General features: G+C 34.2%; 69 protein-coding genes and 1 tRNA gene (2 of these 70 cut by a window edge). 45 read left to right on the top strand and 25 right to left on the bottom strand.

The genetic code is table 11. The features are described 5' to 3' along the window. From rplV to GKR88_05175, 35 genes are all read left to right on the top strand, one after another. On the top strand, positions 1-11 hold the 3' portion of the coding sequence (gene rplV / locus GKR88_05005; protein ID QMU63708.1) for a 50S ribosomal protein L22. Its footprint begins 394 nt before the window's first position; only the last 11 of its 405 coding nucleotides appear in the window; its start codon lies beyond the left edge, outside the window; the stop codon is at positions 9-11. Between the two features lie 12 nt (positions 12-23). Next, positions 24-752, top strand: coding sequence for a 30S ribosomal protein S3 (gene rpsC / locus GKR88_05010; protein QMU63709.1), 729 nt, complete (start codon positions 24-26; stop codon positions 750-752). Positions 753-818: 66 nt separating this feature from the next. After that, entirely contained in the window at positions 819-1,244 is a 426-nt protein-coding gene (gene rplP, locus GKR88_05015) for a 50S ribosomal protein L16 (GenBank protein ID QMU63710.1), read from the top strand. Positions 1,245-1,250: 6 nt separating this feature from the next. Beyond that, the gene (locus GKR88_05020) at positions 1,251-2,201 is read left to right on the top strand and encodes a hypothetical protein (protein ID QMU63711.1); all 951 of its coding nucleotides are present in this window, start codon (positions 1,251-1,253) and stop codon (positions 2,199-2,201) included. Between the two features lie 82 nt (positions 2,202-2,283). After that, positions 2,284-2,475 (top strand): 50S ribosomal protein L29, encoded by a 192-nt coding sequence (gene rpmC / locus GKR88_05025; protein ID QMU63712.1) that lies wholly within the window; start codon positions 2,284-2,286, stop codon positions 2,473-2,475. A 19-nt stretch (positions 2,476-2,494) separates the two neighbouring features. After that, positions 2,495-2,752, top strand: a complete 258-nt coding sequence (gene rpsQ, locus GKR88_05030; GenBank protein ID QMU63713.1) for a 30S ribosomal protein S17 — start codon at positions 2,495-2,497, stop codon at positions 2,750-2,752. A 6-nt stretch (positions 2,753-2,758) separates the two neighbouring features. Beyond that, the gene (rplN, locus tag GKR88_05035; protein ID QMU63714.1) at positions 2,759-3,127 is read left to right on the top strand and encodes a 50S ribosomal protein L14; all 369 of its coding nucleotides are present in this window, start codon (positions 2,759-2,761) and stop codon (positions 3,125-3,127) included. A gap of 12 nt (positions 3,128-3,139) precedes the next feature. Further along, positions 3,140-3,448: a 50S ribosomal protein L24 gene (rplX, locus tag GKR88_05040; GenBank protein QMU66645.1), complete on the top strand. Its 309-nt coding sequence runs from the start codon at positions 3,140-3,142 to the stop codon at positions 3,446-3,448. A 2-nt stretch (positions 3,449-3,450) separates the two neighbouring features. Further along, on the top strand, positions 3,451-4,005 hold the full coding sequence (gene rplE, locus GKR88_05045; protein ID QMU63715.1) for a 50S ribosomal protein L5: 555 nt from the start codon (positions 3,451-3,453) through the stop codon (positions 4,003-4,005). Next, positions 4,006-4,275, top strand: coding sequence for a 30S ribosomal protein S14 (rpsN, locus tag GKR88_05050; protein QMU63716.1), 270 nt, complete (start codon positions 4,006-4,008; stop codon positions 4,273-4,275). Between the two features lie 90 nt (positions 4,276-4,365). Beyond that, positions 4,366-4,764, top strand: a complete 399-nt coding sequence (rpsH, locus tag GKR88_05055; protein ID QMU63717.1) for a 30S ribosomal protein S8 — start codon at positions 4,366-4,368, stop codon at positions 4,762-4,764. A gap of 12 nt (positions 4,765-4,776) precedes the next feature. Next, on the top strand, positions 4,777-5,322 hold the full coding sequence (gene rplF / locus GKR88_05060; GenBank protein ID QMU63718.1) for a 50S ribosomal protein L6: 546 nt from the start codon (positions 4,777-4,779) through the stop codon (positions 5,320-5,322). Between the two features lie 88 nt (positions 5,323-5,410). Beyond that, positions 5,411-5,761 carry a 50S ribosomal protein L18 gene (gene rplR, locus GKR88_05065; GenBank protein QMU63719.1) on the top strand — a complete coding sequence of 117 codons (351 nt, stop codon included), beginning with the start codon at positions 5,411-5,413 and terminating at the stop codon, positions 5,759-5,761. 2 nt (positions 5,762-5,763) lie between these two features. After that, positions 5,764-6,288: a 30S ribosomal protein S5 gene (gene rpsE, locus GKR88_05070; GenBank protein QMU63720.1), complete on the top strand. Its 525-nt coding sequence runs from the start codon at positions 5,764-5,766 to the stop codon at positions 6,286-6,288. Between the two features lie 10 nt (positions 6,289-6,298). Further along, entirely contained in the window at positions 6,299-6,478 is a 180-nt protein-coding gene (gene rpmD / locus GKR88_05075; protein ID QMU63721.1) for a 50S ribosomal protein L30, read from the top strand. Between the two features lie 13 nt (positions 6,479-6,491). Further along, on the top strand, positions 6,492-6,941 hold the full coding sequence (gene rplO, locus GKR88_05080) for a 50S ribosomal protein L15 (protein ID QMU63722.1): 450 nt from the start codon (positions 6,492-6,494) through the stop codon (positions 6,939-6,941). Between the two features lie 14 nt (positions 6,942-6,955). After that, complete coding sequence (gene secY, locus GKR88_05085; GenBank protein QMU66646.1) at positions 6,956-8,284, top strand: preprotein translocase subunit SecY; 1,329 nt, start codon at positions 6,956-6,958, stop codon at positions 8,282-8,284. A gap of 5 nt (positions 8,285-8,289) precedes the next feature. Further along, a complete protein-coding gene (gene infA, locus GKR88_05090; GenBank protein QMU63723.1) occupies positions 8,290-8,505 on the top strand; it encodes a translation initiation factor IF-1 in 216 nt (71 codons plus the stop codon). Between the two features lie 93 nt (positions 8,506-8,598). Then, positions 8,599-8,715 (top strand): 50S ribosomal protein L36, encoded by a 117-nt coding sequence (gene rpmJ, locus GKR88_05095; protein ID QMU63724.1) that lies wholly within the window; start codon positions 8,599-8,601, stop codon positions 8,713-8,715. A 61-nt stretch (positions 8,716-8,776) separates the two neighbouring features. After that, positions 8,777-9,142 carry a 30S ribosomal protein S13 gene (rpsM, locus tag GKR88_05100; protein QMU63725.1) on the top strand — a complete coding sequence of 122 codons (366 nt, stop codon included), beginning with the start codon at positions 8,777-8,779 and terminating at the stop codon, positions 9,140-9,142. Between the two features lie 85 nt (positions 9,143-9,227). After that, complete coding sequence (gene rpsK, locus GKR88_05105; protein ID QMU63726.1) at positions 9,228-9,611, top strand: 30S ribosomal protein S11; 384 nt, start codon at positions 9,228-9,230, stop codon at positions 9,609-9,611. A 76-nt stretch (positions 9,612-9,687) separates the two neighbouring features. After that, positions 9,688-10,293 (top strand): 30S ribosomal protein S4, encoded by a 606-nt coding sequence (gene rpsD, locus GKR88_05110; protein QMU63727.1) that lies wholly within the window; start codon positions 9,688-9,690, stop codon positions 10,291-10,293. Positions 10,294-10,309: 16 nt separating this feature from the next. Further along, positions 10,310-11,302: a DNA-directed RNA polymerase subunit alpha gene (locus GKR88_05115; protein ID QMU63728.1), complete on the top strand. Its 993-nt coding sequence runs from the start codon at positions 10,310-10,312 to the stop codon at positions 11,300-11,302. 286 nt (positions 11,303-11,588) lie between these two features. Beyond that, positions 11,589-12,083, top strand: coding sequence for a 50S ribosomal protein L17 (rplQ, locus tag GKR88_05120; GenBank protein QMU63729.1), 495 nt, complete (start codon positions 11,589-11,591; stop codon positions 12,081-12,083). A 58-nt stretch (positions 12,084-12,141) separates the two neighbouring features. Then, a complete protein-coding gene (locus tag GKR88_05125; GenBank protein QMU63730.1) occupies positions 12,142-12,639 on the top strand; it encodes a hypothetical protein in 498 nt (165 codons plus the stop codon). A 67-nt stretch (positions 12,640-12,706) separates the two neighbouring features. Next, positions 12,707-12,919, top strand: coding sequence for a hypothetical protein (locus GKR88_05130; GenBank protein ID QMU63731.1), 213 nt, complete (start codon positions 12,707-12,709; stop codon positions 12,917-12,919). Positions 12,920-12,971: 52 nt separating this feature from the next. After that, positions 12,972-13,913 (top strand): hypothetical protein, encoded by a 942-nt coding sequence (locus GKR88_05135; GenBank protein ID QMU63732.1) that lies wholly within the window; start codon positions 12,972-12,974, stop codon positions 13,911-13,913. Positions 13,914-13,927: 14 nt separating this feature from the next. Next, positions 13,928-14,233, top strand: a complete 306-nt coding sequence (locus GKR88_05140) for a hypothetical protein (GenBank protein QMU63733.1) — start codon at positions 13,928-13,930, stop codon at positions 14,231-14,233. A 26-nt stretch (positions 14,234-14,259) separates the two neighbouring features. Then, a complete protein-coding gene (gene carA, locus GKR88_05145) occupies positions 14,260-15,369 on the top strand; it encodes a glutamine-hydrolyzing carbamoyl-phosphate synthase small subunit (GenBank protein ID QMU63734.1) in 1,110 nt (369 codons plus the stop codon). Positions 15,370-16,086: 717 nt separating this feature from the next. Next, on the top strand, positions 16,087-17,373 hold the full coding sequence (locus GKR88_05150; protein ID QMU63735.1) for a phosphopyruvate hydratase: 1,287 nt from the start codon (positions 16,087-16,089) through the stop codon (positions 17,371-17,373). A gap of 17 nt (positions 17,374-17,390) precedes the next feature. Beyond that, positions 17,391-17,597 (top strand): hypothetical protein, encoded by a 207-nt coding sequence (locus GKR88_05155; protein ID QMU63736.1) that lies wholly within the window; start codon positions 17,391-17,393, stop codon positions 17,595-17,597. A 141-nt stretch (positions 17,598-17,738) separates the two neighbouring features. Further along, positions 17,739-19,025, top strand: a complete 1,287-nt coding sequence (locus tag GKR88_05160) for a citrate synthase (protein ID QMU63737.1) — start codon at positions 17,739-17,741, stop codon at positions 19,023-19,025. Between the two features lie 233 nt (positions 19,026-19,258). Next, complete coding sequence (locus GKR88_05165; protein QMU63738.1) at positions 19,259-20,212, top strand: arginase; 954 nt, start codon at positions 19,259-19,261, stop codon at positions 20,210-20,212. Positions 20,213-20,530: 318 nt separating this feature from the next. Further along, entirely contained in the window at positions 20,531-21,625 is a 1,095-nt protein-coding gene (locus tag GKR88_05170; protein QMU63739.1) for an IS4 family transposase, read from the top strand. 22 nt (positions 21,626-21,647) lie between these two features. Further along, on the top strand, positions 21,648-22,322 hold the full coding sequence (locus GKR88_05175; GenBank protein QMU63740.1) for a PrsW family intramembrane metalloprotease: 675 nt from the start codon (positions 21,648-21,650) through the stop codon (positions 22,320-22,322). Here the strand turns inward: GKR88_05175 and GKR88_05180 are convergent. Further along, positions 22,312-23,466 carry a T9SS type A sorting domain-containing protein gene (locus GKR88_05180; protein QMU63741.1) on the bottom strand — a complete coding sequence of 385 codons (1,155 nt, stop codon included), beginning with the start codon at positions 23,464-23,466 and terminating at the stop codon, positions 22,312-22,314. The genes GKR88_05175 and GKR88_05180 overlap by 11 nt on opposite strands. A gap of 2 nt (positions 23,467-23,468) precedes the next feature. Continuing rightward, on the bottom strand, positions 23,469-25,109 hold the full coding sequence (locus GKR88_05185) for an alkaline phosphatase family protein (GenBank protein ID QMU63742.1): 1,641 nt from the start codon (positions 25,107-25,109) through the stop codon (positions 23,469-23,471). 351 nt (positions 25,110-25,460) lie between these two features. Between GKR88_05185 and GKR88_05190 the strand changes: the two genes are divergently transcribed. The 3 genes from GKR88_05190 (at position 25,461) to GKR88_05200 (ending at position 27,099) form a co-directional block, all read left to right on the top strand. Beyond that, positions 25,461-26,201, top strand: coding sequence for an ABC transporter permease (locus tag GKR88_05190; GenBank protein ID QMU63743.1), 741 nt, complete (start codon positions 25,461-25,463; stop codon positions 26,199-26,201). A 1-nt stretch (position 26,202) separates the two neighbouring features. Continuing rightward, positions 26,203-26,970, top strand: coding sequence for an ATP-binding cassette domain-containing protein (locus GKR88_05195; GenBank protein ID QMU63744.1), 768 nt, complete (start codon positions 26,203-26,205; stop codon positions 26,968-26,970). Between the two features lie 56 nt (positions 26,971-27,026). After that, a tRNA-Lys gene (locus GKR88_05200) sits at positions 27,027-27,099 on the top strand. Positions 27,100-27,235: 136 nt separating this feature from the next. Here GKR88_05200 and GKR88_05205 read toward each other — a convergent pair. Genes GKR88_05205 through GKR88_05220 form a run of 4 tightly spaced genes read right to left on the bottom strand, consistent with a single transcriptional unit; the run spans position 27,236 to position 31,717 of the window. Further along, the gene (locus tag GKR88_05205) at positions 27,236-27,859 is read right to left on the bottom strand and encodes a hypothetical protein (protein ID QMU63745.1); all 624 of its coding nucleotides are present in this window, start codon (positions 27,857-27,859) and stop codon (positions 27,236-27,238) included. Continuing rightward, a complete protein-coding gene (locus GKR88_05210) occupies positions 27,810-29,612 on the bottom strand; it encodes a hypothetical protein (protein QMU63746.1) in 1,803 nt (600 codons plus the stop codon). Before GKR88_05210 ends, GKR88_05205 begins: the two co-directional genes overlap by 50 nt. A gap of 50 nt (positions 29,613-29,662) precedes the next feature. Continuing rightward, the gene (locus tag GKR88_05215; protein QMU63747.1) at positions 29,663-30,061 is read right to left on the bottom strand and encodes a hypothetical protein; all 399 of its coding nucleotides are present in this window, start codon (positions 30,059-30,061) and stop codon (positions 29,663-29,665) included. A gap of 6 nt (positions 30,062-30,067) precedes the next feature. Further along, positions 30,068-31,717 carry a hypothetical protein gene (locus tag GKR88_05220; GenBank protein ID QMU63748.1) on the bottom strand — a complete coding sequence of 550 codons (1,650 nt, stop codon included), beginning with the start codon at positions 31,715-31,717 and terminating at the stop codon, positions 30,068-30,070. A 305-nt stretch (positions 31,718-32,022) separates the two neighbouring features. On the opposite strand from GKR88_05220, the gene GKR88_05225 reads away from it, so the two are divergent. Continuing rightward, complete coding sequence (locus tag GKR88_05225; GenBank protein ID QMU63749.1) at positions 32,023-34,419, top strand: TonB-dependent receptor plug domain-containing protein; 2,397 nt, start codon at positions 32,023-32,025, stop codon at positions 34,417-34,419. A 188-nt stretch (positions 34,420-34,607) separates the two neighbouring features. Further along, a complete protein-coding gene (locus GKR88_05230; GenBank protein ID QMU63750.1) occupies positions 34,608-36,071 on the top strand; it encodes a DUF389 domain-containing protein in 1,464 nt (487 codons plus the stop codon). A 199-nt stretch (positions 36,072-36,270) separates the two neighbouring features. Here the strand turns inward: GKR88_05230 and GKR88_05235 are convergent, their stop codons facing one another. The 5 genes from GKR88_05235 to GKR88_05255 form a co-directional block, all read right to left on the bottom strand. Beyond that, positions 36,271-36,846 (bottom strand): hypothetical protein, encoded by a 576-nt coding sequence (locus GKR88_05235; GenBank protein ID QMU63751.1) that lies wholly within the window; start codon positions 36,844-36,846, stop codon positions 36,271-36,273. Between the two features lie 10 nt (positions 36,847-36,856). Continuing rightward, positions 36,857-37,585 carry a sugar-binding protein gene (locus GKR88_05240; protein ID QMU63752.1) on the bottom strand — a complete coding sequence of 243 codons (729 nt, stop codon included), beginning with the start codon at positions 37,583-37,585 and terminating at the stop codon, positions 36,857-36,859. Next, positions 37,585-38,919: a M28 family peptidase gene (locus tag GKR88_05245; protein ID QMU63753.1), complete on the bottom strand. Its 1,335-nt coding sequence runs from the start codon at positions 38,917-38,919 to the stop codon at positions 37,585-37,587. The genes GKR88_05240 and GKR88_05245 overlap by 1 nt, the downstream gene beginning before the upstream one ends. A 147-nt stretch (positions 38,920-39,066) precedes the next feature. Beyond that, complete coding sequence (locus tag GKR88_05250; GenBank protein ID QMU63754.1) at positions 39,067-39,426, bottom strand: hypothetical protein; 360 nt, start codon at positions 39,424-39,426, stop codon at positions 39,067-39,069. Between the two features lie 302 nt (positions 39,427-39,728). After that, positions 39,729-39,965 (bottom strand): hypothetical protein, encoded by a 237-nt coding sequence (locus tag GKR88_05255; protein QMU66647.1) that lies wholly within the window; start codon positions 39,963-39,965, stop codon positions 39,729-39,731. Between the two features lie 292 nt (positions 39,966-40,257). On the opposite strand from GKR88_05255, the gene GKR88_05260 reads away from it, so the two are divergent. The 3 genes from GKR88_05260 to GKR88_05270 all read left to right on the top strand — a co-directional run bounded on the left by GKR88_05260 (position 40,258) and on the right by GKR88_05270 (position 42,092). Continuing rightward, positions 40,258-40,953 (top strand): hypothetical protein, encoded by a 696-nt coding sequence (locus GKR88_05260; protein ID QMU63755.1) that lies wholly within the window; start codon positions 40,258-40,260, stop codon positions 40,951-40,953. 145 nt (positions 40,954-41,098) lie between these two features. Next, positions 41,099-41,683, top strand: coding sequence for a sigma-70 family RNA polymerase sigma factor (locus GKR88_05265; GenBank protein QMU63756.1), 585 nt, complete (start codon positions 41,099-41,101; stop codon positions 41,681-41,683). After that, positions 41,670-42,092, top strand: a complete 423-nt coding sequence (locus GKR88_05270; GenBank protein ID QMU63757.1) for a hypothetical protein — start codon at positions 41,670-41,672, stop codon at positions 42,090-42,092. Before GKR88_05265 ends, GKR88_05270 begins: the two co-directional genes overlap by 14 nt. Positions 42,093-42,189: 97 nt before the next feature. Here GKR88_05270 and GKR88_05275 read toward each other — a convergent pair whose 3' ends face one another. Beyond that, the gene (locus GKR88_05275) at positions 42,190-42,672 is read right to left on the bottom strand and encodes a hypothetical protein (GenBank protein ID QMU63758.1); all 483 of its coding nucleotides are present in this window, start codon (positions 42,670-42,672) and stop codon (positions 42,190-42,192) included. 365 nt (positions 42,673-43,037) lie between these two features. Next, on the bottom strand, positions 43,038-44,948 hold the full coding sequence (htpG, locus tag GKR88_05280) for a molecular chaperone HtpG (GenBank protein ID QMU63759.1): 1,911 nt from the start codon (positions 44,946-44,948) through the stop codon (positions 43,038-43,040). Positions 44,949-45,202: 254 nt separating this feature from the next. On the opposite strand from htpG, the gene fabH reads away from it, so the two are divergent. Beyond that, the gene (fabH, locus tag GKR88_05285; protein QMU66648.1) at positions 45,203-46,210 is read left to right on the top strand and encodes a beta-ketoacyl-ACP synthase III; all 1,008 of its coding nucleotides are present in this window, start codon (positions 45,203-45,205) and stop codon (positions 46,208-46,210) included. A gap of 15 nt (positions 46,211-46,225) precedes the next feature. Here the strand turns inward: fabH and GKR88_05290 are convergent, their stop codons facing one another. The 12 genes from GKR88_05290 to pyrR all read right to left on the bottom strand — a co-directional run bounded on the left by GKR88_05290 (position 46,226) and on the right by pyrR (position 56,370). Further along, entirely contained in the window at positions 46,226-47,968 is a 1,743-nt protein-coding gene (locus tag GKR88_05290; GenBank protein ID QMU63760.1) for a TonB-dependent receptor, read from the bottom strand. Between the two features lie 35 nt (positions 47,969-48,003). Beyond that, positions 48,004-48,633 (bottom strand): TonB-dependent receptor plug domain-containing protein, encoded by a 630-nt coding sequence (locus GKR88_05295; protein QMU63761.1) that lies wholly within the window; start codon positions 48,631-48,633, stop codon positions 48,004-48,006. A gap of 557 nt (positions 48,634-49,190) precedes the next feature. Continuing rightward, positions 49,191-50,810 (bottom strand): TonB-dependent receptor, encoded by a 1,620-nt coding sequence (locus GKR88_05300; protein ID QMU63762.1) that lies wholly within the window; start codon positions 50,808-50,810, stop codon positions 49,191-49,193. Next, entirely contained in the window at positions 50,746-51,351 is a 606-nt protein-coding gene (locus GKR88_05305) for a TonB-dependent receptor plug domain-containing protein (GenBank protein QMU63763.1), read from the bottom strand. Before GKR88_05305 ends, GKR88_05300 begins: the two co-directional genes overlap by 65 nt. Before the next feature lie 26 nt (positions 51,352-51,377). After that, positions 51,378-52,331, bottom strand: a complete 954-nt coding sequence (locus GKR88_05310) for a DDE transposase (GenBank protein ID QMU63764.1) — start codon at positions 52,329-52,331, stop codon at positions 51,378-51,380. 22 nt (positions 52,332-52,353) lie between these two features. Continuing rightward, positions 52,354-52,704, bottom strand: coding sequence for a transposase (locus tag GKR88_05315; protein QMU63765.1), 351 nt, complete (start codon positions 52,702-52,704; stop codon positions 52,354-52,356). Positions 52,705-52,731: 27 nt separating this feature from the next. After that, positions 52,732-53,100, bottom strand: a complete 369-nt coding sequence (locus GKR88_05320; protein QMU63766.1) for a hypothetical protein — start codon at positions 53,098-53,100, stop codon at positions 52,732-52,734. Between the two features lie 196 nt (positions 53,101-53,296). Next, complete coding sequence (locus tag GKR88_05325; GenBank protein ID QMU63767.1) at positions 53,297-54,211, bottom strand: ribonuclease Z; 915 nt, start codon at positions 54,209-54,211, stop codon at positions 53,297-53,299. Then, positions 54,208-54,525 (bottom strand): T9SS type A sorting domain-containing protein, encoded by a 318-nt coding sequence (locus GKR88_05330; GenBank protein QMU63768.1) that lies wholly within the window; start codon positions 54,523-54,525, stop codon positions 54,208-54,210. Before GKR88_05330 ends, GKR88_05325 begins: the two co-directional genes overlap by 4 nt. Positions 54,526-54,553: 28 nt before the next feature. After that, complete coding sequence (locus GKR88_05335; GenBank protein ID QMU63769.1) at positions 54,554-54,889, bottom strand: hypothetical protein; 336 nt, start codon at positions 54,887-54,889, stop codon at positions 54,554-54,556. Positions 54,890-54,898: 9 nt separating this feature from the next. Next, entirely contained in the window at positions 54,899-55,828 is a 930-nt protein-coding gene (locus tag GKR88_05340) for an aspartate carbamoyltransferase catalytic subunit (GenBank protein QMU63770.1), read from the bottom strand. Positions 55,829-55,830: 2 nt separating this feature from the next. Then, the gene (gene pyrR, locus GKR88_05345; protein ID QMU63771.1) at positions 55,831-56,370 is read right to left on the bottom strand and encodes a bifunctional pyr operon transcriptional regulator/uracil phosphoribosyltransferase PyrR; all 540 of its coding nucleotides are present in this window, start codon (positions 56,368-56,370) and stop codon (positions 55,831-55,833) included. A gap of 582 nt (positions 56,371-56,952) precedes the next feature. Here pyrR and GKR88_05350 point away from each other — a divergent pair. Then, positions 56,953-57,671: the 5' portion of a tetratricopeptide repeat protein gene (locus GKR88_05350; GenBank protein QMU63772.1), read on the top strand. The gene runs 481 nt beyond the window's last position; the window shows 719 of its 1,200 coding nt (coding positions 1-719); it begins with the start codon at positions 56,953-56,955; the stop codon falls past the right edge of the window.

Consider the following 57,671-nt stretch of genomic DNA (forward strand, 5'->3'; position numbering starts at 1 on the left):
TCAGTAATTAATCATTAGTAGAAATGGGTCAAAAAACGAATCCGATAGGAAATCGACTAGGAATTATCAAAGGATGGGAATCTAACTGGTACGGAGGCAAGAACTATGGCGATAAAATTGCTGAAGATGAGAAAATAAGAAAATATATCAATGCCAGGTTATCCAAAGCAAGTGTTTCTCGTATCATCATTGAACGTACACTCAAACTGGTAACCGTTACGATCACTACGGCACGCCCTGGAATTATTATTGGTAAAGGAGGCCAGGAAGTAGACAAGTTAAAAGAAGAGCTCAAGAAAATTACAGATAAGGAAGTTCAGATTAATATTTTTGAAATTAAACGGCCTGAGCTTGACGCAAAATTAGTAGCAGCCGGTATTGCCCGCCAGATTGAAAATAGAATTTCGTATAAAAGAGCTATTAAAATGGCTATTGCTGCTACGATGAGAATGAGTGCGGAGGGAATTAAAATACAGATTTCCGGTCGTTTAAACGGTGCGGAGATGGCGCGTTCGGAGCACTACAAAGAAGGTAGGATTCCACTATCTACATTTAGAGCAGATATTGATTATGCGTTGGTTGAAGCACATACCACTTACGGAAGGTTAGGTGTGAAAGTGTGGATTATGAAAGGAGAAGTATATGGCAGGAGAGAATTATCTCCATTAGTAGGATTGTCTAAAAAACAAACCAGTATTCATAGTAATAAAAGTACAGGTGCTATAAAACGCCAACCTCACAGGAGAAAATAGATTTTTGATATAGGGAATTATAATTGATTCGGTGATTGAGCAAATCGGCAAATAAAAAGTAAAAGAATGTTACAGCCAAAAAGAGTAAAATATCGTAAGGTACAAAAGGGGAAAGGGAATATGAAAGGCATTTCGGGCAGAGGGAATCGACTTTCCAATGGAATGTTTGGAATCAAATCTCTTGATCAGAATTTATTAACCTCTCGCCAGATTGAAGCAGCTCGTATTGCAGCAACTCGTTATATGAAAAGAGAAGGGCAACTTTGGATTAAAATTTTTCCGGACAAACCCATTACCAGGAAGCCGTTGGAGGTTCGTATGGGAAAGGGTAAAGGAGCGCCCGATCATTTTGTTGCCGTAGTAAAACCGGGTAGAATTTTGTTTGAAGTTGGCGGCGTATCAATGGATATTGCAAAAGAAGCCTTGCGCCTGGCCGCGCAAAAGCTTCCTGTAAGGACAAAATTTATAATAGCAAGAGATTTTCAAGCTTAGAAAAGAATGAAACGAATTATTATTTTTTTGGTACTCTCTTTAGTGATTATACAGGTCAGTTGCGATGCCAATGATAATAAGGCAAAAAGTGATGTATCCGCAGAGAAATTAAAAGGTAAAGTAAAAAGGGTTAGTTTGCTAACATATAAACCCATAGAAAAATTTGGAGAGATTATAAAAGACGGAGAGACTCCAATTAGTATACATACCATATACTTTAACGATAAAGGATATAGAACTGAAGAAAATAAAATAGATTCAACGGGAAATAAAGAATTGGAGATATTTTATACATACGATGCAAAAGGAAACAGAACGGAGAGTCGTTGGAGCTATCCTGCAAATAAGGAACGTAATCACAAATACACTTACTCTTATGATGAAAAAAGGAACTTAATAGAAATTATTAAAAATAAGCTCGATGGGAATCCGGAGTTTAAGATTACTTATCAGTATGATGAAAAAGGAAATAAAACAGGAGAAAAGACATATGATTTTGATAGTAAACAGGAATATAAACTTGTCTATAAATATGACACAGAGGGAAATAATATAGAAAAAAACGGCTATGACACAAAAGATAGCTTGTTGTATAAAATAATTAATAAGTACGATACAAAAAATAAGCTGTCTAAAGAAAACAGGTATAAATCCGACGGAAGTTTGGAGTACAGATATAATTATAGCTATGATGAAAAAGGAAATAATACGGAAAAGAGCTGGTATAATGTTGCTCAACTACTGGTATACAGGTTTGTTTACGAATATGATGAAAATGGAAGTGAAGTGGAAAAAACAGCAAATGTGTCTAACGGAAGCCTAATATATAAATACAGAAGTAACTATGAATATGATGCACATAACAATTGGGTAAGAAAGGTAACAGCGGATGAAAAAACAGATATTAGAAAACCTGTTTCCATAGAAGAAAGAAAGATTGAATATTATGGAAATTAAAACGGGATATAGGTTTTAATTAAAAAGAATAAGAGACTAATACCGGATTTAATGAAGAAGGTTAGCTCAAATTATAAAAGAAATGAAACAGTCAGAAATTATAGAATTGTCAACAGCAGATTTACAAGAGAAACTCGGAGTGTTGAAAAAAAAATATACTGATCTTAAGATGGCACACGCTATAACTCCATTGGAAAACCCATTGCAGTTAAGAACCTTAAGAAGAACTGTAGCAAAATTTGCAACAGAGCTAACCAAAAGAGAAAACGAATAATTCTAAGTCAGTTTTAAAGATGGAAAATAGAAATCTTAGAAAAGAAAGAATAGGTGTTGTTTCCAGTAACAAAATGGAAAAATCCATTGTGGTTTCGGAAATAAAGAGAGTAAAACACCCAATGTATGAAAAGTTCGTATTGAGAACCAAAAAATACGTTGCACATGACGAGCAGAACGACTGCAATGAAGGTGATACCGTCAGAATTATGGAAACACGCCCTATGAGTAAATCCAAGCGTTGGAGATTAGTGGAAATTCTAGAAAGAGCTAAATAATATGATATGTTACAGACAGAATCAAGATTAAAAGTAGCAGATAATACCGGGGCAAAAGAAGTTCTGGTAATCAGAGTTTTAGGAGGAACAAAAAAACGCTATGCCGATGTTGGAGATAAAATTGTAGTTACTGTAAAGTCTGCAACTCCAAACGGAACCGTTAAAAAAGGCCAGGTATCCAGAGCTGTTGTCGTTCGTACTAAAAAAGAGGTAAGGCGTAAAGACGGGTCATATATCAGGTTTGATGATAACGCATGCGTGCTTTTAAACCCCACTGAAGAGATGAGAGGAACTCGTGTATTTGGCCCTGTAGCTCGTGAATTACGAGAGAAACAATTTATGAAGATCGTATCATTGGCACCCGAAGTGCTTTAAAAAGTATAGATGATGGTAAAATTTAAAATCAAGGTTGGAGATACTGTTAAAGTGATTGCAGGAGATCATAAAGGATCCCAAGGTAAGGTTTTACAAATCCTCAGAGATAAAAACCGGGCTTTTGTAGAAAGGGTGAACGTAGTTTCCAGACATACAAAACCAAATGCTCAAAACCCGCAAGGAGGTATCGTAAAAAAAGAAGCTTCCATTCATATCTCTAATTTAGGATTGGTAGAAAATGGTGAAGCAGTAAGAGTAGGGTATAGAATGGAAGATGATAAAAAAGTTAGATTTTCAAAAAAATCCGATAAAGTAATATAATCATGAGTTATGTGCCAAGATTAAAAGAGGAATACAAGAGCAGAGTGGTAAAAGCCCTAGCCGATGAATTTAGCTATAAGAGTGTCATGCAAGTACCTAAATTACAAAAGATTGTAGTTAGCAAAGGTGTGGGAGGAGCTGTAGCCGATAAGAAATTAATTGATTATGCCGTAGATGAGTTAACAACGATTACAGGCCAAAAAGCAATTGCTACCATATCTAAAAAAGATGTTGCATCTTTTAAATTGCGTAAGGGAATGCCAATTGGATCAAAAGTTACTTTACGTGGTGATAAGATGTATGAATTTTTAGACAGACTGATTACGGCATCTCTGCCTCGCGTAAGAGATTTTGGTGGGATCAAAGCGAATGGATTTGACGGTAGAGGCAATTATAATTTGGGAATTACCGAGCAAATCATTTTCCCCGAAATTAGCATAGACCAGATAAAGAAAATCAATGGTATGGATATTACGTTTGTAACGTCCGCTGCCACTGATAAAGAAGCAAAATCATTATTAGGAGAATTAGGATTACCATTTAAAAAAAACGAATAGATGGCTAAAGAATCAATGAAAGCTCGTGAGGTAAAAAGAGCAAAAACGGTTGCTAAATATGCAGAAAAAAGAAAAGCTTTGAAAGAAGCCGGAGATTATGATGCATTGCAAAAGTTGCCGAAAAATGCTTCTCCGATTAGAATGCACAATCGCTGTAAACTAACAGGAAGACCAAAAGGGTATATGCGCCAGTTTGGGATTTCTCGTGTAACGTTCCGCGAGATGGCAAATAAAGGATTAATACCAGGTGTAAAAAAAGCAAGCTGGTAAGTAAATTAAAATTATTAATTGGTTTCAGGTTTAGCGATTAAAATGAAACAATAGAGAGATTGTTAAAAACCAAAACCGCAAACTAAATATATGTATACAGATCCAATCGCAGATTTTCTAACCAGAATTAGAAATGCAATTTCTGCAGGACACAGAGTAGTTGAAGTTCCTGCTTCAAATTTGAAGAAGGAAATGATTAAAATTTTATTTGATCAGGGATATATTTTAAGCTATCAATTTAATGATAGTACGGTTCAAGGTACTATTAAGATTGCCATAAAATATGATAGGAATACAAAAGAGTCCGTCATCAGAAAGATTCAGAGAATTAGTACGCCGGGGTTGCGTAAATATGTCAGTGCAAAGGAAATGCCCAGGGTGTTAAACGGGCTTGGTATTGCTATTGTCTCTACTTCTAAAGGGGTGATGACTAATAAAAAAGCGCGTCAGGAAAATGTCGGAGGAGAGGTAATCTGCTATGTTTATTAAACTATTAAGAAGATGAGTAGAATAGGAAAAAACCCAATTAGTATTCCACAAGGTGTGGAAGTTAATATAAATGGAACAACGGTAACTGTAAAAGGAAAGTTGGGAGAATTGACCCAGGAAATTTCCGAAGGAATTACTTTGAAAGTTGAAGATGCTACTCTTACTTTAGAAAGAGCATCGGAAAGTAAAAAACACAAAGCTGAACATGGATTGTACAGAGCCCTGATTAGTAATATGGTAGCAGGAGTAAATAAAGGATTTACCAAAGAATTGGAACTGGTAGGTGTGGGTTACAGAGCTTCTAACCAAGGACAAAAGTTGGATCTGGCATTAGGTTTTTCTCATAGTATTGTTCTGGAATTAGCTCCCGAAGTAAAAGTAGAGACTGTTTCGGAGAAGGGAAAAAACCCGATAGTTAAATTGACTTCTCATGACAAACAATTGGTAGGTCAGGTAGCTGCGAAAATCCGTAGTTTTCGTAAACCGGAACCCTATAAAGGAAAAGGAATTAAGTTTGTAGGTGAAGAAATAAGAAGAAAAGCAGGTAAATCTGCATAATTGTATGAGTTGGAAAGTTGAAAATTGGAACTTTCAAAGTTCTTTTAAAACGATTCAACGTTCAAAATTCAGAACTAATAATTAGATTATGGCATTATCAAAGCTTGAAAGAAGAACCAGAATTAAGTACAGGATCAGAAAGATTATTTCCGGAACTGCTTCTAAACCGAGATTATCTGTATTTAGAAGTAATAAGGAGATTTATGCACAATTGATAGATGATGTAAATGGGATAACGATTACCAGCGTTTCATCAAGAGATAAAGACATTAAGACGACTTCTAAATCCGAAGCCGCTGCTGCGGTCGGAAAAGTGATAGCAGAAAAAGCTTCCAAATCCGGGGTAGAAACGGTCGCTTTCGACAGAAACGGGTATTTATATCATGGCAGAGTTAAAGTATTGGCAGAAGCTGCCAGAGAAGCCGGTTTAAAATTTTAATAATTATGCAAGGTTATAAAAACGTAGAAAGAGTGAAACCAAGCGGATTAGAGCTTGTAGACAGGTTGGTAGGTGTACAACGTGTTACTAAAGTTACAAAGGGAGGTAGAGCTTTCGGGTTCTCTGCCATTGTAGTTGTAGGTGATGGAAAAGGTGTTGTGGGACATGGTTTGGGAAAATCCAAAGATGTTTCTTCGGCAATTGCAAAAGCCGTGGAGGACGCGAAAAAAAATTTGGTAAGAATTCCAATCTTAAACGGTACACTGCCTCATGAACAAAAAGGAAAATACGGAGGAGCTAAAGTATTTATAAAACCAGCCTCAAACGGTACCGGGGTTATTGCAGGTGGCGCTGTGCGTGCTGTGTTGGAATCTGTAGGGATTCACGATGTATTGTCAAAATCCCAAGGATCATCGAATCCTCATAATGTGGTAAAAGCTACTTTTGATGCACTGTTGCAATTGAGAAGTGCTGCGGTGATTGCAAAGCAAAGAGGTATTTCTCTGGAAAGGGTATTTAACGGGTAAATCTAAGACGATGGCAAAAATTAAAGTTACACAGGTAAAAAGTAAAATAGGGCATCTTCAGAAGCAAAAGAGAACTCTTGAAGCATTAGGTTTGCGAAAAATGAACCAAACTGTAGAACATGAAGCCGGCCCTACCATTATGGGTATGATAAATAAAGTGAAACATTTAGTTTCTGTAGAAGAAATTTAATACGAGATATAAGATGAATTTACATAACTTAAAACCGGCAGAAGGTTCTGTAAAAAAGAGTAAAAGGATTGCCAGAGGAGAAGGATCCGGAAAAGGCGGTACAGCTACCAGGGGTCATAAAGGGGCAAAATCCCGTTCGGGTTATTCCAGAAAAATTGGATTTGAAGGAGGTCAAATGCCGCTTCAAAGACGAGTGCCTAAGTTTGGTTTTACGAATATAAACCGCAAGGAATATGCTGGGATCAATTTGGATACATTACAAGAACTAGTTGATCATAAGAAAATTGCCGATACGGTAGATTTGGAGATTTTAGTTGCTAATGATGTTGTGGGTAAAAACGATTTAGTGAAAATTTTAGGTCGCGGAGCATTAAAAGCTTCATTGACTGTTACCGTACATAAATTTACTACAAATGCAAAAGCAGCTATTGAGGCTGTCGGTGGAAAAGCAGTTACTTTATAAAATTTACACCTATGATGAATTTTATAAATATATTAAAAAATATTTGGAAGATAGAAGAATTAAAGAATAGAATTCTTCTGACCATTGGTTTAATTGCCGTATATCGTTTTATGGCTCAGATTCCTTTGCCGGGAATTGACCCTACGCAATTAACAGCACTAAAACAAAGTACTGAAGGAGGCGGACTTTTAGGCTTATTGAATGTATTTACAGGAGGAGCTTTTGCCAGAGCTTCAGTAATGGCATTGGGTATTATGCCTTATATCTCTGCGTCTATTGTTGTACAATTAATGGGGATTGCCGTGCCCTATTTACAAAAACTGCAGAAGGATGGAGAAAGTGGCAGAAAAAAAATTACGCAGATTACAAGATGGCTTACCATTGCTATTACATTGGTGCAAGGCCCAACATATATTGCAACCATCCAAAACTCTTTCGGATTACCGGCGGAAGCATTTTTAGTCGGCGGAGCAACGTTTTGGTTATCTTCTATGATTATCCTGACGGCAGGAACCATTTTTGCGATGTGGTTAGGAGAGCGTATTACCGATAAAGGTGTCGGAAACGGAATATCGCTATTGATTACCGTGGGGATTATTGCAAACTTCCCTGCAGCTTTTGTTCAGGAATTAGTTTCTAAAACCACCGGAGCCGGAGCAGGCGGAATTATGATGATCTTAATTGAGATCATTGTTTGGTTTGTCATTATTTTATTGACCGTATTGTTAGTCACTGCAGTTCGTAAAATTACGGTGCAGTATGCCAGAAGAACAAGAGTAGGCAACATTCAAAATGCAACAAGTTCCAGGGATTATATTCCATTAAAGCTAAATGCAGCAGGTGTAATGCCCATCATTTTTGCACAGGCCATTATGTTTTTACCGTTGGCATTAGCGAAGAAATTTCCTGTTTTGAATGATTTACAAAACATCAACGGATTATGGTATAATGTGGTTTTTGCACTATTAATTATCATATTTAGTTTCTTTTATACTGCAATTACTATTCCTACTAACAAAATGGCAGAAGACCTGAAAAGAGCCGGCGGATTTATACCGGGAATCAGGCCGGGAAAAGATACCGCTGAAAGATTAGATAGCGTATTGTCCAGAATAACCTTTCCGGGGTCTTTATTTTTAGCAGCATTATCCATACTACCGGCAATTGTCGTTCAATTTGGCGTTCAACAAAACTGGTCATTGTTTTACGGAGGAACTTCATTAATTATTATGGTAGGTGTTGCTATAGATACCATTCAACAAGTAAATTCGTACTTATTAAATCGTCATTACGACGGTTTAATGAAAACGGGAAGTAGTGGCAATAGAAAATTATCTAAATAATATATATGGCAAAGCAACCGGCGATTCAACAAGATGGAACCATAACAGAAGCATTATCAAATGCGATGTTTCGTGTGGAATTAGAGAATGGGCATATTGTAACAGCTCATATATCCGGTAAAATGCGTATGCATTATATCAAATTATTACCGGGGGATAAAGTAAAATTAGAAATGAGTCCTTATGATTTATCAAAAGCAAGGATTACTTATAGATATTAAAAACTAGTTGCAAAGTTTGTAAAGTAAAAAATTGTAAAGCTATCCTCACAACTTTTAAACTTTACAACTTTTAAATTTTTAACGTAAAGAAAAATGAAAGTTAGAGCATCCGTAAAAAAAAGAAGTGCAGATTGTAAAATTGTACGTAGGAAGGGCAGATTATATGTAATTAATAAACAAAACCCCAGATTTAAACAAAGACAGGGATAAAGTAGTGGTTAAGTGTTAAAATTTTTAACCCCAATACCAAACTACTAAAACTAATTTTAATATGGCAAGAATAGCAGGTATAGACATTCCGAAGAACAAAAGAGGAGTTATTGCATTAACTTATATCTTTGGTATAGGAAAGAGCAGAGCTAAAGAAATTTTAGCAAATGCAAAAGTTGACGAAAGCATTAAAGTTCAGGATTGGACTGATGATCAAATAGCAGCAATTAGAGAACAAGCAGGTACCTATACTATAGAAGGCGAGTTACGATCTGAAGTTCAGCTGAGCATTAAACGCTTGATGGATATAGGATGCCAACGGGGAATCAGACACAGAGCCGGATTACCTTTAAGAGGCCAGAGAACTAAAAATAATTCCAGAACAAGAAAAGGTAAAAGGAAAACAGTAGCGAATAAGAAAAAATAATAAAATAGTGGTTAACTTTTAGTACAATGGTATTCTTTGAAAGCATATTGGCAACTTATAAACAGCGACTAACAACTATAAAATTATGGCAAAAACAAGTTCAAAAAAACGTAAAGTAATTATAGAATCGATTGGAGAAGCACATATTCATGCATCATTCAATAATATTATTATTTCTTTAACTAATAAGAAAGGTGATGTTATTGCCTGGTCGTCGGCAGGGAAAATGGGTTTTAGAGGTTCTAAAAAGAATACCCCTTATGCTGCTCAGTTATCTGCAGAGGATTGTGCCAGAGTTGCTCATGAAGCTGGTTTGCGCAAAGTAAAAGTGTATGTGAAAGGGCCTGGAAATGGTAGAGAATCTGCTATCAGGTCTATTCACAATGCAGGGATTGAAGTTACCGAAATTGTCGATGTGACTCCGGTTCCGCACAATGGTTGTCGTCCACCAAAAAGAAGACGGGTATAATAAATTTTAATAGATAGGAATTTAGATTATCGAAGGAATAGCCTTAATTCATAATTCCTATCATAACTAGTTAAAAATGGCAAGATATACAGGACCAAAAACTAAAATTGCTCGTAAGTTTGGCGAAGCGATTTTTGGCGAAGACAAAAGTTTCGAAAAAAGAAATTACCCTCCGGGACAGCATGGAAATAACAAAAGACGAGGAAAGAAATCCGAATATGCTGTTCAATTAATGGAAAAGCAGAAAGCAAAATATGCATACGGTATATTGGAGCGTCAGTTTAGTAACTTATTTAAGAAGGCATCTCGCTCTAAAGGAATTACAGGAGAAGTTTTATTACAATTGTGTGAAGCTCGTTTGGATAATGTAGTATATCGTTTTGGTATTGCAAATTCCAGAAGAGGAGCACGTCAATTCGTATCTCACAGGCATATTACCGTAAATGGAGAAATTGTAAATATTCCTTCATACTCTTTAAAAGAAGGCGATATTGTTGCCGTAAGAGAAAAATCGAAATCATTGCAGGTTGTTGAGGATTCATTAGCATCTTCCCATACTGTTTATGAATGGCTAAGCTGGAATGCAGATAAGAAAGAAGGAGCTTTCGTGAAATCCCCTGAGAGAATACAAATCCCCGAAAATATCAAAGAACAATTAATCGTAGAGTTATACTCTAAATAATTCTGATAAACACACTATGGCAATTTTAAATTTTCAAAAGCCCGATAAAGTCATCATGGTAGAATCTACAGATTTTTCTGGGAGATTTGAATTCAGACCTCTTGAACCAGGGTTTGGTTTAACGGTAGGGAATGCTTTAAGAAGAGTATTGTTGTCTTCTTTGGAAGGTTTTGCAATTACATCTTTAAGGATTGATGGTGTAGAACATGAGTTTTCTACCATTGAGGGTATCGTAGAAGATGTAACTGAAATTATTTTAAATCTAAAACAAGTACGCTTAAAAAAGCAAATTGATGAAACTGATAAAGAAACCGTATCTGTTGCAGTGTCCGGACAGGAACAATTAACCGCGGGTGATTTACAAAAATTTATATCAGGATTTCAGGTATTAAACCCTGATTTGGTAATCTGTAATATGGATACCTCTGTAAAATTAAACATGGAGCTTACCATAGAAAAAGGTAGAGGATTTGTATCTGCGGAAGAAAATAAAAGCCCCGGAACACCCATTGGTACTATTTTTACGGACTCCATTTACACTCCGATAAAGAATGTAAAATATGCCATTGAAAATTTCCGTGTAGAACAAAAAACAGACTATGAAAAACTAATTTTTGATATTGATACGGATGGGTCTATAAATCCAAAGGATGCATTAACAGAAGCAGCTAAAATCTTAATTCATCACTTTATGTTATTCTCAGATGAGAGGATTACTTTAGAAGCCGATGAAATAGCTCAGACTGAAACATATGACGAAGAATCGTTGCACATGCGTCAATTATTAAAAACAAGACTAATCGATATGGATTTGTCTGTTAGAGCTTTAAATTGCCTAAAAGCAGCTGAAGTAGATACCTTAGGAGATTTAGTATCTTTTAATAAGAGTGATTTAATGAAATTCAGAAATTTTGGTAAAAAATCATTGACTGAATTGGAAGAACTGGTAAATGTTAAGGGGTTAAATTTTGGAATGGATTTAACAAAATATAAATTAGATAGAGATTAAAAAATGTAGATAATAGAATAAAAGGTATAGACTTAAAGATTAAAATGAAAACAATTTTCAACAAAATAGAACAAAAAAATCTAGTATCTAATCTAACATCTAACGAACTCGTTTAGACTTTTTGGGTTTAAGCGAAAATTAGAAGTTTTTAGATCTGTTGAAGGCTTTTTTGAGTTGTATAGCAGTGCTACGGAAGGAAAAAAAGACAAGAACAGAGCAGAAAACAGCAATTTTTTAGCAAATTCAAAAAATCTAAACGAGTTCAACATCTAAAATCTAAAAAACAATGAGACACGGAAAAAAGTTTAATCATTTAAGTAGAAAAACGGCTCATAGAAAATCAATGTTAGCAAATATGGCCTGTTCATTAATAGAGCACAAACGAATTAACACAACCGTAGCCAAGGCAAAAGCCTTACGGGTGTTTGTTGAGCCGCTGTTAACAAAATCCAAGCAAGACACAACACATAATAGAAGAGTTGTATTTAGCTATTTGAGAAACAAGTATGCAGTAACGGAATTATTTAAAGAAATAGCTGTTAAAATTGCAGACAGGCCGGGAGGATATGTACGTATTATTAAATTAGGAAACCGCCAGGGAGATAATGCCCCGATGGCAATGATGGAATTAGTTGACTATAATGAATTGTATAATCCCAAAGGGAAGAAAGCCAAGAAATCAACTCGTAGGAGTAGAAGTAAAAAAACGACCAATGAACCTGTAGCAGAAGGAGAGGCCGTAGAAGTAGAAAAAACGACCACTAAAGAAACTTCAGAATAATATGAAGGTGATATCAAATTATATAAAAAGGATAAACGTAAATGCTTATCCTTTTTTTATGAACTCATTTAAACTTTTTGGATGTAAGCGAAAATTAGAAGTTTTTAACTCTGTTGAAAGCTTTTTTGAGTTGCATAGCAGTGCTACGGAAGGAGAAAAGTTCTTTATGTCAAAAAAAATAAATTATAAAATTTTAATATGTAGTTTGATACTATTTGTTTTTATGACGAACCCTGTCTGTTCACAAAACTTACCTTCTATTGTTAATGAGGGTAATTACCTGAAATCTGATCAATTAAAATCGAATTACGAAGAAACGATAGAAGGTTCTATCTACCTTACAAAAGAATTTAAGCCTTTGATGGTAACAGTGAATCGTGAAAAAATAACATATCCCGAAGCGATCTATGATATAAAGAATAGTGGGTTTATTGTAAAAAAACAAAATGGCTCTCTGGCAGTTATAGATGATACAAAAATCACCGAAATATTATTTGAAGGGCAGAGATTTAAAAAAATAGATGGGATATATTACGTAATGCTGTTTGAAGTTTGAAGGGGTGCATAACATTTTGTCGCGAAATAGTTATTTTTAAGGATTAACTTTTAAAAGCGACACCATTATGATTAGCGAAGAGGAATTTTTAGCCCAAGCCAAGAAGCGTTATCAAGCGATAGCAAAATTATCAAACATAAAGAGTTACTATGATTACGAAAAGACTTTTGATCAAATATGGACGGACTATGGTCGAGAGGTTTTAGAGAGAAGTATAAGCGAACCATCTAAAGACAGGCGTAAAAAAAAACTTATCACGTTACGGAAAGATAGAGATTAACAACACTCATCCCTTTAGTGAAAAAGTCAATGGATTTAAGATAAGTCCCTATATGCAAGACAAAATGATTTATATTGGTCAAAACGATTGTTATGGAGATGGTCATGAAGTTTTATCGAATCTTCTAGGTGTTTCAGTCAATGCGATGCAGCTTTACAGAGTCACAGACTTTTATGGTGGTTTATTAGAGCAAGAAAAAGTATTGGAGGTTGATGCCGTTGAACCTGATATTCTTAAGGTAGATAACCAAGAGTGCATATATGCTATGGTCGATGGGTCGATGCTTTTCACTCGGGAAGAGGCTTGGAAAGAAGTAAAATTAGGCAGAATTTTTAAACAGAGTAGCTGTATGGACATATCAAATAAACGTGGATGGATACGCCATTCGTTGTATGAAGCATATTTAGGCAAAGCTGATAAGTTTACAGATAGAATGGATAGATACTTAGGCTGTTACAGGAGTATTGATAAGCGACTGATTTTTGTTGGTGATGGTGCTAGATGGATATGGAAATGGGTAGATCAACATTACCCTTTTGCCACACAAATATTGGATTGGTATCATGCTTTAGAACATTTACACGATTTTGCTAAGGTTTGTCTCTCTAATCAAGAGTCATATAACAGTTGGGTTGGTCAACAGGAGCAACTACTAAAAAACAGTCAAGTAAATCAAGTCATTGAGAATATCAAAAACTTAGAATTGACAAAGCAAAATCAACGTAAACAACAAAGCCAACTTATCACATATTATACCGAAAATAGGTCGCGTATGGACTATCAGCAATATCAAAATACAGGAGCAGGTATTATAGGATCTGGAGCCATAGAAGCAGCTAACAGGGAGGTTGTTCAAAAAAGAATGAAACTCTCTGGACAACGTTGGTCTAAAATTGGAGCTCAAAATATGCTCACATTAAGAACAACTAAACTGAGTGATAAATGGAACAAAGTAGTTAACCTAATCTGTACTGAGAAAAATAAAGCTGCTTAAAACGACAAAATGTTATGCACCCGTTTGAAGGAATGTACTCTTTTTTAAAATCATATCAACTTGTTATTGTAAGCGGAGCAAAAGACCCGATTTCCCAGAGTAAAATCTCATCTGATAAATATGCTCATAAAGAAATGTATTACTACCTTATAAATGACGAGATAAATAAGTTAAAACTTAATAAAAAAGGAATTGTAAAAGTTTTTGGTAAAGAAAATTTCACAATAGTTAAAAAATATGCTAAAAAACAGAAGCTATCTTTTAGAGATGAAAAGGATGTCATTCACATTTTTACTTACTATAACTCTCAACTTAAATAAGTTTTTAATATTTTTTGTTGCAAATTATGAAATATAAACATAGAACAAAAGCGTTGATTTTATTATCGGACGGAACTATTTTTTATGGAAGATCCGTAGGTGTCAAAGGAACAGCTACCGGTGAAATTTGTTTTAATACGGGGATGACGGGCTACCAGGAAATTTTTTCAGATCCGTCTTACTATGGGCAGTTAATGGTAACTACCAATGCACATATAGGAAATTATGGAATACGTCATGAAGAAGTAGAGTCCGAGGGGATTAAAATTGCAGGTTTGGTATGTAGAAATTTCAGTTATTCACACTCAAGGGCAGGTGCCGATGGAAATTTAGCCGACTGGTTTACAAAACACAATTTGGTAGCTATCTCTGATGTAGATACCAGAGCATTAGTAACCCACATTCGAGATAAAGGAGCTATGAATGCGATCATCTCTACAGATATAGACAATATAGATGTATTGAAATCTCAATTAGCCGATACGCCAGATATGGAAGGTTTGGAGCTAGCATCCAAAGTGTCTACAAAAACACCTTACTATATAGGGAATGAAAACGCACCTTATAAAGTGGCGGCTTTGGATATTGGAATAAAAAAGAACATATTACGAAATATAGTAAAAAGAGAGGTTTATGTAAAAGTATTTCCATACAATGCCGGTTTTGAAGAATTGGAAGCATTTAACCCTGACGGCTATTTTATTTCAAATGGACCGGGAGACCCTGAACCGTTAAAAGATGCACGAAATGTGGCGAAAGAAATTATGAAACGAAACTTGCCTCTGTTTGGTATATGCTTGGGGCATCAGGTGATTGCACTGGCAAATGGAATTTCAACTTATAAAATGCACAATGGACATAGAGGAATTAATCATCCTGTTAAGAATATAATTACAGGCAAAGGAGAAATTACTTCTCAAAATCACGGATTTGCTATTGATAAAGAAGAAACAGAGGCACATCCTGATATAGAGATTACTCATATACATTTAAACGATCATACGGTAGCAGGTATTAGAATGAAAAATAAGAATTGTTTTTCAGTTCAATACCATCCTGAAGCAAGCCCGGGACCCAGTGATGCGGAATATCTGTTTGATCAATTCATTGAGAATATTAAAAAACAAAAGAAATAGACGTATTATTGCTTATTTCTATATTTTAGGGCTATTTTTACCATTCATCTATAAATAATAGCTTTCTAACGATTTTTTTTGGTAAGCATCCAAATACGAATTACTTTTGTAATCAGGTGATATTTATATCACTTTCTTTTTCATAGCAATTTTCCCACTCTTAGGAGTGGGTTTTTTTTAGGAGTATTCAGTACATATAGCCAAATCAAAATAACTTGACATAAATAAGAGCTGTAGATACATTTTAAAACAAGACCGCTTTGCTACTGGAATTAAGAATAAAGACAGCTATAGTTCTTGGCCCTAGGATCAATAGATATTTAAATGATGACATTTTATATTGGTTCAACTATAAGTATTTTGTGTCAACGGAAGAACTTTTACACTTTGCGACTTTCAACCTTCATTACGAAGTTCTAATGTATAATCCGGGTTTAACCAATAGAAATCGTTTTCGTAATAAATGCCACTTCTTATCGGGAAAAATATTTCTTATTGTGTACATTAGCATTCGTAAAAAAGATACTAAAACGAGACCTTTGCAGAATTGATTTGACAAAAAAGTTCGACGCCCGAAGAAAATTTTGAACCGGAGTAACCTGTTGGTTTTGAGGATTTAAAATTTTAGGAAAGGAAGAAATTTGAAGTCAAATCAATTCAAATACGGAATGTATCACTATTTTGCAAAGGTCTCAAAACATTAAAAACAATAGCGAAATGAGTAGTATAGTTAACATTCATGCACGTCAAATTTTTGATTCGAGAGGAAATCCAACGGTAGAAGTAGATGTAACTACGGAGAGTGGAATTATGGGTAGGGCAGCCGTTCCGTCCGGGGCGTCAACCGGAGAACATGAAGCAGTGGAGTTAAGAGATGATGGAGAAACCTATATGGGAAAAGGAGTTTTAAAAGCAGTTGAGAATGTAAATATATTAATTACTCAAGAGTTGTTGGGAGTTTCAGTTTTTGAACAAAACCGGATCGATCAATTAATGATTGACTTAGATGGAACCGCTAACAAATCTAAGTTGGGAGCCAATGCCATTTTGGGAGTTTCTTTAGCCATAGCCAAGGCTGCAGCAAATGAACTGGGAATGCCTTTATATAGATATGTAGGTGGAGTTTCTGCAAATACACTGCCGGTACCTATGATGAATATTATCAATGGAGGTTCTCATTCGGACGCTCCAATAGCGTTTCAGGAATTTATGATCATGCCGGTAAAAGCAAAAACTTTTACAGAAGCAATGCAGATGGGATCTGAGATTTTTCATCACCTGAAAAAAGTGTTACACGATAGAAACTTGTCTACGGCGGTAGGAGATGAAGGAGGATTTGCCCCCACCTTAGACGGAACAGAAGATGCTTTGGATACGATTGCTTTAGCCGTTAAAAATGCCGGATATGTGTTTGGAGAAGAGATCATGATTGCATTGGATTGTGCAGCTGCAGAGTTTTATGTCGATGGAAAATACGACTATTCAAAATTTGAAGGAACAGCCGGTAAGATCAGAACAAGTCGGGAACAAGCTGATTATTTGGCAACATTAGCAGCAAATTATCCAATCATCTCTATTGAAGATGGGATGGATGAAAATGACTGGGAAGGATGGAAATATTTAACTGACAAAATAGGAGATAAAGTACAACTGGTAGGAGATGACTTATTTGTCACGAATGTAACACGTTTATCCAGAGGAATTGAAAATAGAATTGCAAATTCGATATTGATTAAAGTAAATCAGATAGGTACACTTACAGAAACAATAGCTGCTGTAAATATGGCTAAGAACGCAGGATATACCTCGGTCATGAGTCATCGTTCCGGAGAAACAGAGGACAATACAATTGCAGATTTAGCAGTCGCACTCAATACCGGGCAAATTAAAACAGGGTCTGTGTCGCGATCAGATAGAATGGCGAAATATAATCAGCTACTGCGTATTGAAGAAACGTTAGGGAAAACTGCTTTTTTCCCTCAGGAAAAGGCATATAAAGTATAATACTCTTATGTTTTTAATTGAACTCATTTAAACTTTTTGGATTTAAGCGAACATTAGAAGTTTTTAGATATGTTGAAAGCTTTTTTGAGTTGCATAGCAGTGCTACGGAAGGAAAAAAAGATAAAAACAGAGCTAAAAACAGCAATTTTTTAGCAAATTCAAAAAGTTTAAACGAGTTCATTATTAAACCTCATAGGTTTTCAATATCTGTGAGGTTTTGGTGATCATTTGAGGTATTTTAATACAGTTCTTAATTTTACAACTTTCAAACGATATATTATATCCAAAAACTATAGTGGTGATCTTGCAAAAGTTCTATAAAATGAACTATATTTGTTACACATGGTAAATTAAAAAAACAAATAATGCCAAGTAAAGCAATACTACAAGTAGAAGGAAAATCGTATGAATTTCCGTTAGTAAAAGGAACTGAAAAAGAAATAGCAATTGACGTAAAAACAATGAGGGGGGTAACAAACGGGGTCATTACAATTGATCCGGGATTTAAAAATACAGGATCGTGTTTGAGTGAAATTACATTCTTAGACGGAGAAAAAGGAGTTTTGAGGTACAGAGGATATGCTATTGAGGAGTTGGCGGAAAAAGCCAGTTTTTTAGAAATATCTTACTTGCTAATTTTTGGAGATTTACCGACAGAAAATCAACTTTTAAAATTTCATAATGATATTAGAAGTCAGGCAATTGTAGATGATGATATCAAGAAAATTTTAGATGCTTTTCCCAGAACAGCACACCCAATGGGAGTATTGTCATCTTTAACAAGTGCGTTAACGGCTTTTAATGCCTCATCAGTGAATGTAGACTCAGAAGAGGATATGTACCGTGCTATTGTGAAAATAATAGGTAAGTTCCCTGTTTTGGTAGCTTGGACCATGCGTAAAAAGGAAGGATTGCCTTTAAATTACGGCTCAAATTCATTAGGATATGTAGAAAATGTTTTGAAGATGATGTTTGAAAGGCCGGATCAGGAATATGCAATAAACCCCGTTATAAAAAATGCTTTAGACAAATTATTAATTCTTCACGCGGATCATGAACAAAATTGTTCTACCTCTACCGTAAGAATTGTAGGATCTTCTCATGCAGGATTATTTGCATCTTTATCTGCAGGGATATCTGCCCTTTGGGGTCCCCTTCATGGTGGAGCCAATCAAGCTGTGTTGGAAATGTTGGAAGCAATTAGAGAAGATGGAGGAGATACAAAAAAATATATGGCAAAAGCAAAAGATAAAAATGATCCTTTCCGATTAATGGGCTTTGGACATAGGGTGTATAAGAATTTTGATCCTAGAGCAAAAATCATAAGAGTTGCTGCAGATCAGGTATTGGATGATCTGGGTGTGAAAGACCCAATATTGGAAATTGCTAAAGGATTAGAACAAGAAGCATTGAAAGACCCTTATTTTGTAGAAAGAAAACTATACCCGAATGTAGATTTTTATTCAGGGATTATTTATCGTGCAATGGGAATTCCTGTTGAAATGTTTACGGTTATGTTTGCACTGGGACGCTTGCCGGGTTGGATTGCTCAATGGAGGGAAATGCGTTTGAATAAAGAGCCCATTGGCCGCCCGCGTCAAATTTATACCGGAAAAAAACTAAGAGAATTTGTAGCGATCTCCGAAAGATAAATTTTTTTTCGATAATTTGGACAAAGCTTCTTAACTTTATGAGGTTTTATTATATTTATTGAACATCCGTTGGTATGACTGAAATAGTAATAATAGGACATTTTTGAGATCTTTGAATTTGTAATTCATTGATTATCAATAAGCGTATATTATAATTTTTTACTATTCAGTCAAAGAACACAATTAGGAATCATAATGGATCATCAACTTTATATTTTAATCAATCAAACCGAATGGAAATAAAAATTATTAAAAACAGATCCGATATCGGAGCAGGTACCAGAGGCTCGGATATGGGAATAGATGCTATGGAAATAGCAGCTATTAATAAATCTAGTGATTATTTCTATCAATTTGATTTTGAAGATGTGGCAACAGAGAATGAGTCCATATATAACAAAGTAAATAACTCTTTCGCAAAAAGAATACAAAGTGTTTTAAACCAATGCATCAGGTTAAGTAACCATGTAAAAGTAACGCTTCAAAAAAAGAATTTCCCTATTGTTATTTCCGGAGATCATTCGTCTGCTTTGGGAACTATTAGCGGAGTAAAAGGTGCATTTCCTACGAAAAGAGTGGGCGTGGTATGGATAGATGCACATGCCGATCTTCACTCTCCGTATACCTCACCTTCAGGAAATATTCATGGAATGCCCCTTTCCGCAGCTTTGGGAGAAGACAATTTAGATTATCAGATTAATGAAATAGCCAGAGAAACTTCCGAGCTATGGGAACGCATAAAAAACATAGAGATTCCCGTAACTAAAGCTTTAGCAGAAGATGTTGTGTATTTTGGGGTTAGAGATATAGAGGATTCGGAAGATCAACAGATTGAAAAATTAGGAATTAAAAAGTATACAGTAGCCGAGATCCGCTATAGAGGCCTCGAAAAATGCGTTGGTGAGGCATTGAAAAGGTTATCAGCATGCGATATTATGTATATTTCTTTTGATGTGGATTCTATGGATTGTGATATGATCTCTTATGGTACGGGAACCCCGGTTACAAAAGGATTTGACCCGTATGAAATCATTGCTATTATCAATACACTTGTGGAAAGCGGAAAAGTTGTTTGTATTGAATTTGCAGAAATCAATCCGTTACTTGATTCTAAAGGAAATAAAATGGCTGAAACAGCTTTTGAAATCTTAGAAGAAATAACAAAAGCAATACAAAAATCAAATTAATATTCTTCATAAGAGATTAATGCGTACCCCATACAATTGTAACGTATGATTCATTGGCGGGCAAGAAATTAAGCAAATAAAAAAACATGTGAAATGGTGCCGATAGCTTTTTATATCTTATTGAAGCTTTTGAAAGGGAAGTGCTCGTTGTATGATAGCAGAAGTTTTTTATCGAAAGTTCATTAAGAAATATTAAAATAGACTTTAGTACATGACAAAAAATATAATTAATTGATTATCAGTAAATTAAATGTTAAATAATTAAAATAAAGCATTGATTTTCAGTATATTAGAAGAATAACATCACTCATTTTTCTAATGAAAAAAACCAATGCTTCCACTAAAAGTAGTGAATTAAATTCAGTTTTAAGTTCTCATTTCCAAGGTAAGATCAATTTGGCAAGAATCAAACTCATATCACATTTCATTATCGCCCTCTGTAAGGTACAGACAGTTACCTTTGAAAAGGTAGCCAACGCTTTTGAGACCTCAGTAGATTCGAAGTCATCACTCAGACGTATTCAAAGATTTATTGCTGATTATTCGTTGGATGGAGATTTGATCGCTCGTCTTATATTTAGTCTCCTTCCTAAGCAAGAGGGATTGATCTTGAGTATTGATAGGACCAATTGGAAGTTTGGTCAGACCAACATCAACATTTTTAAGTTGGGAGTTGTCTATAAAGGTGTTGCCTTCCCATTGTTATTTACTATGTTAGATAAGCCAGGGAACTCTAACAGTCAGGAGCGTATTGATCTTGTGAATCGTTTCATAAGACTTTTTGGCAAAGATGTTATTAAATCCATTGTAGCCGATAGAGAGTTTGTAGGTAATCATTGGTTGGATTTCTTGAATACAAATGGAATCAAATATTATATCCGCATTCGAAACAACTTTAAGGTAGAGCTTCCTGATAAGAACAAAACCATCAAAGTATTTCACTTGTTTAATCCACATAAGATCAATGAGTTTGTGTATTATCCTAAAATTGTACGTGTTAATGGTCAGCTTTGTTTCCTTTCCGGATGCAAGTTGTACCCAAAAAATGGAAAGCCTGATTTCTTAATCATTGTATCGTTCAACGCTCCTGATAAGGCCTTTGAACAATACAAAGAACGATGGCAGATAGAGATGTGTTTTAAAGCAATGAAAGCCAGTGGCTTTGATATTGAAAACACACACCTGCAAGATATTAAGCGTATTGAAAAATTAGTACTGTTTGTAATGATGGCTTTCGTATGGTGTTACAAAGTTGGTATATATTTACATCAGATTAAGCCTATCAAAATAAAAAAGCATGGAAGAATGGCTAAAAGCATATTCAAATATGGATTAGATTATATCGCTTCTGTGCTATTAAACCCTGTAAATCAAAACAATATGAACTTGACTAAATTTTTGTCATGTACTTAGAAAATAGACATATATTGCCCAAATGGAATTGCTCTTACTGGCTGTAACACCTGCTATGGTAATCATCGGATATATTTATATAAGAGATAAGTTTGAAAAAGAACCATTTAAACTGCTTGTGATAAACTTTTTTTTAGGAGCTGTTGTCAGTGTACTAATCACTATTATATTTGGAACAATACTAGGTGTTTTATTACCCGTCGACGACGAAAAAAGTATATTTCAGATGTTGATAAAAGCTTTCATTATAGTTGCGCTAATAGAAGAATTCTCCAAATATGTCATAGTAAGATATGTAGCACAAAGGAGTAAAGAATTCAATGAACCTTTTGATGGAATTATCTATGCAGTGATGGTATCGATGGGTTTTGCGACTTTAGAAAATGTCATTTATGTCTTTCAATATGGAGTAGCAACAGGAATTACCAGAGCATTTACGGCAGTTCCGGCACATGCAACATTTGCCATTTTAATGGGCTATTACATGGGAAAAGCAAAGTTCTCAAAAAATAGTGCAATATTAAATTTAACAGGTTTGTTTACTGCCACATTCTTTCATGGAGCGTATGATTTTTTCTTATTTGTACATTATATACCGGGAATATGGTTAGGAGCCATCGTATCACTTCTCATTGGAATTGTTTTATCGAAAAAAGCCATTAGAAAACACCAATTGAGCTCTAAGTTTAGATTTTGATCATCTTTTTGATGATAACGGATTGGTCTGCGAAAATAACCTTAATAAAAAAGATTCCTGTAGATAAGTTTTTAGTGCTAATTTTACGAGTAGTATTAACCACCTGTTTTATTTTGACTCCATTAGCATTATAGAGTTCTATTTTTGAGATTCTTTTATTGGCATTTAAATGAGCTATACTAATATAATTTTTAGACGGGCTTGGATATAAAATTATTCTCGGTTTAAAAGATTCTTCATACACAGAAAGTACTGTAGATGCCAGATTGTAAAATTGATATAATTTTTGAGTTCTGGTAATTTCGATACCATTAACAGTGATAGTAAGCCTTTCTCTACTAATGTAATAGTTTCCTTCATTATAGTGTGTAATACCCTCCACCTGGTTCCCTTCACCTAGTTCATCAGTCAGCGAAAATTTCGTAGCACCTCCGGCAAAAATATCATTCCCCGGAGGCCTGTTTTGGTCAATATAAATTAAAAAAGGAGTTAAGGTACTGTCATATCCCGTAAGCATAAAACTATCATCAAATGAGCTATAGCTGGCCCCGGTTATGAATCCCGAAACATTAAACGAGCTAACTTTAACGGCAGTATGTGTTCCCGGGGTAAGTGGAACTACATATACGTTGGTCATGAGATCGCTCCCGTTTTTTGTAAAAATGAAAAGTTGGTTCTGATACACAGAAATAGCTTCAGCATCAAAATTTGAACTATTGGGATGGGAAGAAAAATCGGTCTGATCCTCATAAGAAAAAGAGATGGTTTCAGCAGTAATATCAGTATTAGCTAAGTAGTCGGTTTTTAGAATTTTATAAATAGTTAAATCAGTTCTGTTTCCATTATTATTTCCTATATCTCCGATATAGACATGTGTGTTGTCCTGGGTAATATCTTCCCAATCTACATTGGTAGCATTTGTAATCGTTATTGTTCTTGTTAGGGCACCTGAAAGACTGTCAATTTCATAGAGTTTTGCCTCATTTCCGCTGTCGTTATGCGTAATTATTTTACCATTTAAAAAAAGCAATCCGGAGGTTTCTTCAACTTCGGAAGGAAGTTCAAACTTTTCGGAAAAATTTGAAATTTGACTAAAAACAGCTATATGTATAAAACATAAAAGAAGCAGGGTGTATGTTTTCATTTTTAATTATTTAAGGCTTCCTCAATAACTTTTCCGGTCGACCCGTTAGGAAATTCGACCTGTAAAAGAGTAGCCAGTGTGGAGGCAATATCTGTAATTTCATATCTTTTGGCAGAATGTCCTTTTTTAATTCCGTTTCCATAAAAAATCATCGGAATATGAGTGTCATAAGAATACCCCGAACCATGTGTGGTTCCTGTTTGTTTTCCTATTATTGATCCCGGATTTAGTATGATCATAATATCTCCGGAGAACTTCTGGTTATACCCGTTTTGTAACGAGTTTAATATACCACTGTCAAAATGTGTAGTCTGTAAGGTTGTAGCTGTAGTCGTTTTATATACACCATTAAAGTCAATAATGGCATCAGCTATTTTTTGGCTCACTTTTTCGACATTTAAACCCAAAGATTTAATTTTATTCTTATTTAAAAACAATTGATAATTAGAAATATATTCTACGATGTCTTCGGATTCAAAATATTTTAATGTCATTTTTTTTACAAATGCTTCAAAAGCTTTGCTATCAAAATACGGAGCAGGTATTTTAAGCGATTGCAGATATGCCGGAATCTGGGCAACAGCATGATCTGCTGTTAAAAATAAAGTATAATTTTGGATACCTATTTGTTGGTCTAAGAAAGAAAAAAAAGCTGCCAAATCCTTATCCAAACGCAAATAAGTATCTTCGGTTTCAACAGCGTCCGGCCCAAATCTATGTCCGATATAATCCGAAGAGGAAAAACTGATAGCCAAGAAGTCGGTATCGTCGGTTTTACCTAAATTTTCACCTATTATAGCAGCTTTAGCAAAATCTAAAGTAATCGTATTGCCAAAAGGTGTCTCTTTAATCATACTATTGCCTCCGTTTTTGGCTTTCAACCCAGGTAAATTATGAGGAAAAGTAGGTGTATCCGCTCCGTTAAATTTCCCTTCAAAATGATTGTTATCAGGAAGACTACCGGTATATGTTTTGATGTCATACAACGTTTCCCATGGCTTTGAAATATACGTAGCGATGAGATCAGATTCATTAAATTCTTTTACCCAATCGGGTAATTCTTTCATATAAAAACTACTGGTAATAACACGACTCTCTTTTGTGCTGTCAAACCAGTACGCAGCAGTAGCCGTATGACCGGCAGGGAGAATAGAAGATCGGTCTTTAATGCCTATACCTATGGTTTTGCCATTCATATTTTGTGATAATCGCAATTGATCTGTAATGGTTGTTGTAAGCATCCGATAGGGAGATCGCTGTCCGTTTTTAGAATCAGACCCAACAGTAGTATACGCGGTATCGGTTACACAGTAAATGGATTTCTTTTGATATTTATCATACCAACCATTGCCGATAATTCCATGCATATTTGGTGTAGTACCCGTATAAATAGAAGCATGTCCTACGGCAGTATATGTTGGAATATAATTGTAATGTGCATTTTGTAAAGAAAATCCGTGATTCAAAATTCTTTTAAAACCACCCTCCGCATACCTGTCGTAATATCTGGTTAGATAATCATACCTCATTTGATCTATAACGATTCCGATGACCAGTTTAGGCTTTTCATTAACTGTTGTATCCGGCTTGCAACCAAAATAACCGGCTAATAAAAAAAACAATATGTGTTTGATAAATTTCATATTTAACGAAAGTGAATTAGTACGTTTCAAAAGTACATGAATTTTTTCATTTGAAAATTTACAAAAAACAAATGAAAAAAATTTATGGACTCACAAAATGGTTACTGAAGTGAAACTAAATTTTGTATTTTTTAGTCAAAATTTAGTTTTTTACAGCAGAAATATAATTATTTTGAATACCCCTTTAGATACCTAAAAGAAATAATTAGCATATTTTTTAAATCTTTGAATCTTTTAATTCACTGCACCCAAAAAACACTATTAGGGGTGATAACAAATTTTTAACTTCTTGTTAGTAATTTCACATGAGAGTTCATGATATTTTAATACTTTAGCGGAAATGAATTTTGAATGAATTACCCAAATCATATTGGCAAATATGTTTTAATGTTGAGTCAAGTATTTAAAAGACCTCAGCGAGGCAGGGTCTTTAGAGAAAAGGTCTTTAGAGAGCTAGATGAACTTGGCCTGAAATCCATAGGGATCATCATGTTTATTTCATTTTTTATAGGAGGGGTAATTGCACTACAAACAGCTTTAAATATAGCATCTCCCTTTATTCCGCAATATTTAATTGGTTTTGCAACGAAACGATCTGTTATTCTGGAATTTGCTCCTACTTTCTGTTCTATTATTTTGGCAGGAAAAGTAGGCTCTTATATTACTTCCAGTATTGGGACTATGAGAGTGACAGAACAGATAGATGCATTGGAAGTTATGGGTATTAACTCCATCAACTATTTAGTCTTGCCCAAAGTATTGGCAACCGTATTTTTCTACCCTTTTTTAATTGTATTATCGATGTTTTTGGGAATCTTGGGAGGATGGTTGGCCGGAGTACTGACAGAGGTGTTTTCTCCTCTTGATTTTTTATATGGAATACAACTGGATTTTGATCCGTTTCTCATAAGGTATGCCATTATCAAAACATTGGTTTTTGCATTTATAATTGCTACTGTGCCTTCGTATCACGGATACTACGTGAAAGGAGGTTCAATTGCTGTTGGGAAGGCCAGCACACAGTCTGTGGTTTGGACCATTATCATCATTGTCATTGCCAATTATTTTTTAACACAAATGTTGCTGACATAAGATGATAGAAATACAAAAATTACATAAAGGGTTTGATGGTATAGCAGTGCTAAAAGGGATTAGTACTACTTTTGAGCCCGGAAAAACAAGCTTGATTATAGGACAAAGCGGATCGGGAAAAACCGTATTTTTAAAATCACTCATAGGGCTCCATACTCCGGAATCCGGGGTGATTTCATTTGACGGAAGATCGCATACTGAATTTACTCTTGACCAAAAAAGACAATGGCGTCAGGAAATAGGAATGGTATTTCAGGGAAGTGCTTTGTTTGACTCCCAGACAGTACAGGAAAATGTGATGTTTCCTTTAAAAATGTTTACAAAACAACCGGAAGATCAGATGTTGGATCGTGTAAATGTTGTGCTGAAACGTGTAAACCTGGAAAATTCAAATAAAAAACTTCCCAATGAGCTATCCGGAGGAATGCAAAAAAGAGTTGCTATTGCGAGAGCCATTGTCATGAATCCAAAATATTTGTTTTGTGATGAACCCAATTCCGGACTGGATCCAAATACTGCTATCTTAATTGATAATCTGGTTCAGGAAATTACACATGAGTATAAAATTACGACTGTAATTAATACACATGACATGAACTCTGTAATGGAAATAGGAGAAAAAATTGTTTTTCTAAAAGATGGCCGGAAAGCCTGGGAAGGAACCAAAGATGAAATATTTAGAACGGATAATGAAGCCGTTGTAAAATTTGTTTACAGCTCGGAATTATTTAAGAAAGTCAGGGACACATACCTGAACGAAACTAAGTAGTAATTCCTTTGGTTTTTATAAAATTGCTCTTTATATTTGCAGCCGCTGTAAAAAATGACCTGGTAGCTCAGCTGGTAGAGCATCTCCCTTTTAAGGAGAGGGTCCTGGGTTCGAGCCCCAGCCAGGTCACGAAAACCACTGTAATGATTTAATATTCAGTGGTTTTCGTTTTTAACTGGCTCTAGTTTAACTCAGCTATTTGTCTTCCTTTATCATTATTAAATAAATCCATTTCAATCTCCTAAAAATGATTAGCTCAATACAGTTATAATACATTTTTAATAATGCTTACATAAACCCAGTTGTTATTTACTTTTTTATAAATAATAATATTCTTATCCGTATAAGAAAAATCATAACAAATAATTGCATATTTTTTATTCAGTGTATAAATAGGTTTTGATATTCTGTTTGAATTGGATTTAAAAGATATTTTGAAGTCATGTATTTTATTCAAATCTTTTTCTTGCCAATCACTTAAATTATGACTTTGTTCTAATAATGATTCTATATCTTTCTTTGCTAATAAGCTATCAAGTACTTTAAATCTATTGGAAAAACGAATATCTAATTTTTCTTGCTCCTCTGTTGAAGCCCAGATAATTTGCTCCCTTTTTTTGTCATATCCTTTAGTGATTCTAACAGGACTTTCATTAAAAAAACGAAATTTATAGTAACGAGATATTGCTTTTGTTGTAAAATTAGCTCTTTTGTTAATTAAAATAGTATCTTTATTATTAAATTCCAGTAAGATTACTTTTTCCAATAAAATAACATCATCTTCTTTTGATTCCCTACAACTTAGAACCATAAATACAAAACTTAATAGAAAGACCTTTCTAATTACATGTTTTATTTGAAACAGCATTATCATTATTTTGTTGTTCATTATTTAATATATTTAATGCTTCTGCTTGTTCATCAGCATCTAAATTTTCCGTAAATACGTCATATACTCCAAGGCTACCCCATATTAATTTTTTTGCATAATCTAAATTGACATTATTGATATTATTATCTAGACAGTATTTATATATACTTTGAGCAATATCATCAATGAAATCGATATAAATGTCATGCATTTCTTTATCTAAAATAGCTTCATTAGTATTAGATTCGTCATTTAAAAAGTTATCAAATGCAGTTTTTAAGTCTGTATAATCAGGATAGGTTGTTAAAAGTATCCCTTCATGGTATAAATCAACAATAATAGCATGTAACATTTCATGATATAGCGTAACAATTAATGCCAAATCAGAAGCTTCATCCAAATAGTCTTGATTAAATTGCACTACGATTAAATTGTTAAAACCATTACTATCAAAAACTTTGTACTGAGTCTCAGCTGTATGATTAATGGTACTCATTTGGCTAGCAGGCAAATCCTGAAGAGTAATATGATTAGTATTTGATGATACTAAACTATTTCGAAAAGAAGTGGTAAAAGGAGAACTTACATATAAAGCTTTAAAGATAATTTCGCCTTGACATTTTTTGTCAAATCCAAATAGTACTTTCAATATTGTCTCGAAATCCACTTCTTCGCCATTAATTCCATCGCTATATAAAATTTCAATTGCCAATTCTATAAAGTGTTGTGTTTGTTCACTACAACCATTTTCGTTTACAAAATCCTCTATAGTACTGAGGTCTTCATAATTTAACTGATTCACTAAATCAGCATTTATATTTGTCAAACAAACTTCATAAAACTCCAACATGCAATCTCCATTCAAATCTCCTTCCGGTCTGGGATCACATGGGGTTTCACTGTGCATGATACCCACAGGAGTTGTAAGCGTTGTATCTCCATCACCACCGGAGCTTCCTCCTCCTCCGCCTCCTCCAATAAGCTGATCCCCTCCCGAGCCATCATCTCCTCCCAGCGGGTCTCCCACAGGAGGGTCCGGAACACCGTAGTTCTCACAATGTGAAAAATCTATATATAACAGCGGACTACCGCTACAATAGGTAACCCCATCGTTTTGCAAAACCGGCCAGTGTCCGTCCGGATTGCCTCCCAAATTACAGTGGTCATATACCAAAATACTTTCACAAGGACCGCTACCCGTACCACTACCATCATTCGGAAAAACCCAGTCAAAAGCATCTCTGGAAGACAGATTAAGATCTTCCAAACTTAAGTATTCTTCGGAAATCACATACGAAGTGGCCTTCTCATACAAGGTTTCGGAATCGGTAAGGTCAGTGAACTCATAAGAGACCAAGAAATAGGTAAACACACCGTTGTGTTTTTTTACCAGAAAGTTTTCAAAGTCAGAAGTTTCCAAAACAGGGCTCTCTGTCTGAAATGTCCAGGTGATGACATTGTCTATGACAATTCTGTTAATCTCATCAGTAAAGATGGTTAGGCCTGCTGCTACCTCAGTAGCACTTCTGCTATGGATACTTTGTGGCGAGTGCTTGGAAAATCGTCTTTCAATCAGAGGTAAAGAGGGTTTTATTTCCTTGTCTGCAAGTAGTTCCTGATAGGTTATTTTGGTTAAGGAATACTTGAGTTTGTTAGAGGTAACGGTGTTTTGAAGGCTCATAAAGTCTTCTCGGATACAGTTCCATAAGAACAAAGATACGCCAAAGACCAAGGCCCCGATTTTGATGAATGGAGTTTTTTTCATTTTCATGATTTGACAGATTTTAATATTAGAAACTTATATTTTATTGAGGCTTGTAATTATTGCTTTGTATATAAATGAAGTTTTCCTCTTTCAGAAGTAATCGATAAAGTAGTTACTCCATTAGAATCAGTATGGATAGCACTTAATAAATCACAGGTTGTATCTAAATCTTCATTATCTGTCAATTTTAAAAAAATATCATAATTTGCAGTTGTGATTCTTCCATTACATTCGGTTGTTATCCAATAATCATAAGTATCTGTTAAAGCATTATCATAATAATGATATAATTTACCATTTGAACTAAATATCAGTTTGACATTATTATCTTCGTTGTGAATCCAGGTGCCAATAATTTTACTATCTAAATTTGGTTCCTGTATCTGTTGTGCTTTGCAGCTTAATGAGACAATCAGGAGAGTTGTGGTTATTAATGTGATTTTTATTTTTTTCATTTTATTTTAATTTTTACAGTTTATTGAATCTTTTGCTTTTTGAAACCGTTGCTTTCTATCTAACAAACCAGTTTTAGCTTTATTTATTCTTTTAGTTACTTTTTCTACTGTTGCGTTTCTATCTACAGTAATTTTATCAAGTACCCTATATTTATAGTACCAAAGCCCACTTAGTATAGCCAGGGTATCGTTACCGGAAATGAGATCAGGATTGGCAACAAAATCTTTATCCGGGTCATAGTTGTTATTATACCATTCTTTAAATCTACGGTAATTTTCTTTCCATGTCAATTGTAAAATGCCTCTCCCTCTATAGTTCCAACCATCCCCACTGACCTCATCTCCGTTTTCATATTTACAACACATGGCTGCATTTGCTAATTTTTCTTCATTATTTATATAATCTCCTGCATATAACTTTGTGGGGTTCGCAATTGTATCCATTGTAAATTTATCATATCTATTTGGGATTAAAGATGCAGTATAATAATTCAAACTCTCTCTGACATTCAATGTTCTAAATCCTCCCGTTTCATGACCTGCCTGTGCCAAAAAATGTTGTAGCTCTTCTTTGGTATTAATCCCCAGATCTTTTGCTTTTTCATTGATCACTGTTGCTAAAGTTGCCAGAGTAGTATCACTTGCATTGGGGAAGATCTTTTTTAAATCTTCTTTAGAAGTATTACAATCATCTTCAACACAATATTCCGTAACAGGATCTTCTCTATAGCCTACAGGACATAAACAAAGACCCGCTACATATATTTTACCACTTGCAAGTGGCGGACACCTGGGGTCTGCTAACTCAATAGGAGCCGTAAGCGTTGTATCTCCATCACCATCGGAGTTTCTTCCTCCGCCACCAATAAGCTGATCTCCGGAGCCATCATCTCCTCCCAGCGGGTCTCCCACAGGGCTGTCCGGAACACCGTAGTTCTCACAATGTGAAAAATCTATATATAACAGCGGACTTCCACTACAGTAGGTAACCCCATCGTTTTGCAAAACCGGCCAGTGTCCGTCTGCATTGCCTCCCAAATTACAGTGGTCATATACCAAAATACTTTCACAAGGACCGCTACCCGTACCACTACCATCATTCGGAAAAACCCAGTCAAAAGCATCTCTGGAAGACAGATTAAGATCTTCCAAACTTAAGTATTCTTCGGAAATCACATACGAAGTGGCCTTCTCATACAAGGTTTCGGAATCGGTAAGGTCAGTGAACTCATAAGAGACCAAGAAATAGGTAAACACACCGTTGTGTTTTTTTACCAGAAAGTTTTCAAAGTCAGAAGTTTCCAAAACAGGGCTCTCTGTCTGAAATGTCCAGGTGATGACATTGTCTATGACAATTCTGTTAATCTCATCAGTAAAGATGGTTAGGCCTGCTGCTACCTCAGTAGCACTTCTGCTATGGATACTTTGTGGCGAGTGCTTGGAAAATCGTCTTTCAATCAGAGGTAAAGAGGGTTTTATTTCCTTGTCTGCAAGTAGTTCCTGATAGGTTATTTTGGTTAAGGAATACTTGAGTTTGTTAGAGGTAACGGTGTTTTGAAGGCTCATAAAGTCTTCTCGGATACAGTTCCATAAGAACAAAGATACGCCAAAGACCAAGGCCCCGATTTTGATGAATGGAGTTTTTTTCATTTTCATGATTTGACAGATTTTAATATTAGAAACTTACATCTTATTCAAGTTAGCTACAATTTTTATGAGGTAAAAAAAGATGCTCATAGCAACCGAGTTTTGAATTTAGGACAAACTTATGACCTAAAGTAACACGTATCAATCCCTGAAAACAATGAAATTTTGAAATCACTGTTTCCAGGGATAGGGTATTTTTTGAAAAAAGCCTGAAAGTATATATCGGAAAAAATACAAATTAGCAGATTTCAAATCAATTTTAAAAAAGAATGATGTATTTTTGTTTATTATTTACAAAAAATAATTAAACAAAAATGAAAAAAGGAATAGCAGCATTCACCACTTTTATCATAAGCCTATCTGTTTTTTCGCAGGGCAACATCAAAGGAAAGATAATAGATGCAAAAACGAGAGTTCCTCTCTCATCCGTAACCGTATTAATTTCCGGAACCGCAATAGGAACGACAAGTAATGACGAGGGCGAATTTATATTTGACAATGCACCTTTGGGTTATGTAAAAATACAGGTTTCGTATATCGGATATAAAACGGTAGTTTCCGAAGATTACCTGGTAACAAAAGAAAAAACGCCATATATAGTCATTCCGTTAGATGAAGACAGTACCCAATTAGATGAGATTCTCATTAGAAAAAAGCTTTTTAAAAAAAATCCGGAAAGCCCTTTATCTATTCAATCACTGGGTTTGGCAGAAATTGAAAAAATTCCGGGAGGAAATAGAGATATTTTAAAAGTATTGCAATCTTTACCCGGTGTAGCATCTAATCCCAGTTTTAGAAATGATATCATTATTCGAGGAGGTGGCCCATCGGAAAACAAGTTTTATTTAGACGGTATTGAAGTACCGGTAGTTAACCATTTTCAAACCCAGGGGGCCACAGGCGGGCCTGTTGGTATCATAAATACTGACCTTATAAGAAGTGCTGATTTTTACTCAAGTGCGTTTCCGGCTAACAGGGGAAATACGTTAAGTTCACTGATAACGTTTACACAAAAAAACGGAAACCCGGATAAATTAAATATTAGGGGAACTCTTGGCACTTCCGATGCAGGTATTACGTTAGACGGACCCATTGGTAAAAAAACAGTTTTTATTGCATCTGTTCGTCAATCATACTTAAAGCTGTTATTTAAACTCATTAAACTTCCTTTTTTACCTACTTATAATGATTTTCAGTTTAAAGTAAAAACGGATTTTAATGACAATAGCGAACTTTCTTTTATAGGTATTGGTGCCATAGATAAATTTGTATTAAATGAAGAGGTGAATGACGGAATTGCAGATGAAGAAACCATAAAGAGAAATCGATATCTCTTGGGCAATATTCCTGAACAGGATCAGTGGAATTATACCATAGGAACTACCTATAAAAGATATGGAAAAAATGGTATTCAGCAATTCATTTTAAGTAGAAATGAATGGAGCAATTCGACCATAAAGTATTTTCAAAACTCAAGACAACCGACAGATTTGTTATTGCGATACAATTCAAAAGAAATTGAAAATAAACTTCGATTCGAGCATAAAATCAGTCTAAATACATACCGATTTAATTATGGATTAGCACTTGAGCAATCCACATATACCAATACCACTTTTCAACAAATTGCAAATAGTTCGGGGGCAGCTATAAGAAATTATAGTACAGATTTAGACATATTCAAATATGCTGTATTTGGTCAAATATCAAAAAAATATTTTAATGAAAAATTAGGAATTTCATTAGGGTTTAGAGTAGATGCCAACCACTATAACGAAGAGATGAAAAATCCCTTAAACCAGTTTTCTCCAAGGGCTTCATTCAATTATGAAATCAATGACAGGTGGTTTTTAAATACAACTGCAGGAATATATTATCAGTTGCCGGCATATACTACATTGGGTTTTAGGGATAATGCAGGTATATTGGTAAACAGAAACGAATTAAAATTTATAAGAGCAACCCACCTGGTAGCAGGATTGGAGTACAGACCCGAGGAAACATCAAAGATATCGTTTGAAACATTTTATAAGCAATATGACAACTATCCGTTTTCGGTAAGAGATCAAATTAGTCTGGCCAATCTGGGTTCGGATTTTGGCGTGATAGGAACAGAGGAAGTTACCTCAACTTCTATGGGAAGAGCTTACGGTTTTGAATTTTTAGCACAGAAAAAATCATATGACGGCACCTATGGAATATTATCTTATACGTATGTGAGAAGCGAATTCAAAAATGCAATAAATCAATTCATTCCTTCTACCTGGGATAACAGACACATACTTACATTTACCGGAGGGAAAAAGCTAAATAAAAACTGGGAAATAGGAGTAAAGTATCGCTTAGCCGGAGGGAGACCCTATACACCTTATGATCCGGATGCTTCGTCTCAAATAGCGAATTACAATATAGCCAATCAGGGGATTTTAGATTTTTCACAATTAAATTCCTTACGAGTTCCCACTTTTAGGCAACTGGATGTCAGAGTAGACAAAACGTGGTTTTGGAAGAAATTTGCATTAAATTTTTATATAGATATTCAAAACCTACTGAATAATAAAACTACAGAGCCGCCTTTTTTGACGTCCACGCTAGATGCTAATGGAAATCCGCTGGCAGACCCCAATGATGCGAATAGATATGTTTTGGAAGAAATAGAAAATACAAACGGAAACATACTGCCAAGGTTTGGTTTTATTGTAGATTTTTAATTTGATTTCCGAATATCCATTTAGATACCTAAGAAGAATCATTAGAACATTTTGGAAATCATTGAATCATTGAATCTTTCAATTTTTAAATCTTTTAATTCCTCAATATCCAATTTTGATTTTTATAACATGAACTCATTCTGACTTTTTGTATATTTCCATCAAAATTAATATAGAATTGATAACTTATGGAAGAGCAACCTTTCAATGAAGACACGGTAGCGCAATCTAAAAAAGACATGCATAAAGATGCAAAAGGCCTATTGGAAAGCGCAAAAAAGTTTTTAGTTGAATTATTAGATTTCAGGCACGATACGGATCGGGCCGCTACTGTTGAAGCCATAAAAAATGATATTCCTTTTAAGGGAGCTACTGCCTGGATTTTAATTTTTGCAGTTTTCGTAGCCTCTATCGGGTTAAATGCAAACTCTACTGCAGTGGTCATTGGAGCCATGCTTATATCTCCTTTAATGGGCCCTATTTTAGGGGTAGGAATGTCTATTGCCATCAATGATATAGATACTCTTCGTAAATCGTTGATCAATCTTTCTACCATGATTGTGTTGAGTTTGATCACCGCGTTCTTTTTCTTTTATATTTTTCCTTTAAGTGAAGACAATTCGGAATTATTAGGGCGTGTTAAGCCGGATATCAGAGATGTATTAATTGCTTTTTTTGGCGGTTTGGCATTAATGGTTGCCAGAACAAAAAAAGGAACCATCGCTTCCGTGATTTTTGGAGTGGCAATTGCAACTGCCCTAATGCCTCCCTTATGTACGGCCGGATACGGACTGGCAATCGGAAATTTTTCGTATTTCTTTGGTGCTATGTACTTGTTTATCATCAACACCATTTTTATTGCATTGGCAACATTTTTAGTGCTAAAAGTATTGAAATTTCCAATGCTTAAATATGCAAATTCCGTAAGAAGAAAACGTATTGCGCAGTTAGCCTCATTACTGGCTTTCGTAGTGATGATTCCGGCTATTTACACATTTATAATAGTCTATAAGGACAACAAAATAAACCACCAGATAGCTGCATTTGTGAAAAATGATGTGAAAAATGTAGATGAACTGCAACTAATGGAATATGACGTTGATTTGGAAAATAAAACGGTACAATTGAATTTTTTTAATGAAACGACAGGGGCCATAGAGAATTTTTTAAAAAATGATTTTAATGATAAAACCAAATATCCCGATTTGGAAGGTTTTAAACTTAAGATTAAAGGAAGTAATACAAAGAGTTTTGAAATGATCACTACTGCCTACAAAGATAAAATTCAAGAATTGCGGGAAAGTAAAAATGTCATCACCGGTTTGCAAAAACAAATCAGTGATTTGCAAAATACAATTAGTACTTTAAACCAGAGGATAGAGGAAAATGCACTCTCGAAAAATCAAAAGGTAATTGCTTTTAGTAGTATTGCAAAAGATGCAAAAATCAGATATCGTGAAATTGAAAAAATAGGTTTTGCAAATATGGTATCATCAAAGGATTTTATAAAAATTGATACCATTCCTTTGGTTATGATTGCCTGGAATACTGCTCTTAATGATAGTATTATTGCGCTTAAAGAAAAAGAATTAAAAATCTGGCTACAAACAGCACTGGCTCTTGATACGTTATATATCAAAAGAGATGATTGATACGGTTTCAAAGTTCATAAAGTTAGAAAGTGGGAAAGTAGTGTGTGTAACTTAATTCAAAACTTTATAACTTTTAATCTTCAATCTTTTAATTTTTCAATCTTAAATTTACAGAGATTCCTCCTTGAAAACAGTGGAATTTGAGATTGTCGTTTTCAATAATAGTGTATTTTGGAATATAATTTACTCCTCGAACTCATCACCCCCATGCTCCTCTGGTTTTTATATTCGCTTCACAAAGGCGAATAATTTCTTGAATTCTTTTGAGTCGTGTTGTCTCTCTTTTAGCCTGGTTTAACCAATACAGGTAATTTTTTCGGTAACTGGGTGCAAAATTCTGATAATTCTTAAAGGCGATTTTGTTTTGGTCAAAAGCGACTTGTAAATCTCTTGGAATGATACCGTTTTCCACATCATCCAAAGCAGTCCAGGAACCATTTTGTTTTCCGATTTCTATGATTGCCAATCCGCTTTTGTGCATCAAATCAGCAGCAGTTAATTCCCGGATATATTTTTTGTTGAGCGCACTCCATACACTTTTTGGGTTTCTCGGGCAAAAATATTGCCGTCTTTTTCCATTACCCAAACTTTTTACGGTAGCATCTATCCAACCATAACAGAGAGCAGCTTTTACGGCCTCTTCCCAACGCATACTGGGAATCTTTGTTTCTACCTTGTAGAAAATTAAAAAGACACCACCTGAAGAATTGTGGTTTTTTGCCAACCATTTTCTCCATTCGGTATCGGTTTTAAAATAGAGTTCAGGTTTTTCCAAGAGTTCTGCTTTATTCTTTTAACAAAATTGTTCCAAAAACAGAAGCATCTATCCAGCCTCGATTTTTATCTTTTCCATTGATAAAGACGGAACCTATAAAATTTTCTCTCTCTGAACTATAATCATTATCACAATAGGCAATTGCAAATCCAATTTTTTTTCCCGCAATTAATGGTATAGGTTCTTGTGAACCTCCAAAAGTATAAGTATCCGGAAAAAGCGATATTTTGAATTCCCACGTAGAAATTTTACCTATAGTTTGTCTTTTTGACTGTACATGATTGTTGAATAATTTTGGAGTATCCAAAGCATCCAGATCTACTACGTTTCCATCTAGTGCAACATGATATGCAAAAGCATTATGATTATATTGATGTTCGCCACCACTATTATCTTCATCAATGAAAATTTCAATACAATCATCATCCCACCAAAGTTTTAAAGGATCATCGTATTGATCTAATAATACATCGTCTACTATTTCTACAAGAATATACAAAACTTCTTTAGACCAAGAGAGTTTATATCTTCCTGAAAAATCGGAAGAATTTACTTCTTTGCCCAACCAGAATTGGTCAATTAATAACCATGAACTCTTATCCCATGTTTTTTCATCGGAAATGCCATCAATTGTAATTTTGTCAATTGTTTTGTTGACTTTATGGAGTTGATGCTCTTTTTTTTGCCCAAAACTAATGGTAAAAAAGAGGCTAAACAAAATTTTCAAACATAACTTCATTATCTATTTCTTATAATTCCGGAAGGGAACGTTACAATGCTTTCATGGCCATTTTCTCCCACTGCTGCAACGCCGAAAAGGAAATTATCAATGACCATTCCTTCCAATGTATATTTGTTGGTATTTTCTACATACTGAAAATGATCCCAGGTGGGCGAAGTGGTATCTCTCCAATAGATTTTATACCCTTTTACTCCTTCAACGTTATCCCACTGTAAAATTGCTGCCGGTGCTACCATTCCACCGATTTTTACGTTTTTTGGAGCCGGCGGAGCCCAGGCAATAGCTGCTAAATTAATGGCATTTACTGCGGTTAACTTTTTTGCATATTCAAAATTAACAAACTTGATCTTATCACCGTATTCTATACCATTTTCCGTACGAATGTCTTGATGTTGTTGTGTGTAGTTTTCGTGCATTTCCATGATTCTGACCCCGGCAAAACCGGCATCATTAAAAGGCCTGTGATGCCCGCCACGCCCAAAACGATCCAATCGATATATCATTTTAGGGTTCATTTCCGGCATATACATTTTGGTTGTTTTATATATGAAACGTGCCAATTGACGGGAAATTCCGTCTATTTCACCCCCGTAAAATCGACGCAAACGCCTTTGTTTTTCCGTTTCCGTTGGAGGAACCGGTTCTGAAAATATCCTAAAGGTTCTATTGTCGATGACTCCGTCAACACCTTTGATATTTCCAATCATATCATTATTTAAAATTCCAATGATATCCCAACCTTTTTCTTTGACATAGGCAGCTAATCCGCGACCACCAAACAACCCTTGTTCTTCTCCTGATAAACCGACATACATAATGCTATTTTCGAGTGTATATTTAGATAAAACTCTGGCTGCTTCAATAGCTCCGGCCATTCCCGAAGCGTTGTCATTTGCCCCGGGAGCATCTGATGTGTAATTGTTGGGATCGGATACGCGAGAGTCAATATCTCCACTCATAATGATATACCTGTCCGGATATTTTGTCCCTCTTTGAATTGCCACTACATTCACTACCATGACATCTTTTATAATTCTTCTTTTATTAGCTTTTACCAAATCCTTTTGATAAAATACATCCAGACAATGGTTACAATCAGAAGAAATGTTGTCAAATTCGGATTTTATCCAACGTCTTGCTGCTCCAATGCCCCTGGTTTGAGAAATGGTGTCACTCATAGTATGCCTGGTTCCAAAATTTGCTAATATGGTAATGTCATTTTTTATTCTTTCTGCACTGATAGTATTTACAATATCATACATCCTTGTGTCTATTTGTGCTTGTAGCATTTCTAATGAAAGAAAGGCAATGATGCATAATCTTTTACTCATACTGTTGGATTTAAAATTGCAAAACGGAATTTATATAGGTATTGGATTTATGGTGTTCTTTAACTTGTTTAAAGATACTGACTTTACAAATAATAAAAAAACCGGCTGGATATAGCCGGCTTGCATAGTAGAGGTTTGGTTTGCTGCTTATTCTTTATCTAATTTTTTAGTTAAGGTAAACCCTGCAAATAAACCGACTCCTGCCATTAAGAAGATCAACCCCGCATATAAGGCATCTTCATCAATGTGTAATGCAGATTCTAAAATCATGGCAAGAAGTACTCCGGTTCCTACACCCATTAAAAGAACTGAAAGATTGAGGATAAAAACCTTCCAGAATGGGGCAGGATTTTTTTCTTTTGCTCTGGAAAAAATACCTGCATCCACACCTTTTTCTATTAAAGCTAAACGCTCTTTATTCCTTGTTGAGAAGAACAAATAAAAGATTCCGAATATAGAACCGAAAATGATAATTAAAACAAATATCGCTACTGATGAGTCATTCATAATGGTATTACTTTTAAGGATTAATAATTGTATTTGCAGGGTATGACATCTCTAATTTGGAAAAGGTTACAAAAAAGTGAAAAGAATACTACTGCGTAATCCGGATTTAATACCAAAAAGAATAATTATATGAGACCTTTGCAGCATTGATTTGGCAAAAAAGTTCAACGCCCGAAGAAAATTTTAAACCGGAATAACCTGTTGGTTCTGAGGATTTAAAATTTTCGAGAAGGAAGAAATTTGAAGCCAAATCAATTCAAATACAGAATACATCCCTATTTCGGCAAAGATCTCAAAGGTTATTATTTAAATACTTTGTATGTGTTATAAAAAGCTGATTTATATCTTCTGCTGATTAAGATATTTTTTTTATTATTTAGTATAATCAGATTATCATTCGGATATATTTTATCAACATTTACCAAAAAGTTTCTATGCGTGCGAACAAAATTAAATGAAGATAAAAATGCTATCAATTTGTGTAGCGAAATATGAATTAAAAAATACTTGTTTTCTATGGCTATCACCTGCCTTTTTATTGAGTAATCCTAAATAATATCAGTTATTATTTGAAATTACTGTAAAAGAAAATGATGATTTTTTTTCTTTATTGGAGTTAGAAGAATAAAGCGTAGCCTTAGTTACGGTTTCTTTTTATAGCGAACAGGAAAGGAAAAAAGAGCATTTTATTACAGTAATTTCAGGTGATAAATGTTATAAGAATTAAGTTGATATAAAATTACTTCAATTACAAACAATAAAAATTTGTATCTTTAATATAGATTAGAAGCTTTTGGAAAGTTTCATAAGTATAGCTAACCCCCAATATCGATGAAAACGAAGTTTATTTTTCTACTGGTAGTATTTGCTCTTCATATTGAATGTGTGAGGAAATCCGAAGCAAAACATAGTTCATTTGCAAAAGGAATTGATATTTCAAAATATCAGAGAACCATACATTGGACCGATTTGGTAAAGCAAAAAGAAATGGCATTTATCATAGCCAGGGCCACCGAGGGAATGGCTATCGATGACAGTTTTTCAAAACATTGGAAGGAAATTCATAAGATAGATTGCATAGGGGGTGCATATCATTTTTTTTCAAATGAAGAATCTCCGTTACTGCAAGCCAAATTATTTTTGGAAACAGTTCCTGTAAAAAAAGGAAATTTGCCACCAATATTAGATGTAGAAGCATATAGCACTATACAAACAAAACACCAACTAATAGAAAATTGTCTTACATGGTTGACATATGTAGAAAAAGCGACAGGAAGAACGCCGATTCTTTATTCAAACCTCTACTTTATTACAAATAATTTGAGTGATCCACGTCTTAGAAAATATCCTTTGTGGATCGCAGAATATAACTCGGATTCCATACCCAAAGTACCTGAAATATGGGATACTTGGTTGTTTTGGCAAAAATCAGATAGTTATTTGTTAAAGGGAATTCAGGGAGATGTGGATTATGATTTGTTTCATGGAAGTAAAGAAGATCTTCAAAATTATAGCAACAAAGAATAATACAGAAGTGTCTGTAATAGTCGAGATGTTAGCATTTATAAGAATTATATAACATCTCGATATTGCAGATAAAAAGAATTGAAAAAGATAAATTATAGTAAAAATCTGTAACCTTTGCAATGAAGAAAGAGTCCATTATTGTATAATGACTGTCAACAACGACCAACCATATATTGATAAGGTATTAAATGGAGATATCAACACTTTCTCTTTCCTGGTGGAAAAGTACAAAGATATGGTGTTTACCCTGGCACTAAAAATGACAAAGAATAGGGAAGAAGCTGAAGAAGTGTTGCAAGATAGCTTTATGAAAGCTTTTAAATCGCTGAAGAGTTTTAAAGGCGATGCTAAATTTTCTACCTGGCTCTATAAAATTACGTATCATAATTGTATAGACCGAGTAAAGAAAAATGCCAGAAGATATACTACTGATTCGATTGATAAGGTACTGGAAAATAGAATTAAGGATACGGAAGATACGATGCAAATGATGGAAAGAAAGGAAAGAGCTGAATTGATGAATGTTTGTTTACTGGAATTGCCGAAAGATGAGCGTTCTATTTTGTGGTTGTTTTACTATGAAGAATTGAGTCTGAACGAAATGATTGAGGTAACTTCGTTGTCACAGGCGAACTTAAAGGTAAAACTATACAGAGCAAGAAAAAAACTGTTATCTATTGTACAAGAGAAAATGGAACCTGAAATTATTCATCATTATGGAAGAAAATAAGAAATTACAGATCGATGCTTTTTTGAAAAAACAAATTCGGGAAATGCCTTTAGCATCCCCTTCCAAAGATTTTACGAGAAATTTAATGGAAACTCTTCTTAGGGAAGAATATAAAGCAACCCAATATACTCCTTTGATTTCCGGAAAAGTCTGGTTAAGCATTTTAACATTTATAATCCTATTTGCAGGTTTCTTATTTTTCATTCCTCTTCAAAAAGAGGAAAGTAGCTTACTGGGAAAAATACCTGTTGATTTTTCTTTCTTAACTGAAATTAGTTTTTCCGAACTTTTTAGCGGGTTTTCAATTTCAAATATAACGTCATACGGGTTGTTATTGTTCTTTGTTATGATGTCTATTCAAACTTTTTATTTGAAAGGATATTTTAGTAAACGGTTTTCTAACTTATAGAACTCGTTTAAATCTTTTGGGTTTAGGCGAAAATTAGAAGTTTTTAGCTCTGTTGAAGGCTTTTTTGAGTTGCATAGTGCCACGGAAGGAAAAGAGTTTATAAAAAAGAAACCGTAATAATTTTTTCGTTTTCTACCTCATAAATGGCAATAGCACTATATGTCTTTCCATGGGCAATAATAAATTCCTGGTCAATTACAATATTGTCTATTTCCATTCTGTTTAAAATCTTACAGTTTAGATCTTTGGCTTTTTTAAATAAAGGAGCATATCTTTTTTTCACCTCTTTTCTTCCCTCATATTGTAGCTTGTAAGGATAGTCATATACTTTTACATCTTCGGCAAATAAGTTTGTAAAAGCTTCAATATCTCTGTTGCTGTATGCCTCCGGTTGTTTTTGTACGACATATTTTGGAGATTCTTCACCTACGATTGCCATTTTTGTTCCATCCGGACTAACAGCAATTCTGGAAATATTTTGCGTTAAAGTATCGTCTATTGTATGGAACTCACTCCAATAACTACCTGTACTCTCCATGGCTACTGTGGTAATATGGTGTTCTTGTAAATAGCTTATCATCTTCAAACTACCTCAATGGTATACAGAGAACTCTTTAACTTGATTTTTTTGCTGTCCTACAGCAACAAAATGAGATCGAGAACCTACATCTATACGCTCAGCATAGGGGTTGCTCACTTGCATTTTCTCGAATGTTTTCATAATTGAAATTTAATGAATTAATAAAAAGAGTTCTGGTGAATGCTTTATCTTTGAGCATTATTCTATGCGAGATAACAGATGTTTCATCATTTTTTGTCTCAAAGGGCTTTTCTATACCAAAAACCTTTTTTGCATTCTAACCAAAATTCGGGTTAAAAACAGAAAATCACCTGTAAATAAATTACAAGTGATTTTTTTATTTAAGAATTGTTAAAAAATGTTCTTTACTTAATCAATTCATAACTGCGTTTGATAAACTGAGTTAAATCTTCGCCATGTAGCAAATTTTGAGATAGTTTTGCCAGATCAAAAGCCTGATTAATTAATCGATTTCGCTTTTTCTCGGTTTTCGTATGGAGGATTTCTCCAACTAACGAGTGATTGGTATTTACGACTAAATTGTACATTTCCGGTAAATTACCCATACCCGTCATAGCACCACTTCCGGTTGCACTCATTTCTTTCATTCTACGCATAAATTCCGGAACGGTAATTAAGAAAGGAGATGCGTTAGAATCCATAGCTTCCAGTTGTACCGTATAGGTTTCTTTAGGAACATTTTCTTCTATCATAGGTTTCAGCTTTTCTTTATCCTCCTCTGATAATTTAGAGAGTATCGTATCGTCTTTCTTGATTAAATTATCAATATGATCTGCATCTACTCTGGTAAATTTCAATTTATCATTAGAGGTTTCCAGTTTTTGCATTAAGTGAGAAATGATAGGAGAATCTAATAAAATAACCTCATAACCTTTCTCTTTTGCATCTTGAATATAACTGTGTTGTGCATCTTTGTCAGCAGCATATAAGATGATATGATTCCCGTCTTTATCAGTTTGAGCATCTTTGGTCTTTTTGGTTAGCTCATCAAATGTAAGGAATGAATCATCTACCTTAGGGTATAGTGCAAACTTCTTTGCTTTGTCAAAAAATTTATCTTCGGATAGCATACCATATTCAATGATCACTTTAATATCGTTCCATTTTGACTCAAAATCTTTGCGATTGTTTTTGAACAACGAGCTTAATTTATCGGCTACTTTTTTAGTGATGTAACCGGATATTTTTTTTACGGCTCCATCTGCCTGTAAATAAGAACGAGATACATTTAAAGGAATATCCGGAGAGTCAATAACACCTTTTAACATTTGCAAGAAATCAGGTACGATTCCTTCTACATTATCTGTTACAAAAACTTGATTTTGATATAATTGGATTCGATCTTTTTGGATATCTAAATTTTGAGTTAACTTAGGGAAATATAAAATCCCGGTTAAATTAAAAGGATAGTCTACATTCAGATGAATATGAAATAAAGACTCTTCAAATTGCATCGGATACAATTCTCTATAGAAGTTTTTATAATCTTCATCTTTTAAATCAGCAGGTTTTTTGGTCCAGGCCGGATTTGTATTGTTTATGATATTGTCGACATCGATTTGCTTATGAGGTTCGGTAGTTTCTTTACCATCTTTGTCTTTTGTTGTTTTTGGAGTGAAATCAGGGTCGTTTATTTTTTTTGTTCCGAATTTAATCGGGATTTGATTAAAACGATTGTATTTGGTTAGCAACCCTGTGATCTTATGATCTTCTAAAAACTCAGCAGCGTCATCGGCAATATATAAAATGATTTCCGTACCTCTTTCTTTTTTATCATGAGGAACTAACGTATATTCCGGTGACCCGTCACATATCCAATGAACTGCTTCCTCATCTTTATAGGATTTGGTAATGATTTCTACCTTGTCAGCCACCATGAAGGCAGAGTAAAAACCTAATCCAAAATGTCCGATGACTCCTGTTTCATTTTTATCGTCTTTGTATTTTTCCAGGAATTCTTCTGCGCCCGAAAAGGCAATCTGATTGATGTATTTCTCTACTTCTTCTGCAGTCATTCCCAAGCCTTGATCTGTAATATGCAGCTTTTTGTTGTCTTTATCAATTTTGACTTCTATTTTAGGTTCTCCATATTGAACCTTTGCTTCGCCAATAGAAATCAGGTGTTTTAATTTGGTTGTTGCATCTGTAGCGTTTGAGATTAATTCACGTAAAAAAATCTCATGGTCCGAATACAAGAATTTTTTGATTAACGGAAAGATATTTTCTACCGATACATTAATGTTTCCTTTGCTCATAATTTATGTCTTTATTAGATTTTTAAATGTTTCGGTAATCGGAAAGTCAAAAAAGATACCAAAATAAGATAAATGACAAGATGACAGGAAAGTTTTTAATGTAACAATGGATTAATGCAACAATGGGTTAATGTGTAAATGACTTTTAAATTTTTGACTGGGATTTCATTCCTGTATCGTAAGATTTGCAAATTTTTGCGAAGAAATAGTTTTATTACTATTTTAGTAAGAGCAAACAAATTCAACTTATGAATATATACCATTCTAAAATTACCGGATTGGGTTACTTTGTACCTGATAATGTGATTACAAATAATGATCTGAAACAATGGATGGAAACCAGTGATGAATGGATTCAGGAAAGAACGGGTATTAAAGAACGCAGGTGGATAGACCCTGCAACAGGGGAAACAACCTCTACCATGGCAGTAAAGGCAGCTAAAATTGCAATTGACCGAGCAGGCTTAACAAAAGATGACATTGATTTTATCATATTTGCAACATTAAGCCCGGATATGTATTTCCCCGGAGGAGGCGTGCGTGTACAGGACATGCTGGATATGCCAACTGTGGGTGCTTTGGATATCAGAAATCAGTGTTCGGGATTTATCTACTCTCTGTCTGTTGCCGACCAGTTTATTAAAACAGGAATGTATGAAAATATCTTAGTGATTGGTTCTGAAAATCATTCCGGAGGCCTGGAACGTTCTATCAGGGGCAGGAATGTAACCGTTATTTTTGGTGACGGTGCCGGAGCAGCTGTCTTATCAAGAAGTTCAGTAGAAGGAAAAGGAATTTTATCTTCTCATTTGCATTCCGAAGGAAAGCATGCTCGGGAATTAATGTTAGAAGGGCCTTCAACGAGTCGTTGGGTTCCGGAAATTCTGACCGAAAATAATCCTGATGACGAATCGTATTTCCCTTATATGAATGGGCAGTTTGTCTTTAAACACGCTGTTGTTCGTTTTTCCGAGGCAATTTCAGAGGGTCTTCGAGCGAATAATTTGCAAAAAGAAGATATAGATATGCTAATCCCGCATCAGGCAAATTTGAGAATTGCCCAATTCATACAGCGTAAATTTCAGTTGAGGGACGACCAGGTGTATAATAATATTATGAAATATGGAAATACAACCGCAGCTTCTGTAATTATTGCTTTAACGGAAGCTTGGGAGGAAGGAAAAATAAAAGATAACGATGTAGTGGTACTAGCTGCTTTTGGCAGTGGATTTACCTGGGGAAGCGTGATAATAAGGTGGTAACCCGAACAGTTGAATTTATAAAATACTTCCGCTTGTCTCGTTACTGTCCCGGTATTTTCTATCACGTTCTTTATTTTTACCGCTTCCAAAGTTATAGTTAAAACCTATGTAAATAGCGTCTATTTCTAAGAGATAAAAACCATTTTGAGGGAACGGATTGGTAGTAGTAAAATCGAGCTTATAGGTATTAAAAACATCCGTACCTCGCAAATTCAGAGAACCATTTCCGTTTAAAATACTTAATCTGGCGGATGCATTTATCATATAATAAGGGTCGATTTTGAATTGAACATTTTCGCTTCTTCCTCTGTATGATCCCGATAGTTGAAAACGTAGTTTTTTTGATATTTTAAAACTATTGTTAAGTTGTATTTTAAATAGAGTATTTTTAACCTTCTCAGTTTCATTATTTATAATACCTTCACTATCTTGAATATATAAACTGGTGCTAGTTGTAGCAGTCCACCATTTGTTTAACTTATATTTTGCTGAAAATTCAGTACCATAACTATCTGCAGTATCATAATTTGTATAAGAAATGGTTTGAACATCTTCATTTACTGTGCTTCTATTGACAATTCTTCCGATACTATTGGATGTGTTTCGGTAGAACGCTCCAAATGTCAAATATCCTTTCGAGAGATTTTTAGTATAATTTAGTTCAAAAGAACTTGTAAATTGAGGTACTAATAACCTGTTACCAACAGAGATGGTCAACGGAGATACCCATTCCTGAATGGGCGTAACCTGATAGATAGAAGGCCTGTCTACACGTCTGCTATAGCCAATTTGAAAGTGATGTTTATCAGATGGAGTATATGTGAGAAAATAGGACGGATAAATGCTAAAAATGGCATCAGTATATAATTCATCATTTGTCAATTCAGTATTTCTGAATATACCGTTTACATTAAACTGCTCAAAACGAATTCCCATTTGAATTGCTATTTTCTCATATTCTTTATTAAAATTAATATATCCCGAATACGTATTCCGATCATAATTGAAAGATGTATTCCCTTTTGGCCGAATGGGAGGATTTCCATTTGTTTCCACTTCTTGATTGGTATCAATTTTATTAAAAGCTTTCTGAACTCTTGTCTCTAAGCCTATTTCCAGTATTCCGCTCTCTATGGGATGGGTATAATCTATATTTGTTAGTAATGTGCTATTATTGTTTGTAATTTCATTTCTGTAATTATTGATGGTGGATAAAGGATTGATAAGTTCATTAATACTGTCTTGTTGCGGATTTGTACTTTTGGAATAATTGATTTCAAACTCAATATTCCTTCCTTTTTCATTTAAATCTATCGTATAATCTACATTATAAACCTCCTCTTTTGGTTTATAGATGGATTTGTTTGGGGATTGCAATATCAAATTCTGATTTTCATAAACGAGGGTTTCTATGGTAAAATCCGTGCGGGAAAAACTTTGAGTTGTATAAAAAGATAAAGTATTTGCAGGATTTATATAAATATCCGCTCCTGCTTTTAGATAGTGAGTAGTTGTATTATCCAGATAATTAAAATCCTGATTTAGTTCCTTGTCTGTTCTTCTTAAATTACTGATAGTTGCATATTTGCCAAAGTCAAGGTTATAGATACCAAATAAATTTACGATACCTGTCCTATAGTTAAAATCGGACGATCCGCCGGGGCGACTATTTTTACTATGTTCCAAACCAAGTGTTAAAGACCCGTTAAATCCATCAGCAATGTTCTTCTTCAAGATAATATTTATAATCCCGCTCATTCCCTCGGGATTGTATTTGGCAGAAGGGTTTGTAATTAATTCAATTTTTTTATTGAGGAAGAAGAAATTTGTTTCAATAGTTGAAAAGTAGATAAATTAGAGGGTTTCCCGTCGATCAGTACACGGACATTATCATTGCCTCGCATACTAATATTGCCGGATAGTACATCCACATTTACAGTGGGGATATTTTGAAGCATTTCTATTGCATTTGTACCTGCCGAAGTCAAATCTTTACCTACATTGATAACTTTTCTGTCAATTTTTTGACTTATTGTTGAACCTTCTGTTTCAATGATAACTTCATCTAATATTTTTTCATCTTCAAATAACAGTATGGTTCCCATATCATATTCTTTATCTTTTTGAGATAGTATAACTGATTTGGATACTCTCTTATACCCTATAAATTGGATATGTACTTGCCATTTTTTTAAAGGGAGATTTTTAATGGTAAAAACACCTTTCTCATTTGTTACTTCAACAGCAATAATATTTTTATGTTCATCTTCACATGTAATATGAACATACTGTAAGTACTGTTTTGTATGAGCATCTACAATGATACCTGAGATACTGCCATTTTTTGTTTCGGATTGCTTTTCTTTTTGTGAAAAAACAAGTATGGAATTAAAAATAAAAACCAAAAATATATTAACTTTCATGCTGTTAAGTGCCTACTAAGGTAAAGAAAACTTAGAAGCTCAAAACAATAGAAAAAAAGTCAATTAATCAATCCCTGAAAACAGTGATTCTTTTTTTTCACAATATATAGTGAAGGCTATATTTGAAACGGCATTGAAACTATAATTAAGTAGTAACAAAGAACCGGTTTAGTTATGAAGATTTATAAAAAAATTAAAACTCAGAAACACACAATACCAAAAATGAAATAATAAGTAAGATATTTCTGGATTTTAATTTTATATAGCTATTTTTTGTTAGCTAGATTCTCCGTATTGATCAATTAAGTTTTTAGTGATTACTTCAGGTCGCACTCTGTATGTTTGACTGGCGATTATTTGTGGGTATAGCCTGGTAGCGCTATCATAAATTTCTCCTTTTACAATACCAATGGTTTGTAAAAAAACATGAGGCTCTAGTTTGAAATAGTGTTGATAAATATGAGTTTTCCATTCTTTTTATTGAATTTTGCATCAAAATTAAATCCAAAAGATATTCAAACCTGGTAACATCAAGGGATTAAGATATAATACCTAATTTAAACTAGAGCCAAACATGAGTATAATGTACTAATTATCAAGAGATTAATTTTTTTAGAAAAAACCCCACTTCCTTGTTTTTCGTTATTGTCTCTTTTTCTACGAGATTTTGCTTTGTTTTTCCCTCCGCCAAATCTATAGTTAAAACCCAGGTAGGTAGTTCTGCTTTCCCATTGAAACCTTCCGTTCTGAACAAAGGGATTCGCTGCATCGAATTGGAATTTCATTCCTCTAAAAATATCATTTACTCTAAAGTTAATAGTTCCTTTTCCTTTTAATACTGTTAAACTGGCCCCCGTATTTATCATCCACATATGATCTACATCAAATTGAATATTCTTTTGAGGACCTCTGTACATTGCAAAAAGTTGTAGTCTTAAATTTTTAGAAGCTTTAAAACTATTACTTATTCTGGCATTAAATACTTCATTCGTCACTTCTGCCCTGGATGGATTGGGATTTGTAAAATCTACAATACCCAGTTGTTTTTGAGAGTAAAAATCCATGCTGGAATTTAGCCTCCACCATTTGTTCACTTTATAATTAAGAGAGAACTCCATACCGTAAGCACTTGTATCATCAAAATTAGTATATGTCAATAATTGGGCTACCTCCGGATTGGTAGGATCAGGAGAGGTGACACGAGAAATGACATCATTTATTTTTCTATAAAAGGTTCCAAAACTGAGAGAACCTCCTTTAATTTTTCTTGTATAATTTGCTTCAAGGGAGTTTGTAAATTGAGGAACTAAATCCGGGTTTCCAATAGATACGATAAGGGGCGTACTCCACTCTCTAATCGGATTTACCTGCTGAATGCCCGGCCTGTCAACTCGTCTGCTATAACTAAACTGAAATTGATTTTTTTCCGAAGGAGAATATGTCAAAAATACTGATGGATATATGGTGAATATCTTGTCAGTAACGTTCTGTGTAGCTTGTCCGTCTCGATTAAAAATTCCTTCAATTTCATAGTTTTCAATTCTCGCTCCTAATTGCATGGTGACCTTTGAAAACCGATGTCCGTAATTGATGTATCCCGAATAAATTTTCCTATCATAGCTAAAATTTGAATTTCCAATAGGCGTTGTTGTTAACACATTACCGGATCCGTCAAAAGTTAAAGCTCGTTCCTGATCTGTTAAGTTTGTATTTTTTGTGTCATCAGTTCTGTATTCTAAACCTAATTCTAACGTTCCTTTTTCTGTTATAGGATCAGTATAATCTATATTGATTAATGTATTGCTTCTGTCATTTGAAATATTATTGAAGTAATTTAATAATCTAAAATCGATATCAGAAGGCATTTGTAAAATATTTCTATTTGTAATAAACTGAGTATCATCAGTTTTAGAATAAGTAGCTTCAAATTCCAGATGGTGATCTTTTTTCTTAAAATCAATTTTATAATTTACATTATACGTGCCTGTTGGAATATCACTGTCTTGTGTATTAGGTGAATTAATAGTTTCCACACCATTTGTGGTTACAATGGTTCTCCCTCCGGCCAAACCGTCAAATTTATTTTGTGTGGTGTAAAAAGACAATGTATTTTTATCGTTTAAGTAAATATCGGCACCTATTTTTAATAAATCTAAAATCCTGATTATTAAAGCCAGGTCTGTTTACAAACCCAAAATTATATTGATCGCCGCCATTAAAACCATAATTTAGGAAAAAGTTTACCTTCCCTGTTTTATAATTCAGATTCGTTGACCCGTTATAACGTACATAATGACCGGCAGTTACCCCACTGTCAACACTTCCGTTAAAACCTAAATTGGCATTTTTATTTAGGATGATATTGATGATCCCACTTAAACCTTCAGGACTGTATTTTGCAGAAGGATTGGTAATTAATTCAACACTTTTAATGGAAGTAGAAGGAATCTGCTTTAGTAGCTGTGCCGCCGGAACATTAGTAGGCCTGCCATCTACCAATACGCGTACATTTGAATTTCCGCGCAGACTTATTTGACCTGTTTGACTATCTACACTTACAGATTGTACATTGTTTAATAATTCGGAAGCAGTAGTTCCTGCAGAAGTTAAATCTTTTCCTACATTGATTACTTTTCTATCTACTTTTTGCACTACAGTTGAGGTCTCGGCTCTCACAACAACTTCATCTAACTGTGAAGCATCTTCTTTTAATGGAATTGTGGATCAAGACTAATTGTTGTGTTTTAGGCAAAAATTTGTGTTAATCTGAACAGGAAGAATTCTACATTTTTAACACCTCTAAACTGCGCTCTAAAGGCTTTAATCTTAGCATTAAAAGATTCAGCAGAAGCATTTGTACTCCGATTGATAAAATAATTGAGTATTGACCGATAATTTATAGAAATTGTATTTGCTATTGTATTAAAAGCTTTAAAACCAGATTTTTCTACATCATTATACCAATGTGCTAGTTTTGTATATGCAATTTGTATTGATTTAGCTGTATTGAATATATTTCTAAGGCTCTGATTTAAGTTAAAAGCCTTTTGAATATCAGGATATTTTTCAAAAAGTATTTTGCTTCTTAGATATTGATTTTGTGTCCATTTTTCAGGAGATTTATAGAGTAAATATCTACTTCTAGCTAAGAGTTGTTTTCTAGTGTCCCCATTGTCAAATATCTCAGGTTGATACTCTTTACCTTTTGTTTTTGCTAACTTGATTAGGTCATTTTCTAGGTCTATTGCATTCCATCGATGTTTTATTCTAATATCTTGTAGCGCTTCTAGAGCTAGTTTTTGCACATGGAATCTATCAGTTACTTGTATGGCCTTAGGGAAACATGTTTTGGCTATATTTTTCATAGAGTTCGCCATATCTAGTGTAATTTCTTTGACTTTGTTTCTTTTTTTAGAGGATATTTTAAGTAACTGTTCTATAATGGGTTCTATCTTAGTGCCTGCAAAAACCCCTACAATAGCTCCTTTTTTACCTTTGGCTTTTTTATTGGTAATAATGGTGTAGAGTTCTCCTTTAGACAATGCTGTTTCATCAATAGATAAATAAGCACCTATATTTTCAGGAAAAACATGCCACTCTTTAGCATGTTTTTTTTGTTTCCATTGTTTAAACTCACTTAAATAATCACGATATTGACGTCCAAGTTTTTTACCATCAACTCCGTAAAATCTACCTATAGTTCTACAATCACTGGTTTCTCTATCTACTAATTTCTTTTAAAAAAGCAGCGAACTGCTCTGTCATTCGAGTCCCCTGTGCTACTAAATTCCAATCTCTTTGTACAATTTGTTTGGTCTTCCTATCTAACCATCTACGACGTTTAATGTGAAGATATACTGTGTTGCCTCGTAATGGAAAGTCTTGAATGGTAAGCTCTTTATGAAATCCGTGAGCTATCAAGATACGTTCTGATTCTTCTTTGGGAACTATGTTACGTTCTTCAAAATACAAATGCATCACTTCATTTTCAACACTATGTTTTGACAAATCAAAATGTTCAACTAACAACTCTGGTAAAATTAATTTTAGTAAATCTATATAAGTATCCAACCTCCTTTTTTTACAAAGATCACAATACTATTTTAAATTCACACACAACTTTTGAGATTGATCCGGAATTGTTCCCAGGTTAACATTTCGTTGCTTATTCTTAATATTTATTTGCTTAGAAAAAGTTGCATACCCTATGTATTGTATTTCCACAATGTTATTCCCTTCCGGGATATTTTTTATCTTAAAATTTCCTTTATCTCCCGTAATTCCTACTGTAATTACTTTTTTAGCTACATCTCTTACAACAATGTTTACATAAGGAAGCGGCTCTTTAGTTATTTCGTCAATCACTTTTCCGGATATAACTCCGGATTTGGATAATTTGTTTTTATCTGATTGTGAAAAAGAATGAAACGATAGTACTAATAAACCTAAAAGTATGGCTTTTTTCATTTAAGTTGATTTTTTTTAACATCTAAGTAGACTGTTTATAATATGTCTTTGTTACTTTATTTAACATCGTTTAACGTATTATTAACATATGAATACGAAAACCTTCGTTTTTAATACATTTTAAAAGGAACTTAAAAGATGATGGATTAATACCTGTTTAAGGTAAAATTTCTTGGAGTACCTTACAAAGCGCTTTTCATTTAAAAAATTTCTCACCTTCTTTTGCCAAAAAAACAGGATCAAAAATTTGTCTTGCTTCTTCCTTAAAAGCCTCAATTTCTTTATACCTACTAGAGTAGTGACCAATTATTAAGGTCTGTACATTAGCTAGTCTTGCAATTTTAGCGGCTTGCTTGGCAGTTGAATGTTGAGTTTTCTTTGCCAAATCTTCTCTATCTGACAAAAATGTTGCTTCGTGATATAATAAATCAACGTTTTTGATAATAGGAATAATATCCGGCTTGTAACTGGTATCACTACAAAATGCATAGGATTTTGACTGTGGCGGATCATGAGTCAAATTAGCATTTGGAATTATTCTCTTATTTGACAGGGTAAAGTCTTTTCCCATTTTTAAAGAAGCATAATCACAGGTTTTTATTTCAGGATATTTTTTTATTTCATTCATATTTAAACCACGTTGTTTATGCTTTTCAGTAAACAAGTATCCATTGGTATATACTCTGTGGTTTAAAGGGATGGTTCTGACAGCAACTTTATCATCTTCGAAAACGAGCTCACTCTTTTTAGAAGTTAGTTCATGAAAAATAATAGTAAAATTAGTATATGTTTTGGAAACTTTTAATTGTAGATTTGTTACTTCTTCAACTCCTTTTGGTCCGTAAATATGAAGTTCTTTTTCTCGGTTTAAGATTCCGAATGTGCTTATTAAACCTATTAACCCAAAAAAATGATCTCCATGTAGGTGAGAGATAAAGATGTGATTTATTTTGGAAAAGCCAACTTTATACTTCCTCATTTGGCGTTGCGTACCTTCCCCGCAATCAATTAAAAAATGCCGACCGTTAATTTCTAAATACTGAGCTGTTGGATATGAACTTACTCTGGGTGTAGCAGAATGACAACCTAAAATGGTTAGTGCTAGATTCATCGAATCACAAAACGCTTTGTCATCATTTCAACACCTGATCTTATAGAATATAAATACATTCCGGGTTGTAAACTATTTTTGGAAAAAGGAATCGTATTTTTCCCTTTTTTAGCTTTCATCCTTTTTACTAAAACTGTTCTCCCTATAATATTGCGGACACTAAATGTAATGTTTTGCACGGACTCCGAGTAAAAACTAACAGTAGTAGTGTTTGCAAAAGGATTTGGAGAGGTAGTAAGTTTCGTTATTTTTTTTTGCGAATAAACACCTGCATTAACTACCAACAAAATCAAAAAAAGTAATTTTTTAATCATAATGTTGTTATCTTTAATTTATAAGTCGTTAAAAGCTTAAATCCCTTTCAATAGCTTCCATTTTTATAATATCTTCTGCTTCTGCATATGTAGGAACAATATTGAAATGTTCCGGAAAAATATCATTATTTATTTTAGGAGGATATACAACAACAAACGATTTATGATTGACACTTTGTTTTTCAGCTACCTCTAAAAGTAAAAAGAAATCCTTTTCTGATACATCGAGGTTTTTAGAAACCCGAATAATCAAATGTTGATCTTCCAGCAATGGCATCTGAGAGGATAACGCCATAAAAAACTCCCGAAAAGTACTTTCATCAGGCAGAATACTTGTATAATTTTCTTTTCGATTAATATACATAGCTTGTATTTATCTTTTTATTTGTTGTGCTAATAAATAAATAACGGCCATTCTTATTGCAACTCCGTTTTCTACCTGATGAAGGATAATAGATTGATCTGCATCCGCAACATCACTGGTAATTTCTACCCCCCTGTTAATTGGGCCCGGATGCATGATCACAATCTTTTTGCCCAAATTATCCAAGATATGTTTGTTGATGCCGAAAAGCTTCGTATATTCTCTTACAGAAGGAAAATATGTACTACTCATCCTCTCATGTTGTACTCTTAAAACATTTGCAACATCGCACCAGGCGAGTGCTCTTTTAATATCCGTTTCTACCACTACTCCTAATTTGATCATATATTTCGGTAGTAATGTTGTAGGTCCGCATACCATTACTTCTGCCCCTTGAAGTTGTAAGGCAAATATGTTTGATAATGCAACTCTGGAATGTAAAATATCTCCAACAATGACCACTTTTTTACCTTTTACAATACCTAATGCTTCTTTGATTGAATAAGAATCCAACAGTGCTTGGGTGGGATGTTCATGGGTTCCGTCTCCGGCATTGATAATTTTTGCATCTACGTGTTTTGATAAAAAAATGCCGGCACCCACATTTGGATGACGCATTACTATAATATCCACTTTCATAGAAAGAATATTGTTTACGGTATCAATAAGTGTTTCTCCTTTTTTTTGAGAAGATTGGTTTGCTGAAAAATTAATTACATCGGCAGACAGCCTTTTCTCGGCTAACTCAAAAGATAGTTTGGTTCTGGTACTATTCTCAAAAAATAAGTTGGCTATGGTAATATCCTGCAGAGAAGGTACTTTTTTAATGGGCCTGTTGATCACTTCTTTGAAGTGATTTGCAGTATCAAAAATGAGATTAATATCACTTTTTTTTAGATATTTTATTCCTAATAAATGGTGTACACTTAGTGGATTCATAATTATTTAATATCTATATATACTGCATCTTTTTGATGTAATTCTTTCCAGTTGACCAGGACTTTTTCATGATTAATAGCATCTACTTGCCTGCCTCTATAATCAGGCTGTATAGGTAAATGCCTGCTAAATCGCCTGTCTATAAGCACCAATAATTCTATGTTTTCAGGCCTTCCGTATGATTGTAAAGCCGTTAAAGCAGCTCTAACACTCCTTCCGGAATATAAAACATCATCAATGATAACCACTTTTTTCCCTTCAATTAAAAAGCCAATTTCAGTATTTGTTGCTGTCAGAGGGACTTCTCTCCTCCGAAAATCATCTCTGTAAAAAGTAATGTCTAATAAACCGAGATCTAACTTTTTTATATAATATTCGGTTTTTAATACATGTGCCAGCCGTTTGGCTAAGAAAATACCTCTTGGTTGTAAACCAATGAGAACACTATCTGAAAAATCATTGTGATTTTCGATTAGTTGACAAGCCAACCGATGAAGGATAATTTCAATTTCTTTTGAGTTTAATAGTATTTTTTTGCTCATGAGAAACTAAAGAATTCAGCTAAATGCCAAAAGTTGGACAAAGCTAGTGTAAAAAAGAATACAAGCAAAATTTAAACCCGGATTATGCAGGGTAAACGCATTAAAGTTAACATGTTTTTAATCAATACTTTATGATTTTTTGATCCAAGTTAACCTGTAATTATTTTCAAAAAAATGAATAATCATTAAAGGTAAGTTTAAAAAATTACGAATAAAATCCATTATTAAATGTCAATTCTTTAATGAAAAATTAGTTTTACTGATATATTCATAAAAGTTTAATGCGTTTGCCCTGCCGGATTATGTATTGGAGCTTCGCAATGAAGGTTGAAATCGTAATAAAATAGGGCATTTTCTAAAATGTAGCTTTTAGTACCGCTACGGTTCACCTCAAAAATGCAATGAAGTGATATATTTTGAAACAATTTCAAACGGTAATAGATTTTCTAATACATCATCCGTGTTAAAGTCTAAAAGAAATAATACGGTTGTTAATTAAATTGTTGAAAACAAAAAAGAAGCTTTTAAAAGTGGTATAAGAGTTGTAGTACATTTAAATACTAAATTAAAAACTTGTTGCGTATGCCATTGACTAAGTTTGAATCGATGCTAAAGACTAATAGCATTTATTTTTTAGATTTGGCTGAATTTGAAGAAATTATACTTCATTATCTGGATACGGGAAAACACACACTCGCTAAAAAAGCCATAAAGCTGGGATTAGAGCAACATCCTAATGCTATTGATTTAAAATTATTGGAAGTAGAAATACTGATTTTTGATAATCAATTGGAAAAGGCCGCCAGGCTTATTAAAAAAATTCAGGAAATAGACCCAAATAACGAAGAAGCTTACATTCAAAAAGCCATTCTTTTATCAAAAAAAGGAGCACATAAACAAGCTATTTTAAGCTTAAAAGATGCGTTGATTTATGTGGATGATAAAGCAGATATATGGTCTTTATTAGGCATGGAGTATTTGTATATGGATGATTTTAAAAACGCACGTTTAAATTTTGAGAAGTGTTTGGATGCGGATTTTGAAGATTATGCTGCCTTATACAATATAGTATACTGTTTTGATATGGAAAAAAGCCATAAACAGGCCATTCACTATTTAAATTCCTATGTCGATAAAAACCCTTATTGCGAGGTTGCCTGGCATCAATTGGGGTGTCAGTACTTTATGTTGAAGATGTTTAAAGAAGCCTTGACTTCTTTTGATTTTGCCGTATTAATTGATGAATATTTTATCGGAGGATATCTTGAGAAAGCAAAAACACTGGAACAGCTAGGATGCTA

The organism is Flavobacteriaceae bacterium (assembly GCA_014075215.1).
Lineage (GTDB): Bacteria > Bacteroidota > Bacteroidia > Flavobacteriales > Flavobacteriaceae > Polaribacter.

Bases quoted from the DNA above. Each gene is read 5' to 3' on its own strand.
- rpsC (QMU63709.1), top strand. From the start codon at position 24: ATGGGTCAAAAAACGAATCCGATAGGAAATCGACTAGGAATTATCAAA.
- rplP (QMU63710.1), top strand. From the start codon at position 819: ATGTTACAGCCAAAAAGAGTAAAATATCGTAAGGTACAAAAGGGGAAA.
- GKR88_05020 (QMU63711.1), top strand. From the start codon at position 1,251: ATGAAACGAATTATTATTTTTTTGGTACTCTCTTTAGTGATTATACAG.
- rpmC (QMU63712.1), top strand. From the start codon at position 2,284: ATGAAACAGTCAGAAATTATAGAATTGTCAACAGCAGATTTACAAGAG.
- rpsQ (QMU63713.1), top strand. From the start codon at position 2,495: ATGGAAAATAGAAATCTTAGAAAAGAAAGAATAGGTGTTGTTTCCAGT.
- rplN (QMU63714.1), top strand. From the start codon at position 2,759: ATGTTACAGACAGAATCAAGATTAAAAGTAGCAGATAATACCGGGGCA.
- rplX (QMU66645.1), top strand. From the start codon at position 3,140: ATGGTAAAATTTAAAATCAAGGTTGGAGATACTGTTAAAGTGATTGCA.
- rplE (QMU63715.1), top strand. From the start codon at position 3,451: ATGAGTTATGTGCCAAGATTAAAAGAGGAATACAAGAGCAGAGTGGTA.
- rpsN (QMU63716.1), top strand. From the start codon at position 4,006: ATGGCTAAAGAATCAATGAAAGCTCGTGAGGTAAAAAGAGCAAAAACG.
- rpsH (QMU63717.1), top strand. From the start codon at position 4,366: ATGTATACAGATCCAATCGCAGATTTTCTAACCAGAATTAGAAATGCA.
- rplF (QMU63718.1), top strand. From the start codon at position 4,777: ATGAGTAGAATAGGAAAAAACCCAATTAGTATTCCACAAGGTGTGGAA.
- rplR (QMU63719.1), top strand. From the start codon at position 5,411: ATGGCATTATCAAAGCTTGAAAGAAGAACCAGAATTAAGTACAGGATC.
- rpmD (QMU63721.1), top strand. From the start codon at position 6,299: ATGGCAAAAATTAAAGTTACACAGGTAAAAAGTAAAATAGGGCATCTT.
- rplO (QMU63722.1), top strand. From the start codon at position 6,492: ATGAATTTACATAACTTAAAACCGGCAGAAGGTTCTGTAAAAAAGAGT.
- secY (QMU66646.1), top strand. From the start codon at position 6,956: ATGAATTTTATAAATATATTAAAAAATATTTGGAAGATAGAAGAATTA.
- infA (QMU63723.1), top strand. From the start codon at position 8,290: ATGGCAAAGCAACCGGCGATTCAACAAGATGGAACCATAACAGAAGCA.
- rpmJ (QMU63724.1), top strand. From the start codon at position 8,599: ATGAAAGTTAGAGCATCCGTAAAAAAAAGAAGTGCAGATTGTAAAATT.
- rpsM (QMU63725.1), top strand. From the start codon at position 8,777: ATGGCAAGAATAGCAGGTATAGACATTCCGAAGAACAAAAGAGGAGTT.
- rpsK (QMU63726.1), top strand. From the start codon at position 9,228: ATGGCAAAAACAAGTTCAAAAAAACGTAAAGTAATTATAGAATCGATT.
- rpsD (QMU63727.1), top strand. From the start codon at position 9,688: ATGGCAAGATATACAGGACCAAAAACTAAAATTGCTCGTAAGTTTGGC.
- GKR88_05115 (QMU63728.1), top strand. From the start codon at position 10,310: ATGGCAATTTTAAATTTTCAAAAGCCCGATAAAGTCATCATGGTAGAA.
- rplQ (QMU63729.1), top strand. From the start codon at position 11,589: ATGAGACACGGAAAAAAGTTTAATCATTTAAGTAGAAAAACGGCTCAT.
- GKR88_05125 (QMU63730.1), top strand. From the start codon at position 12,142: ATGAACTCATTTAAACTTTTTGGATGTAAGCGAAAATTAGAAGTTTTT.
- GKR88_05130 (QMU63731.1), top strand. From the start codon at position 12,707: ATGATTAGCGAAGAGGAATTTTTAGCCCAAGCCAAGAAGCGTTATCAA.
- GKR88_05135 (QMU63732.1), top strand. From the start codon at position 12,972: ATGCAAGACAAAATGATTTATATTGGTCAAAACGATTGTTATGGAGAT.
- GKR88_05140 (QMU63733.1), top strand. From the start codon at position 13,928: ATGCACCCGTTTGAAGGAATGTACTCTTTTTTAAAATCATATCAACTT.
- carA (QMU63734.1), top strand. From the start codon at position 14,260: ATGAAATATAAACATAGAACAAAAGCGTTGATTTTATTATCGGACGGA.
- GKR88_05150 (QMU63735.1), top strand. From the start codon at position 16,087: ATGAGTAGTATAGTTAACATTCATGCACGTCAAATTTTTGATTCGAGA.
- GKR88_05160 (QMU63737.1), top strand. From the start codon at position 17,739: ATGCCAAGTAAAGCAATACTACAAGTAGAAGGAAAATCGTATGAATTT.
- GKR88_05165 (QMU63738.1), top strand. From the start codon at position 19,259: ATGGAAATAAAAATTATTAAAAACAGATCCGATATCGGAGCAGGTACC.
- GKR88_05170 (QMU63739.1), top strand. From the start codon at position 20,531: ATGAAAAAAACCAATGCTTCCACTAAAAGTAGTGAATTAAATTCAGTT.
- GKR88_05175 (QMU63740.1), top strand. From the start codon at position 21,648: ATGGAATTGCTCTTACTGGCTGTAACACCTGCTATGGTAATCATCGGA.
- GKR88_05180 (QMU63741.1), bottom strand. From the start codon at position 23,466: ATGAAAACATACACCCTGCTTCTTTTATGTTTTATACATATAGCTGTT.
- GKR88_05185 (QMU63742.1), bottom strand. From the start codon at position 25,109: ATGAAATTTATCAAACACATATTGTTTTTTTTATTAGCCGGTTATTTT.
- GKR88_05190 (QMU63743.1), top strand. From the start codon at position 25,461: ATGAATTACCCAAATCATATTGGCAAATATGTTTTAATGTTGAGTCAA.
- GKR88_05195 (QMU63744.1), top strand. From the start codon at position 26,203: ATGATAGAAATACAAAAATTACATAAAGGGTTTGATGGTATAGCAGTG.
- GKR88_05205 (QMU63745.1), bottom strand. From the start codon at position 27,859: ATGAACAACAAAATAATGATAATGCTGTTTCAAATAAAACATGTAATT.
- GKR88_05210 (QMU63746.1), bottom strand. From the start codon at position 29,612: ATGAAAATGAAAAAAACTCCATTCATCAAAATCGGGGCCTTGGTCTTT.
- GKR88_05215 (QMU63747.1), bottom strand. From the start codon at position 30,061: ATGAAAAAAATAAAAATCACATTAATAACCACAACTCTCCTGATTGTC.
- GKR88_05220 (QMU63748.1), bottom strand. From the start codon at position 31,717: ATGAAAATGAAAAAAACTCCATTCATCAAAATCGGGGCCTTGGTCTTT.
- GKR88_05225 (QMU63749.1), top strand. From the start codon at position 32,023: ATGAAAAAAGGAATAGCAGCATTCACCACTTTTATCATAAGCCTATCT.
- GKR88_05230 (QMU63750.1), top strand. From the start codon at position 34,608: ATGGAAGAGCAACCTTTCAATGAAGACACGGTAGCGCAATCTAAAAAA.
- GKR88_05240 (QMU63752.1), bottom strand. From the start codon at position 37,585: ATGAAGTTATGTTTGAAAATTTTGTTTAGCCTCTTTTTTACCATTAGT.
- GKR88_05245 (QMU63753.1), bottom strand. From the start codon at position 38,919: ATGAGTAAAAGATTATGCATCATTGCCTTTCTTTCATTAGAAATGCTA.
- GKR88_05250 (QMU63754.1), bottom strand. From the start codon at position 39,426: ATGAATGACTCATCAGTAGCGATATTTGTTTTAATTATCATTTTCGGT.
- GKR88_05260 (QMU63755.1), top strand. From the start codon at position 40,258: ATGAAAACGAAGTTTATTTTTCTACTGGTAGTATTTGCTCTTCATATT.
- GKR88_05265 (QMU63756.1), top strand. From the start codon at position 41,099: ATGACTGTCAACAACGACCAACCATATATTGATAAGGTATTAAATGGA.
- GKR88_05270 (QMU63757.1), top strand. From the start codon at position 41,670: ATGGAAGAAAATAAGAAATTACAGATCGATGCTTTTTTGAAAAAACAA.
- GKR88_05275 (QMU63758.1), bottom strand. From the start codon at position 42,672: ATGATAAGCTATTTACAAGAACACCATATTACCACAGTAGCCATGGAG.
- htpG (QMU63759.1), bottom strand. From the start codon at position 44,948: ATGAGCAAAGGAAACATTAATGTATCGGTAGAAAATATCTTTCCGTTA.
- GKR88_05290 (QMU63760.1), bottom strand. From the start codon at position 47,968: ATGAGCGGGATTATAAATATTATCTTGAAGAAGAACATTGCTGATGGA.
- GKR88_05295 (QMU63761.1), bottom strand. From the start codon at position 48,633: ATGAAAGTTAATATATTTTTGGTTTTTATTTTTAATTCCATACTTGTT.
- GKR88_05320 (QMU63766.1), bottom strand. From the start codon at position 53,100: ATGAAAAAAGCCATACTTTTAGGTTTATTAGTACTATCGTTTCATTCT.
- GKR88_05325 (QMU63767.1), bottom strand. From the start codon at position 54,211: ATGAATCTAGCACTAACCATTTTAGGTTGTCATTCTGCTACACCCAGA.
- GKR88_05330 (QMU63768.1), bottom strand. From the start codon at position 54,525: ATGATTAAAAAATTACTTTTTTTGATTTTGTTGGTAGTTAATGCAGGT.
- GKR88_05335 (QMU63769.1), bottom strand. From the start codon at position 54,889: ATGTATATTAATCGAAAAGAAAATTATACAAGTATTCTGCCTGATGAA.
- GKR88_05340 (QMU63770.1), bottom strand. From the start codon at position 55,828: ATGAATCCACTAAGTGTACACCATTTATTAGGAATAAAATATCTAAAA.
- pyrR (QMU63771.1), bottom strand. From the start codon at position 56,370: ATGAGCAAAAAAATACTATTAAACTCAAAAGAAATTGAAATTATCCTT.